Genomic DNA, 56,557 nt, shown 5'->3' with positions numbered 1-56,557 from the left:
AGCAGGGGCGAAGCTCCTGACCGGCGAAGCCACCGCACGGGACTTCGTGGCCGACGCATTCGCCCATGCGAAGTTCATCGGATACGGCCCGGATGCCAAACCCCTTCTCGCGAAGGGGGGCATCACGCCGGAAGACAAGGATGACGGCATCATTCCCCTTGAGGCCCCCGCTGACCTCAAAACCTTCATCACCCTGTGCCGCAAACTGCGCTTCTGGGACCGCGAAGCCAGAACCCACGCTGTCTGAGACAGAACAGGGGCCGGAGACATTCTCCGGCCCTTTTTATATCTACTCCCCCCATCTGCGCCGCATTCCGAACGGAATCATGCCTGATTTCCGTTGCAGAATCGTTTCGCTTTTTCAGGATGGGATTTCAGGGTGCAGGCAACGACAGGCGCACAGCGCAATCCGGGGATCGACCTGCTCAGAGGACTGTCCATCATCCTCGTCGTCATCCACCACCTCGCCCTGCGCATCCCCCTGATGCACACCGGCCTTTCCGCCGTCTTTCCAGCGATACTGCTGAAGGCCCTGACCTGGGATGGCGCCAAGGGCGTGAAGATCTTTTTCGTTATTTCAGGCTTTCTGATCACCGATCACACACTGCGCCGATGGGGCAGTCTGGGCGGCATCAACGCCATCGCCTTTTCAGCGCGCCGGGCCTGCCGCATCCTGCCATGCCTGCTGGTCCTGCTCGGGATTCTCGCCGTTCTCAACCTCGCAGGCGTGTCTGACTTCCTTTTCCATCACGAAACCCAGACCCTGCCCGGCGCAATCTTCGCAGCCCTGTTCATGCATCTGAACCTCTACGAAGCCCGGACGAACTATCTTCCCCCCAACTGGGATGTGCTGTGGTCCCTCTCGGTCGAGGAACTGTTCTATGCAGCCTTCCCGATCCTCTGCCTGCTCGGCGGACGCATCCCCAGACTGCTCGGCCTCGTTTTCGTGCTGCTTGCCCTGTCCAGCCCTTTCGCGGAATGGCAGATCCGGAACGCATCGGACATCTGGCAAGACGAAGCCTACGGACCGGGCATCTCTGCCATCGCCATGGGCGTATGCGCGGCCCTTCTGGCGCACCGGATAAGCCCGTCCCTCTTTGCAAGACTCACGCCCTGGCTCGGCTGGGCCGGGAGTCTCGGCGTCAGTCTCTATCTGATCGACGGCCATGTCGTCTGGCTGACCCTCGGCTACGCAACACCGCTGTTCTTCACAGCCTCATGCGCTGCCCTGCTTCTCGCTTTCTACAACGGATGGGGCAAGGCCACCGGAAGCCGGTTTCTGGCATGGCCCCGCCAGTGGGGGCGGCTGAGTTATGAAATCTATCTCAGCCACATGTTCGTCGTCATGCCGATGATCCATCTGTTCAGAGCCACCGGAGAAAACTGGGCGCTCGGCTGGGTCTGGTTCATCCCGGCCCTGGGCCTGTCCTTCTGCCTTGGCGCCTTCGTGGACCGCTTTCTCTCGTGCCCCGCCGATCGCTGGCTGCTCGAAAAATCCGGCCTGCGCCGCCCTCAGCCCACTGGACGGATCGCCGAGATCTGATGCCCGATATGCCCCCCACCCGCGAGCGTCCGCCGCCGATGGCTGAAAAACCGCGGGTCTGTCAGCGTATCCACACCAAGGATCTGCACAGTCCGGACCCCAGCCTGTTCCAGACGGAACCCGCAATAGGCGGGCAGATCAAACAGGAAATGTCCGACGCGCGGGGCTGAACGGAAGAAGTTCTCACCCGCTGCGCCTCGAGACAGAACAGCATCCCGCATATCCGGGCCAACCTCATAGCTTTCCGGTGCAATGCACGGCCCGACAACAGCACTGATCCCTGTGGCACCCAGCGCGACCATCTGCGCAACCACGGATTCCAGAATCCCGCCTACAGCGCCACGCCAGCCCGCATGAGCCGCTCCCACAATCCGTCCATCATCGGAAGACAGCAGAACAGGGCCGCAATCCGCCGTAATAACGCCCACGCCAATGTCCGGGCGATCCGTCACCAGCGCATCGCCGACCTGTCCGGTCCCGGCCACCCAGAGCGGCGTCTCAGCCGTCACGGGCACAGTGATGTCACTATGCGTCTGTTTCAGACCCAGCAGATGATCCGGCGCCACCCCGATCGCCTGCGCCACCCGGGCCCGGTTCTCCGCCACATTCGCCGGATCGTCCTGCGAGGACAGCGAGCAGTTCAGGCTGTCATACGGTGCCGGTGAGACGCCTCCGAGGCGCGTGAAGAACCCGTGCGGCACCTTGAGAACCGATCCCGTCAGCACAGCCTCAGACATGCGCCGAAACCTGCGCCGGGCGACGCATTGCGTAAACCATGAGTCCCATCCCCGCGAGCGCCATCGGAATGCACAGCAACTGCCCCATCGTCGTGCCACCAGACAGAAAGCCGATATTCGCATCCGGCTGACGGAAGAACTCGCAGAAGCTCCGCGCACAGGCATAGCCGAACAGGAACAGCCCCGACAGGAATCCGAACCGCTCACGAACCTGCGGACGGCTGGCGGCAAACAGCATCACGCACAGCAGCAGCACACCTTCGGTCAGGGCTTCGTAAAGTTCGGACGGATGGCGCGGGATCGGCCCGCCTGTCGGAAAGATCATCGCCCAGGGCAGATCCGGAGACGCCGGCCGCCCCCACAGCTCCCCGTTCACGAAATTCGCACAACGCCCCAGACCAAGCCCGATCGGCACGACCGGCACAATCCGGTCCGCGAATGCCAGGAAGCTGAGCCGGGTCTTCCAGCTGAAATAGGCCAGCGCCAGAATGACGCCCAGCGCACCGCCATGGAACGACATCCCGCCGTCCCAGGTCTTGAAGATCTCCAGCGGGTGCGACAGGTAATCCATCGGCCGGTAGAACAGCACATAGCCCAGCCGTCCCCCCAGCAGCACGCCGAGAATGGCGTAGAACAGGAAGTCATCCACCTGCTCGTTCGTTGCTACTTCCGGCGCCAGACGGTTCAGTCGCCGCGCAATTGGCAGCGCGATGATGAACGACACCATATAGGCAAGCGCATACCAGCGCACCGCCAGCGGACCGATATGAAAGGCAACCGGATCGAAATTCGGAAAGATCAGGGGATGGCTCAAGGAATCGGTTCTCAGAGATTGGGGTGGGGCTGGGAGAGATACTCGCGCACATACTGCCCGATACCGTCTTCAAGAGACGTAAACGGCGCATCGTAACCCGCAGCGCGAAGGCGGCTCATATCCGCACAGGTAAAAGACTGGTACTGCCCGCGCAGCTTCTCGGGCATGTCCACGAATTCGACATCCCGCGCCCGCTTCGTTGCCTCGCAGACCGCATGCGCCAGATCGAGATAGCTTCGCGCCACGCCGGTGCCGCAGTTGAACAGTCCGCTGACGCCCGGATGATCGAACAGCCACAGCATGACGTTCACCACATCCCCGACCCAGATGAAGTCCCGCTGCTGCTGCCCGTCGGCAAGCCCGGGCACAACCGAGCGGAACAGCTTTGCCGCGTGGCCCTGCACGACCTCGTCATACTTGACCTTCACCACGGAGATCATCGATCCCTTGTGGTATTCGTTCGGCCCGTAGACGTTGAAGAACTTGAGCCCGGCCCATTGCGGAGGCACCGGCGCACCAGCTTCGATTTCGCGCTTTACCCACAGATCGAACGCCTGCTTGGACCAGCCATACAGGTTCAGCGGTCGCAGCCCGTCGATATTCTCCAGCCCGTCACGGAACATCTCCGGCCGGTCCGCGGCGCCATAGGTCGCGGCCGAGGAAGCGTAAATCATCCGCACACCCCGTGCCGCACACCAGCGCCATAGTGTCTGCGACAGGTCCACGTTGCTCGACCAGACCAGATCGCCGTCCCGTGCTGTGGTGGCGCTGATCGCTCCCATGTGGAACACAGCTTCGACATCCGGCTCCGATGCGAGGAAACCCTCAAGCGCGTCAGGCGTGATGATGCGATCCGGCGCATGGGACGCCAGATTCCGCCATTTCACCCCGTCCCTGAGCCGGTCAACCACAACCGTCCGCAAGCCCCGGCGACGCAGGGCTGCATGAAGGCACGAACCAATGAATCCGGCCCCGCCGGTGACGATAATCATCCTTCCTGTATAGTCTGTCCCCGATAACGATCCAAGCGACGCGCCCGACATGACACGCCGCAGAACAGCAGGAACTTCATCATGGCTGACAGACCCCGCTTTTTCGACGACCTCGCAGGCCTTGCCGGCAACGCCTTTTCCGCCGTGACGGGCGCCCGCGAAGAACTTCACGCCATCGTCCGCACCCGCGTTGACGAAATCCTCAACAGCCTCGACCTCGTCCGCCGTGACGAATTCGACGCCGTGCAGGAAATGGCCACCCGCGCCCGCATGGCACAGGACGCCACCGAACAGCGTCTGGCCGAAATCGAATCGCGTCTCGCCGCTGTCGAGGAACTCGCAACCGAAGAGAAAGGCGGCCCGCAGGGCTGATCTGCAACAGTCACCAGGGCCAGTGTGACTTTTGCAACGCGTAATGCTTGCACACCGCGCAAAGGGTCCATAACGTGACTGATGTCGGGAGGGGATTTGCCTCTTCCGGCCGCAGACATCTGGAGCGCCGCACCGGCGCCAGGCCGGTGCCAGGCTCCACGGCCTTGGGAGACCCGCCATGCCTGCCCTGAGCACCTCACTCACCACGGAAACAGAATCCCATCCGCTCGACCTGATGGAACAGGTCATGGGCCTTTATGAATGGGAGTTCGAACGCCTCGGCCCGTCCGAAATGGCCGCCCAGGCCCCCGGACAGTGGTGCGATTATTCGCTGTATTTCACATGGTCCGACGAACTCTCGGCCCTGCATCTCAACTGCATCCTGGACCTGCGCTCGCCCGCCAAGCGCCGTCCGGCCGTCCATGAACTCGTTTCCCTGGCCAATAACCGCCTCTGGATCGGCCATTTCGCCGTCGATCCCGATACCGGAACCCCCTCTTACCGACATACGCTGCTGCTGCGTGGCGTACAGACTCTTCCCGGTGAAAGCATGGAAGACCTCGTGGACATCGCCATGTCCGAATGCGAGCGCTTCTATCCCGCCTTCCAGTTCGCACTCTGGGGCGGGAAATCACCGCAGGACGCCATAGACGCCGCAATGCTCGACTGCGCAGGAGACGCCTGACCGTGCCATCCGTCCCTTCGGTTCTTCTCGCAGGGTGCGGAAAGATGGGAGGCGCGCTGCTCGACGGCTGGCTCGCCTCCCCCACACCGCCCCGGCTCGTCATTCTTGACCGACACCGAACCGGTACGGACGACGCCATCACCGTCGTCCGTACCGCCGCCGAAATCCCCGCCGGTTTCAAACCCGACGTCATCGTTCTTGCCGTCAAGCCAGCCACTGCCGAAATCATGATCGACGCAATCGGCAAGGCGCTTGGCCCCCGCATGAGCAACGCCGCCATTCTCTCCGTCATGGCCGGACGCACCTGCGCCGCCCTTTCGGAGGCGGCCCAACTGGCTGGCGCGGACATGCCGGTCCTGCGCGCCATGCCCAATACGCCTTCTGCCGTGGGCGCCGGGATCAGTGGTCTCTACGCCTCGCCCTCCGCCACGCCGGAGCAGAAATCCATCTGTCACGATCTGCTCTTCGCAGTCGGAGACGTCGTCCCGGTGGAGAAGGAAGCCGATCTTTCCGTCGTCACCGCCATCTCCGGCTCCGGCCCCGCCTATGTCTTCCTGCTGGCAGAGCTTCTGGAAAAAGCCGGTCAGCAGCATGGCCTGTCCCCGACAATCGCCCGCCGGCTGGCGCGTGGAACGATCTACGGCGCCGGGCGCATGCTCGATGATCTGCCCGACAGCGCGGAAGACCTGCGCAAGGCCGTCACCAGCCCCAATGGCACCACAGCAGCAGCCCTGGCCGTCCTCATGAAATCCGACGCCTGGCCAGAGACTGTTCCAAAAGCTATTGACGCTGCTACAAAACGGGCCGACGAACTCGCAGGCTGACGGTTTCTTTATGGGAGAGAGCTTGTCGGCAGACCGCAATGCTCCCACCATGAAACCAGAAGCTTTCGACAGGAGACCCGTATGGACGGACGGCAGGACCCCTTTGAATCCGACGACATGGCACTGAGCGGTTCGCCGGACATGGCGCAGGAAGCCTTCGACGCCGCCCTTCTCCAGTCTGCCCTGTCGCTCGCCGGAAACGAGGGATGGCACCGCTTTTCCCTCGTGGACGCGGCCCGCGAAGCCGGTCTTCCCGTCGAAACCGTCCGCAGGCGCTATCCGGTCAAGGCCCTTCTGCTGCTCCAGCTCGGGCGCCTTGCCGATGCCAGTGCCCTGCGTGACGACGGTGACGGCGGAACGCTTCGCGAATATCTTTTCGACCTGATCATGCGCCGCTTCGATATCTTCCAGGAATATCGTGAAGGCGTGCGCGCAGTCCTCCAGGCCGTACCCTACGACCCGGCTCTGGCGGCTTTTCTGGCCGGCACTACCCTTGATTCCATGAAATGGCTCGCAGAAGCCGCAGGGATCGACTGCACAGGCTTTGGCGGCGTGATGCGCATCAATGCCCTGGCCGGAGTCTGGGCTCACGCCATGCGGGCCTGGGAAAAGGACGAAAGCCCCGACCTCGCAGCCACCATGGCAGCCCTCGATACGGCCCTGGACCGTGCCGAGCGCTACGGGATTCTCAAGCCTTCTGCCCGACGCAAAATGGATGAGGCCATGAACAATACCGGCCTGCCCGACCACGATCTTGAACTGGAATCCTGACTTCGCACTTTACGAAGGCAGCCGGTTCAGATTAGAAGGCCGGAAGCATGCGCTCTGAAGGGCGCATCATTTGGGGTGTAGCCAAGCGGTAAGGCAGCGGATTTTGATTCCGCCATGCGGAGGTTCGAATCCTCCCACCCCAGCCAGCCTCTAAAAAAACCGGAAAATCCTTCCCGCAACAGGTCCGCCGCGGTTCAGGACAATGCACGTCAACTGATTTGGCTAATCTCGATCAAGGATGTAATCTGGAAGGACATACTTCCGACATCAATCAGGGTCTTCGTCGTGAAAAAAGAAAAATCTGCAATAGTGCTTTTCGTTAAAGACGAAGCCCATGACATCATGGCATGGCTATCATGGCATATTTCCCTCGGGTTCGATAAAATATTTGTATATGACGACCACTCGACCGACGGGACCTATGAAATAGCCAAATCCTGCGAAGGAATTTACAACGTGGAGGTTTGCAGGACTTCCATGCTTGAAGGCAATTTTTACTACAGACAACGCGACAGCTATTTTGATGCCATCAAGAAGTCCATCGATCATTATGAGTGGATCGCCATGCTGGATGGTGACGAATATGTCAGCATCGACGGCACCCAAGACATAAACGGGTTTCTGGACAAATTCCGTAAAGACGACACGGGAATTGCCCTAAGCTGGTGCATATACGGAAGTTCCAGCAGGGTCCTGAAAGACAAGGTCCCGACCTACCAGGTCTTCAACCACAGATCGACGCCCGAACTTAATGACAATACGCTCGTAAAGAGCTTCGTAAGACCAGAAGCTGTCAGCTTCGTGTATGAAAACCCCCACAAGTTCAACCTGTCCTATGGAAATTACGCGGACGCTGCTGGCCAGCCCGTAGAATGGCGTCCCGGGGCGACGAAAAACATCCTGTGGGAAGGCGCCAGAATCAATCATTACATCTGTCGCTCCATGGAGCATTTCATCGACCGCATCAAAAGACGCCTGGGCTCCGATCTGTCGAACAGTACGGTCTACTGGTCTCATTTTGATCGCAATGATGTCTATGACCCCCAGGATCAGGCACGCATCAATGCGGCAAATACCGTCTACAACAATATCAAAAAATCAGTTTTCCAGTATTCGATGAAGAATTTCCTCGAGAAAGGAAACGCTCTGGAAAACACGGAAAACAGCCTGACTCCTCACAGAAAAGTGGATCTCTTCCATCTCAAAAGCATTCATGGCGAATACCTTTCCCTGAACAACATTGATGGACATCTCTTTCAGGGAGAGGGATTTGAGCGAATCCTGGCGGCTATCCCCTACGACAGCAATAAAATCTGGATTTTCCGGAATCCTTTTGTGTATTCCTCAAATGTCAGATTCCACATCAGCCACTCGGCCCAAAGCAATTACTGCTATGAATTTGAATTCGATTCCAATGAATCGGATGGTTCCATCTTCATACAATCTCCGAAAACTCAAAAATACCTGACCTGCATTCCCGTAGGTCATGGTGGAAGCGTAGAATTTTCCCGGGAAGAGGCTTCAGACTGGGAAAAGTTTTACTTCGGAGAAAAGGTATCTGAACTGACATTCGTTGGAGACAACGAGGGTCCGGCCTCGGACCTGATATATTACATGCTCAATTCTGCAGGATCTTTTCCGTATGAAGAATTCTTACTGAAATCATCCACACTCGAGAGTGACGACAGGATGAATCTGAAGTCGCTTCTCGGCCCCCAGATCATGTCCATTATCTGACAGCCCTTTTGGCGCAGTCACAAGCACGTTGCACCGGGCGCTCCGACAGTTCCCCTGTCAGAGCGTTCACGATCCTTCAGACAAGCTGTTTCAGTCCCGGACTGGCCTTGAACCTGACGGTCCGCCCTGCTGAAACCTCGACAGGCTCTCCGGTCCGCGGATTGACGGCCTGCCTTGCCTTGGTTTCACAGACCGTGAACGTCCCGAAAGACGGCAGCGTAAAGCCGCCTTCTTCGCGCAGTTCCTCAATAATGGCGTCAATCATGTCGTTGACCGCCCGCTGGGCAACAACGCCTGTGCAGTTCATGGAATCCTGCAGAACTGCGGCAAGAAAAGCTTTGCTCATGAATAAAACTCCGGATTTACTCAGTGCAGATCGCATCTTGCCGGTACAGAAATGCCGCTAATGCGAACTGAAGGGCGGATTGTCTATCGCCTCAGAATGCCATAGTGTTTCCTATAGAACCGCCCTAGAAACAACCATATATCATGAATTTAACGTTTCTTTCTTCAACAGGACGGTCCGTGTCAGCCCCTGTCTGCCTGTTCGCATATTACAGTACAGAAGCGGGGTTTCCCCCTCACACACGCCATCTGCTCCGCCAGATCTCATCGTGTGGCTTCACGATCCACATCGCCGCCTCCGGCCTGTCGGAAACAGAAGCCCAAGCGCTGCACGATGACCTCGCAAGCGGTACACCTCCGGTCCTAGCAACCGTCCATGCCCGCCCCAATACCGGGCTGGACTTCGGAGCCTGGCAATTCCTGCTCTCCCGTGAGTGCGACAGGGACGCTGACGAAATCCTGTTCGCCAATGACAGCGTCTTTGGCCCGCTTCTCCCGCTCAATCCCATCGTGGAGCGTATGCGGGCGCAGAACCTTCAGATCTGGGGCATGGTCCGCTCGGAAGCCGTCGTACCCCATCTGCAATCCTGGTTCCTGTGCATGACCCGCGAGGCGCTGGATCATCCGGCAGTCCGACGGATCTTCAACCAGCCCTTCAGCGACATGAGCAAGGACGAGATCGTCCTGCACGGGGAACTTGGTCTCGGCCTCGCCATCAAGGCGGCCGGACTGTCTTGCGGAGCCGCCTGGAGCAATCCCCGAGGCCTCGCCCGTCTTCTGGCGCTCAACCCCATGCACACGGACTGGCGCGCCGTCCTGCGCTCCGGCCACGCCCCCTTCATCAAGACCGAACTCCTGCGCGACAACCCGAGCGGAATCGCGTCCACCCATCTGTGGCGGCAGGAAATCCCCGATCCCGCCTTCTTCAGCCCCGACTGGATCGCCCGTTATCTTGCGGCAACACCTCCCCGCAACCGCGCCAAACGCGCTGGCTTCCGGGCCAGACTGATCCAGGCCCTGGCCAGCGAAGACCGGCGCCAAGCCCTTATAGCCCTGCTTCTCGGCCGCTAGACTGCCCGGCGGACCGCTTCAGGAAGCCGTAAAGTTCCTCCGCCTGCATGTCGTATGTCGCAAGCTGTTCCTTGTACGGATTAACGTATCCCTCGAAGCGTTCCGGCGCCTCCAGAAGCGCGGAGACGGCCTGGACAAGCGTCTGTGGTTTACCGTCCAGCGGCAACCACGTTCCGTTTACCCCGTCCACCACATCTTCCGATTGTCCCCCCGGAGACGTCGTGACGACCCAGACATCCCGCGCCAGCGCTTCCCGCACCGTCAGGCCGTAGCTTTCCTTCCACTGCGACGGAAACAGCAGGACATCGATCTGGTCATAGAAGTCATCAAGGCTGGCCTGTGTGTAGGCAGGCACAACCCGCAGCTTCCCACGAACGGTCCAGTCTTCCGGAAAGATCGACTGAAACCCCAGGTTGAGCTTGTTATCGACAACGACAAGCTCCCAGTCACTGCGCGATAGGGACTGCATAGCCTCTTTCAGCAGGCCATATCCCTTGACGGCCTCTGTCCCGCCGACAAATCCGAAGCGCAGCGGCGTCCCGGGGGAGCGCGGCCGACGCGCACGCTTCGGCCAGCAGAAACCGTTACGATTGACCACGATCCGTTCAGGCGCAATCCCGTTTGCAAGATAGAGCTCACGATGGGCCTGTGACGGACTGATCAGAAGGGCCGCACCCGCCAAGGCCTGCCGCATCACGACAGTCCGATCCGCAAGATGCCGCACACCCGGTACACAGGCCTGACAGACCGCAGGATCGATAGTGGTCTGGAAACAGTACCGTCCGTCCCCTTTGACCATGAACTGCCGCTCACAAAGCCACCAGGCATCGTGCAGCGTAAGGACGTAGGGAATTCCCCTCTCCTGACAGATCCGCAGGATCCCCGTTCCCAGTCCCTGCGCAGCATGAACATGCACGACATCCGGCTGACAGGCGTCAAGCATATCCGCAAACCGGGAAGCCATTGCCGGATTATCCAGATGCCCCACCCCGTCCAGACCGTCAGGCAACACGGAGGCAAAAACCATCATGCCATCCACGTCGTAACGAACATCCCCGTCAGGGATATCCACGGCAGGTGGTCTGGACGTCATGACACTGACCTGAACCCCTTTCCGGACCAGCCGGCGCCCCATCTCCTCGGCCACAATCGTGGCACCGCCAAAAGAGCGGGGAGCGAAATAGACATTCGCCATCAGAATCCTGAGGCCTTCCGCTTCCCGACTGGGCGGAAGACCAAACAACGCCCGGGCCTGTGTCTGCGCCATCGCCTCTGGGGCATACCGCGCCATCACGTCCTTATACGCCGCTTCCGCCAGACGTTTCCGGTAATCTCCATCCCGCGCCAGGGCCAGGAACCCGTTTCGCCATGCTGCGGTATCTGCGGCAAGGAGGCCGTTCTTCCCATCGCGCAGAACTGTCAGGAACGCGGCACAGGGAGAACAGATGGCCGCAACCCGGACAATGGCCGCCTCAAGAAACTTGATGTTGCTTTTACAGTCATTGAACAGCGTCTTTTCCAGCGGAGCAATCGCGATATCCGTCTGGGACAGGGCCTTCAGATAGTCCGGATAGGTCAGCTCCGTGAGACGCTCGACCCGATCCCCGAACCGGCTGAATGCCGAAGACAGCTGCAACTGCCCGATAACCCTCAGGCAAAGCCGCGGCTCCTCATCCATCGCTGCCAGAAGCCCCGCCTCGGCCTGCCTGAAATCGGCATCATGAGTATTGGTGCCCGACCCATACGAAACCCAGATCCGGCCTGATGGCACAGGAAGAGGAAGAACTTCTGCAATTCCAAGCGTCTGTGCGTCCAGGGCATTTTCCAGAACAGCGACATCTGTCAGCCCCGCCTCTCGCATGGCGCCCGCAAGAGCCGCCGTCGAGGCAATGCCCCGACCACAGGCCAGCATACACCGGCGGAACAACGCCACCCCTGAAAGCAGAAGATCACGTTCCGCCGCAGGAAGCGTGTCGATATTGCCGTTCTGCCGATACTCTCCTTCATCGAAGATAAGGTCATCCACCTCCCAGCGCGGAGCCAGTCCCAGCCGATGCGCTTCCTGCACCAGCTTCATGACATCGTCGAAGCCCGGAACCCGATAAAAAATGACATGCGTGCAAAGCTGAAGGGCAGACTGTGCTTCGGCAAGATCCCGCCAGTCCACTACCTGAACTGACCAGCCCAGCGTCTTCAGGAAATCCCGCTTCTGCCAGACACGATACTTGGCACACTGCCTCAGGCTGAGTTCCGCAATGATGAGAATCTGGGGTTTCAGTCTCGCAGTTCCGCACTGGGGAATAGCTTTGTAAGAATGAAGCGCCGCTGTATCACCCTTGGCTGGTGTAGAAATTTTCTGCCGTTCACCATGGATGCGCTTCAGGCGGCGAACACGATGGGTAACAGTTTTCCTGATCCCTGATAGACCTTCCCGTTCCCAGAAATGCAACAGCCGCCCCGGAAGTTCGCTCACAGGGCGGCCGGACAGCAGCCTGCCAAATGTCAGAGCCCGCACAGCCCGCAGGGGAAGCGTCACACGCCAGGACAGGGACGTCTGAATCAGAAACAGCTGGCGCCGAAGCTTCTGATTTTCCTTCTGCAGCTGTTCGGCTCTCAAGCCATTCAGGCGGGCCGCACTGCGATAGCTTTCAGTCAGGGTTTCGCGCGGGTCGTCCCGCATTCTGTCAGGCTTTCACAAGAGGAGATAAAAAAGTACTTCAGAAACACGAAAGGCCGGACCCTTCCGGATCCGGCCTTCCTGAACAATGCCAGTCTGTCAGAAGACAGATGCCGTCATTAGCTCAGGGTGAAGTTAGAAGCGTTCAGGTCGGTGATTCCAACGAACGTGATCTTGGAGTTGTCGGACAGTTCGATCGTGGTGTTACCACCAGCAACCGTAGCGTTCGACAGAACACTTGCCAGACCATCGTTGTTCTGAAGGCCGTACTGGTATAGAGCCATCAGGTTACCGGCTGCGCTGCCGAAGTCGGTGATCGTGTAGTCACCGCCAGCAGAACCCTTGTTCAGAGCGAACAGGTTCGCCGCGCCCGAACCACCCGTAAGGGTAGCCGCACCCGAACCGCCAACCAGCGTATCAGCAGCGGAACCACCGATGATGGTCTCGTCACCCGTTCCTGCGAAGGCATGCAGCGTGCCGTTGGAAGAAGCAGCCGAAACGGTCTCGCTGCCATCGCCACCAACAAACAGGTTGGTGGAGCTTGCGGAACCACCGACCAGCAGCAGGTCAAGACCCGAAGCACCGAACAGCGTGGACGTACCAGCGGATACGGTCGTTGCACCCGTACCGTTCAGGAACGTCAGGGCTCCCGAAGCAGTGATCGAGTTGGCCGTACCACGGATCTGCCAGATATCGGCGGAAGCAGAGATGGTGTCGTTCAGACCACCCGAAACCGTGCTGAGGGCACCGGTCGAGAAGTAGGTGCTGGAGCTGCCGCCCGTGATGAAGCTGTTGTTGCCACCCGAAACGGTGTTGTGCGACGTCGTGTCGTAAACCGTTGCGTTGGCGCCCAGCGTGACCACGGAGCTGCCGCCGAGCAGCGTGACCGTATCGGTACCGGTCGTGCCGTCGATGGTGTCCTGACCTTCGGAACGGACAACGTTCGTACCGGTTCCCAGCTTGATGAGGTTGTTGCCTTCACCCGTGCTGATGGTGTCGTTACCATTGGTGCCCGTCACGGTGTCGTTGCCGTCACCCGTGGCGATGGTCCAGTTCCCGGTGGAATTGGCGCCATTGAACGTGTTGTTACCAACGCCGCCAATGAACGTGCCTGCCTGGTTACCGGCCGTCACGGACACACCAGCGAAGTCACCAGCAAGAATGCTGACGTTATTGGCCGTGCTGCCGGAAAGATCCAGGCTGACAGCAGAGTTCAGGGTGTCTTCGCCCGTCGTGGAGTAGCTACCAACAGAAATGTACTGCGTAGCAGCACCCGAGACGGTGTAGTCACCACCCTGGCTGATCAGGCCGTGGCCCGTGTTGGAAACAGCAGCGGCATTCCCGCCCGGAACCAGATCGTAAGAATCAAGCCCACCACTCGCATGGAGGGTGGAAACAGCAGTCTGATACTGCTGCGCCAGCAGCTGGGTCTGCCCACCAGTGACCGTGACCACAAAGGTCTGGCCGGAGGCGCCAACTACTGTAGTAATGTTAGCCATTACCATGCACTCCTAAAAAAGGTTGCCTCGCACCGGCGGCCCTCGGACCACCCAAATGATCGAGCGACGATTCTTGCATATATCAGAGCCAGATTATCAAAAGCAATCCACTTCGGACACCACACAGGGAATCAAGATCCATCATTTGGGGATTCGAATAGCCATGCCGACAAAGAATTTTCCATTTTCATTATGTGGAAACGGAAAAGAGCGGGTAATCCAGCTCTTCAGTCAAATCCTTTTATATCAAAAAAGTTCCGTTAATGTTAATTTCACAAGAAATAAATATTACCACTACTGCGTCAAGCCGGACCTGACCGGGCTGCGCCTTTCCTGAAACAATCTACCCTTCACAGACACTTAGATCCCGACAGGCCCCTTCGTGAATTTCCCCATCCCCCTTTCAATGTCCCTTCCGGGGCCGGACCATCATCTGGCATGTCTGGCGCTCCTGCTGGTATCGGGAAGGTCAGAAGCCGATACTCCTCCGGATCTTCAGGATCACGTTTTCTTGACATCCTGGCTGACAATGATCCTGACCGAGGAAAAAAGTCTTTCCGCTGCCCGGATTGAATGTTCACCTCGCGTCTATGCCCGGATTCGTCACGCTCTTCGTGCAATGCTGGAAACATACCTGCCGGACAGGGACATCCGGATCGTCTCCGAGGCGTCCCGGAACGACGAGACCGCTCTTCCCCTGCTGTGCCACATTACGGAAGACGCGCCCCGGAGCCCTTCTTCCTTGCCCGTTCTCCAACTCGGGCCAGATCACCCCGCAGGCTCCATTACCCTGACCCCGGAAAGCGCCCTGACGAACGCAGGCGATTCACCCTTTCTGCGTGTCCTGATGTCCGAAACCACGGAAAGCCTCGGCCTCCGACGCAACATCCGACTGCTTCTCGATGACAGTCGGAAAACCCGCCTTCTAATATCCCGAACGCAGGCGATACAGCAGGCATCGCTTGAAAAAACGCAGACCATCCAGGAACTCCGGGTCTCTCTGCGGATGCTTGCCGCCAGAAATGCGCCGTTGCCGCCCGAGCCCCCACCGCCCGAACAGACAGAGCCGCCCGCTCCGCCGCTGGTCGTGCCTCTCCCACCTGAAAACCCGGTTCCTGACCCGCTTCCAACACCCCCGCTCTGGTTCCGGGCTGGCCGACGCCTCAAACGCATTCTCCGTCCCCGTCCCTCCCTCCCCGTCCTCCCGGTTCAGGAAGAACCCGACATGGAGGAGAGCAGCCCCGAGGCCGTTCCGGTCCCGGCTCCCGAACCAGAGCCAGAACCAACGTCAAATCCCACGCCTCTCTCCATACGCCGTGTGTTGTTCGTTGCGGGAGAACCCGATACGCCTGGCGTTCTGTACCGCTGCTACCGCAATGCCGCGGCTGTTCGGGATGCCGGCTTTGAAGCCAGGGTCCAAGCCTGCGCTGCGGTCGGGTATGACGATATCCACTGGGCAGATGTGATGGTGTTCTGGCGGGTCGAATACAGTGGCCATGTCAGTACAATCTTCGATCTTGCCGAAACGGAAAACGTCATTACCATCTTCGATGCGGACGATATTGTCTTCGTTCCCCACTATGCCCGCGTGGACATGATCGACGGCATCCGTTCGATTGGCGCCACAGAAGAACGGATCGAGCGCTGCTTCTCGGAAATGCGCCGCACCTTCCTGCGTTGCGATCAGGGATCGACGACCACGGCCGAACTGGTCTTTGCCATGCACAGCCTGCGCCCCGTCGTGCACCTGCTTCCGAACGTCTATGACATGTCCGCCCTGCAACGGGCACGCATGGCACTGCGCATGCGTGGAGAGCCAGGCCGCGTCAACGCCGGCGACGGTCTGGTCCGCATCGGCTACGCCACAGGCTCCAGGACCCATCAGCGGGACTTCGCCCCTATCTGTCCCACCATCGCGGAAGTCCTGCGCCAGCGTCCCGAGGCGCGCCTTGTCCTGTTCCGCGAACCCGTCACGCATCGCCCGGTCCTGCTGATGGAAGAATTTCCCAGCCTGATCCCCGTGCAGGACCAGATCGAATGGCGCGACATGGTCCCCCTTGAGGAACTGCAGGACGAGTTCGCGCGGTTCGACATCTCCATCGCACCTCTGGAGACAGGAAACGTCTTCTGTGAAGCCAAAAGCGAGATCAAGTTTTTCGAAGCTGCGCTGTCGGGCGCAGCAACGATCGCTTCCCCCACCGGACCGTTCCAGCGCGTTATCCGCCATGGCGAAACCGGCTTTCTGGCTGACAGCCCGACAGACTGGTACGACGCCCTGATCGAACTGATCGACAACCCGGAACGCCGCGTCCGCATCGCACGGGACGCCTATCATTCCGTCCTATGGCCCTTCGGTCCGCAGGCACAGGCCCGGCGCATGAAGCTCGTTCTGACATCCATGTCCGGAGACGAGGCCGCCGCCCTTGCCGGAGAAACGCATCTTGCCAGAGACCGTCTCACTCCGGCCCCCGTGCCCGTCATCCCGCCCAGCCGCACCCTTTTCCATCACGACGCGCTGGGAGAAGCTCCCGTCACTGTCGTCATCACGTCCTATAACTACGAGACACATCTTCTGGACGCGCTGGAATCCGTTGCGACGCAGACCCTTCCCGTTCTGGATCTGATCGTCGTGGATGATGGATCATCGGATGGCTCGGTCGCTCTGGCCCGTACGTGGATGGAGCGGCACTGCGACCGCTTCAACCGCCTCATCCTACGCCAGTCCATCGCAAATGCGGGTCTGGGAGGCGCGCGCAACATCGGAATGGACGCAGCCGAGACCGTACATGTCATGCAACTGGATGCCGACAACATCCTGCGTCCTGAAGCCTGCAAAACGCTTCTGGACTCCATGAGTGACAGCACAGCCTACGCCTATCCGCTCATCGCCTGCTTCAACGAGCACGGCCCTGTCCTGATGGATATGAGCGCAGACACCCATCGGCAGCCAGGTACACCAGAGCTTCTGGGAGATCTGCCATTCAATCCGCTTTCCCTCGTCTCCGGGAACAGGATCGACGCCATGGCCATGGTCACCAAATGGGCCTGGGCTGCGGTGGGCGGCTACTATGTTTCACGTGAAGCAATGGGCTGGGAGGACTTCGATCTGTGGTGCTCACTGGCGGAACGCGGCCTCCACGGCCATCACGTCCCGCAGATCCTGGCCGATTACCGCCAGCATGAGACATCCATGACGAACGCCTCGACCGAAAGGGAGGCCCACAAGGCCCGCGTCGTAGCATTTGTTCAGGCCAGACACCCCTGGATCCGCCTTAGCGCCGAACGGGCCAAACCCCGGAAAAGCTGAGACCCCTTTCCCGGACCGTCCAAGAAAAAACCCGCTCCCGGACAGCTCCGGAAGCGGGTTTTTCATGACCTGAAAGATCGAACCCGGCTTCACAAAGAAGCCCGATACGCCTCAATCAGAACGGTGCGTCGATATCAACAACGTCGATCAGCTTGTGATTGACGAATTCCTTGATGCCCAGACCGATCAGCTCGCGGCCATAACCCGAACGGGCCACGCCACCGAACGGCAGGTCAGCCTTCACCATCGTCGGATGGTTGATATAGACCATACCCGTGTAGATCTGCTCGGCGACCTTCACGCCACGCTGGGTGTCCTTCGTGAAAACGGAACCACCCAGACCGAACGGCGAGTCATTGGCGATACGGATGGCATCCGCATCGTCCTTGGCGCGATACAGCTGCGTCACCGGACCAAAGAACTCCCACAGACGGGCTTCATTGTTCTCGTGCAGGTTGGTCATCAGCAGCGGCTGGAAGAAGGCGCCCTTCTCCGGCACGGACGGGCCGATAGCCTCGACAACGGCACCGTGCTTCTTGGCTTCCTCGACCTGAGCCTTCAGATCATCCGCAGCCTTCTGCGAGGACAGCGGCGCCAGCGTGGTCTTCGGGTCCATCGGATCACCCGGGATCAGCTTCGCGACTTCGGCCTTGTACAGCTCCAGGAAGCGGTCATACACGGCATCCGCCACGATCAGACGCTTTGCAGACACGCAGACCTGACCGGCATTCCAGTGACGACCAAAAGCCGCCCACTTCGCGGTCTTTTCCAGATCAGCGTCGTCCAGAACGAGGAACGCGTCAGAACCGCCAAGCTCCATCGTGGACTTCTTCAGTGCCTGTGCCGCAATCCCGGCCACAACAGCACCAGCCCCTTCCGAACCCGTCAGGGCCACGCCACAGACGCGCGGATCCTTGAGGATCGTCTCGGTGTGATGACGGGCGGCATACAGGTTGCGGAATCCACCCTTCGGCAGACCGGCTTCCTTCATCAGATCATCGAACGCGGCAGCACACTGCGGAACGTTGGATGCGTGCTTGAGAATGACCGTGTTACCGGCAGAAAGCTGCGGGGCGATGATACGGGCGATCTGGTAGAACGGGAAGTTCCACGGCTCGATCGCGAACACGATGCCCTGCGGCTGATGGATCAGGACGGCCTCGCCTTCCTTCGGATCCGCAACCGGCAGCTTCTCGGCCTTCAGCAGCTCTTCGGCGTTCTTGGCGTAATATTCGAAGATTTCGGCGGACAGGATCGTCTCTGCCTTGGCCTCGGCATAGATCTTGCCCATTTCGAGCGTCAGAAGCTTGGAATACTTGTCGATATCACGGCGAAGAATGTTCGCCGCTGCCGTCATGATCTTTGCGCGCTCGGCGAACGGCGTGTGACGCCAGCTCTTGAACGCATCATAGGCTTCGGTCAGCGCGGTCTGGACTTCCTGGTCGGTTGCTTCCGGGAAGGTCTTGAGCGTCTCACCGGTATAAGGGTTGATCGTAGCGTAAGCCATGACGAGTCATGTTCCTATGTGGTGACGGGTTTCCAACATATTGGCACGGATGCGGGCAGACAAAACCCCCCACACGCCTGCACACCAAAACTTCACGGATGTGTGTTCGTTTCAGGTACATTATCACAAAGCTCTGAAAGCCATGCCGTTGCCGTGCTATCAGACGGCGCCCGCCAATCTCCCCTCGGCGAGAGAGAGCCACCGGAAACCAGTTTCGGACCATTGGGCATGGCCGAGCGTTTGAACTGGCTCGTCCCGAAAAACCGCCGCAGAAACACTTCCAGCCAGTGCCGGATCTCACCCAGATCGTAGGCAATCTTCCGATCCTGCGGATAATGCTCGGGCCATGTTCCGCGTGACGCATCGCTCCAGGCCACCTCCGCCAGAAACGCGATCCGCGACGGTCTGAAGCCGTGACGCAGAATGTGATAAAGTGTGAAATCCTGAAGCGGGTAGGGGCCGATCGTCTGTTCCGTGCTCTGAACGCCCTGTCCTGTATCAGGCACCAGTTCCGGCGTGATCTCCGCATTGACGATCCGCTCCAGAACCGCCCCCACCACACCGTCACCCAGTTTTCCATCCCGCGCCAGCCAACGGATGACATGCTGGATCAGCGTCTTCGGCATCCCGGCATTAACGTTGTAGTGGGACATCTGGTCCCCCACACCATAGGTGCACCAGCCCAGCGCAAGTTCCGACAGATCCCCTGTCCCGATCACGATCCCGTTGCGGTAATTGGCGATCCGGAACAGGAAATCCGTCCGCAGACCAGCCTGTACGTTCTCGAACGTAATGTCATGAACGGGCTGCCCCTCGGCAAAAGGATGGCCGATCCCTGCCAGCATCGTCTGAGCCGTCGGCCGGATATCCAGTTCGTTTACCTCCACGCCCAGTGCTTCCATGAGCGCATGGGCCAGCGAACGGCTCTCCGTTCCCGTCGCAAAACCGGGCATCGTGTAGGCGAGAACATGTGTTCGCGGCCAGCCGAGCTCATCGGCGGCCCGCACCGCCACAAGCAGCGCCAGCGTGCTGTCCAGGCCGCCTGAAACCCCGATCACGGCCCGCTGCGCGCCACTCGCCTGCAAACGGCGACGCAGGGCGCTGACCTGAATGGTCCAGCCTTCATAGCAGTCCCGCGCCAGCGTCCGTGCATCGGACGGCACAAACGGAAACCGCACGACCTCCCGTTTCAGCCCCAGATCCGTCATGGGCGGTGCAAGCGTGAACCCAACGGTCCGGAACCCTTGTCCCGGCTGCCCGAACTGGCCCGTCCGCATCCGCTCCTGCCGCAGCAGATCCAGATCCACATCAGCCACGACCAGCCGCTCGCCCTGCGGAAAACGGTCCGACTGCGCCAGAAGCCGCCCGGCCTCATGGATCGAGACCTGCCCGTCCCAGGCCAGATCAGTCGTGGATTCCCCTTCACCCGCCGCCGCATAGGCATAGGCTGTCAGCGTCCGCATGGACTGCGCCTGACAAAGCAGGGAACGGTCATCCGTCCGCCCGATCGTCACCGGAGATGCCGACGGATTGAGAATGACCGTTGCCCCCGCTTCCGCCAGTTTCCCGCTCGGCGGAGACGCTACCCACAGATCCTCACAGATCTCCACGCCCAGCATCAGCCCGCGCATATCCTCGGCCTGAAACAGCAGATCCGCCCCAAATGGCACGTCTTCACCAAACAGGCGGATCGTCCCGGACGTCTGAAGTCCGGACGTGAAATGCCGTGGCTCGTAGAATTCCCGGTAACGCGGCAGATGCGATTTCGGCACCACACCCAGCACCCGCCCGCGATGCACCACTGCCGCACAGTTATAGAGTAGATCCCCCCGCACCAGCGGCAGCCCCACAACCGCGACGGACAGCAGATCCCGAGACCCGGCAACAACCCGCCGGAGTGCCTCAATCGCCCCGTCGAGCACCACGTCCTGAAACCGCAGATCATCCAGCGTGTAACCCGTCAGCCCCAGTTCCGGAAACACCACCGCCGCCACACCCTGCCGGTCACAGTCGCGCAGAACACCCAGAACGCGCTCACCATTCTTCAGCGGATCGGCAAGCGTCACCGGCAGCGTGCAGGCGGCGATCCGGGCGAACCCCTGATGATACAGGGAGCGGAACAGGGTCATGATGGTCCTCCGGCAGGCAGGATGTCCGAACACAGGAATCCGACCCATGGAAATATTGAAAACGGGCTTCCCAGGCACACCCCCGGCATAAAACGGATGTTGCGAAAATGAACCTGTTCACTCCGCCGCCGTTCAGCCTTCTCACACGCCGCCTCTCCCTCAGAGGGCGCTACTGACAAAGGAGACAGTCCCATGGACCTGCTACGCTGGACCATTGCCTTCCTTATCCTCGCCTTATGTGCTGCGGTGCTGGGCTTTGGCGGAATTTCGGCAGATTTTGCCTATATCGGCAAGATCCTTTTCTTCATCTTCCTGGTGCTGCTGATCATCAGCCTCATCTTCGGGCGCGGACGCGGCACGCGCCTCTGATCCGTCCCCTCAGCGTCGGGAGCGGCCCATGCGGAAGCTCCCGACCAGAGCCACTATGAACACCACGACCGCATACAGACCGCCCAGCTCCGTCATGGAGACGGGCAGACCAAACAGGTAATCCGGCGAATCACACGGCTTGTTCGGCCGTGCGGGCATCGCCGACATCCAGTCCCTGAAGTTTCCCCCGTGAAAGACCGGGGCTCTGCATTCCGGCGCCGGGCTGGGCCAGAACTTGTGCTCCACGCCTGCATGCAGAACTGCCAGCCCGATACTGGTCATCAGGCACAGAAGCCCGAAGAAAACCCCGTACCGGGCATAGCGCTTCGGCAGCACGATCGTGACGATTCCAAGCCCGATCAGCACCCACCACGGACGCCGTTCCCACAGGCAAAGCTCGCACGGCGCAAGCTTCAGCCAGTGTTCAGCAAACCAGACGACCCCGAGCGTCACCAGCCCCGCCAGAACATACAGACCACCCAGCGCAGATGTTGAAACGGGGCGGTATGTTCTGTTCAGTGGCACGGACGGATCGCCTCCAGGCTATCAAGAAACTGCTTGGACCAGCTCCCCGCCGTATTGCGGGAAACCTCGTCATACATCGCGGACCATGCCGCATGACGGGCGTGCACGTCCATGGTCAGGCCAATATGAAGCGCATCGGCCATTCCTTCCGCATCCAGCGGATTGATCAGAAGCGCCTCGGGCATTTCCGGAGCCGCTCCAGCAAACCGCGACAGCACCAGCACGCCGGGGTCGTCCTCGTCCTGCGCTGCGATGAATTCCTTGGCCACGAGGTTCATGCCATCCCGCAGCGGCGTGACAAACCCCACATCCGCCATCCGGTAAAGTCCGGCGAGGATATGCCGCCCGATCGGCCAGGTCGTATAGCGGATCGGCACCCAGTCCGGCGTGCCATAGGCGCCGTTGATCGTCCCGACCAGCCCGTCCAGCTCTTCCTTGAGCAGGCGATAGCTCTCCACCCCACCCCGTGATACCGGAGTAACCTGAAGGAACGTCACCTGCCCACGATGCTCGGGATAGTTCTTCAGCAGAGCTTCGAAGCCCTTCATCCGCTCGGGCAGACCCTTGGAATAATCCAGCCGGTCCACCCCTATGATCAGACGCGTCCCCTCCAGCGTATCCATGATCTTCACCACCTCGTCGGAGGAAGCGCTTTCGATCGCCTGCTGACGGAAGCTGACGGGATCGATTCCGATCGGCACGGCCTCGACTGCCGCCTTCAGACCATAGACCTCGAAACATCCCTTGAGATTGGTCGCGTCCTCAGGGGTCTGCACCCCGATCAGGTCACAGGCCGCCAAGCCGCTCAGCAGCATGTCGAGCCTGGGCAGCAGACGCGCCACGCTCCAGGGCGGGAACGGAATATGCAGGAAGAACCCAATCCGACCCGTCACGCCCCGGTCCCGCAGCATCTTGCCCAGCGGGAACAGGTGATAGTCATGGATCCAGACCGTATCATCCGGCTCCAGAAGCCCGACCAGACGATCCGCGAAGACCTCGTTAGCCTCATAATAGGCATCGCAGTCCTCACGGGTGTAGCGGATCAGGTTGGTCCGGTAATGGCACAGGGGCCACAGGACGCCGTTGGAAAAGTTCAGATAGAACCGGTCATACTGCCTCTGGGTCAGGTCGAACGTCACGTAATTGACGTTCCCCACCTGCTCGCTCTGAACCGGCCGGTCGGCCGCATCCGCATGCTGATGGCCCGACCACCCGAACCACAGGGTCTCCTGCGTCTGTACCGCATCATACAGACCAACCGTCAGCCCCCCGGCAGGCTGCGTACGCTCCCCAGGGGCAGGCGTCCGGTTGGAAACAATGATCAGGCGCCCCATCCGTGTCCCTCCGACAGATCATGCAGCCACCGCCGGAACGTGGCCGCATCTGGAAAATCATCGGGAATGAGCCAGCCTACGCCCCCCATCTGGCGCGCAGCCCTCACCCCGTCGCGGTCCGTGGCATCATCACCGGCAAAAACCGGAAGCCGCCCTGCAAAAGGCGGCTCTGCCATCAGTTCCCGCAGCGCCTTGCCCTTGTCGATCCCCAGTGGCCGGAGTTCGATGGCCATCTGGGCATCCTGAAGGTGAAACCCCCGGTTTTCCACCGGCCAGACCGACGCCAGCTCCCGAAAAACGGATTCCGCCTCGGGCGCACGACGGTAATGCAGCACCATTCCAGCTTTTTTGTGTTCAACACTGGCGCCGGGATGATCTGCCGCAGCCTTTTCAACAGCCTGTATCCATTCTCCGGGCACAACGGGCAGTTTCCGCTCCCGTAATGCCTGGCCGGGTGCGTGACGCATCATCACGCCGTGCTCGCCGGCCACGGCATGGGGAATATCCGGCAGGAAATGATCGATCTGTGCGATGGGCCGGCCGGTAATAATCGCAAGCGCGCCATCGAGCATGTCCCGAAGACGCAGCAGATCCGCCGCGAGCCCCTCCGGTACCCGGACGCTTTCCGGGGTGGGCGCGATATCAACAAGCGTTCCATCGAAATCAAGCAGCAGGGCTGCCCGGGACGGGGGAAAGGGAACCTGAATCATGAAGCTGTCATTTCTTCCTGTTTCTGGGTCATTCCGCCCCATCCCACCTTTATTCGAGGCCGGGATCAGCTTCGGGAGGTGACAGGGGCTGCCCCGAAGGCTGCGCTGGCATGGCCGGAGCAAGGGACGGCGCCGCACCACTGGGAGGCGCGAGCGGAATGGGATTATGACTGTCCGGAGCAAGCGGTACAGGACCGCCTGAGGCAGAACCGGGCTGGGATGCCGGAGCATCGCCGCCTTCTTCCACCGGAACCTCCGCACTGGCGAGCACGGGTGCCTTCACCACAGGCAGAGGCCCCGCCTGAGGTGCCGTCGGCACTCCCGCGCAGGAGACAACGCGCACATCGTACAAAGGGCTGCCATAAGTTGCGACAGAAGGCTCCTGAGCCAGCATCCAGCCATCGAAAGGCGGCCGCTGCGGATCGCTGCTGTCCTTCAGATGCAGCAGGGCTCCGGCATCCGCGGCCAGCGTCTGCGGCCGGCTGACACAGGCTTCAACACCCACGGAAAGACTGTGATAGGTCGCGCTCCCGCCCACGGGAATCGTCAGAAGCTCCAGATGTGCATCCAGCCGGTCCAGCACGCGCACCACAGCCTGCGACTGCCCCTGCCAGGTTGCAGCCGGATACATCGCCGGGGGCGCGACACCTGTGGCGGCCCGCGCGCCCGAAACTCCGCAAAGCAGAATCATTGCGGCAGCCCCGCACGGCAGCAGAACCCGGTCCGACCAGAGCTTCATCATGACTCTTTCTCCTGAGTCCCACCCTGAAACGGGCTCTTCAGATCGGACAGCATGGCCTGAAACGTCTGCAGCATCGCCTGAGGTGCAACCCCCATCAGAACCCCGTCATCATACGCATCCTGCAGGGCCTGACGCAGCTCGGCATCGTTTTCCCGCAGGATCTGGACCTTCTCCACACAGGACACGGGATTGCCCTCGTGGTCGACCCACAGAAACGCATTTTTCTGCGCATCCGTCATGGCTCAGGGTTCATCCGCCAGACTGCCCGTCGCCGGCTTTCCCGCAGCCGCCTTCTGGCTCTTCTGCAGCGAATCCGTCACGGAGAAAATGAACTTGCTCAGAAGCTGCTCCAGACTGATGGAGCCCTGCGTCTCGGTCATGACACCGCCCGGCTTCACCACCGAATCCGCTCCACCTGGAGACAGCGCGATGTATTTCCCGCCCAGCAGGCTGTCAGACGTCACAATTGCTGCGGAATCCGTCGGCAGCTTCACATCGGGTGCGAGCGTAAATGTCACCTGCGCCTGAAAGCTCCTAGGGTCGACCACGGCGCCGGTCACGTGCCCCACGGTAATGCCCGCCAGCCGCACATCGGAACCAACCGTCAGACCGTCGATCTGGCTGAAGGACGCATGCACAGGGTAGCCCCCGTCATCGCTCTGATGGTGCCCGACCATCGCCGCGACCAGAAGACCCGCAAGGCAGGCCAGGACAGCGAACCCAGCCAGAAGCTCCAGCCGGTCATGACGGACCGTGACAGCGCTCATGACGATACCCTCGTGAAAATCATCCTTCCAGCACTACCCGACTCCGCTTCGCGCGTCCAATCTTCCCGCAGAAATCGTCGCTCGGCCGTCCCCGGGAAAATGTTATCCCCCATATCCCCATGTTCCCGCCCATTAGCGGCCTTCCACAGGCCCTTTTCCGGCTTACGGGCCCATGGGCGCAGGGCGTAGATTCGCAATATGACAGCTCGCCTTCACTGGACCGGCGTTCGCATGAGGACGCTTCAGGTCATGACCGACCCCGACGACAGCGCCCTGCGCTCCGTCACCCTTCCTGCCGCCTGGGATGACGTGGCCGCACAGGCCCTCGCCCAGATCACCCTGAACGGTGGGCCGGTCAGACTTGCCGCGGAGGCCGCCCGCTGGGTGGACACGATCGATGCGTGCCCACCCCTTCCCGGCACCCCGGCCAACACCCCGTCACCCGGCCGGAGCCTGTCCTATCTTCTGCTGATGCAGCAGATGGCGCCCAACACCGCGCTGTGGCAGTGCCAGCCCGACCAGACGCCCGGCTTCACCATCCGCCTGTCCAGTTTCGTGCAGGAGGCCGGATTCGCTGCCGAACATTTCGTCGCCTGCCTCCGCCTGGCCTGCGACGCCCTGCGCCGCCTTCACGCCGCGACCCGGATCGAACGTACAGGTGAGCTGCCCCTGTTCGATCTGCCGGCCCAGCCTGAAGACGAAGCCGCAGGCCTCATTCTCCTGACCGATCTCGATGCCTGCCTGGCAGCCCTCGGTCTCGACTATGATAGTGACGACGCCCGCACTGCGGCCTGTGCCATGGCCGCGCTCGCCACCACGGTAGCCCGCGCCGGAACAAAGCTGTCCCCGCCTTCCATTCCGGAATCGCCCCTGCCGGGACTGCGAACCATCGCATCCTCGGTCTGCGCCACGGAAGAGGGTCGGCATTTCTGCCCGATCGAAACCGGATTTTCCTCCCCGGCCGCAACCGAAGGCCTGCTGGGCGTTGAAACCTGCGGCCTCGCCCCAGCCTTCTCGCCGCTGCGCGAAGATGGACATCTGCGTGCATCCACGCTGGCGCGACTGGCGTGCCGTGGCCTAACCCCCGAATCCGCTCTGGCGCTCGCGCTGGCTGGCGAGACCCCGCTCCCACCCGTTCGCCCACAGGCCCAGGCTGCGATGCACGCTGCCGTGAAGAACGTCGTAGACTTCCTGCCGGCGGTGCCGGAACCCGATCTGGCCGACCTTCAGGCCAGGCTGGCCCGTGGCGTGCGTCGCCCGCTTCCCATGCGCCAGACCGGTTTCACCCAGCGTGCGGCCGTGGGCGGTCACAGTCTTTTCATGCGGACCAGCGAATTCGAGGACGGCACGCTCGGCGAAATCAGTCTTACCCCGCCCCGCGAGAGCCCTATGGCCCGCGGCCTGATGGACTGCCTGAGCCATGCCGTCAGCATCGGCCTGCAATATGGTGCCCCGCTGGAGGCCTTTGTGGAGCGATTCGCCTATACGCGCTTCGGGCCCGCAGGCACTGTCGAGGGCGATCCGTCCACGGCTTACGCGACCTCCATGCTCGATTATGCCTTCCGCACTCTGTCGGAAGCCTATCTGGGCGAGCACATGCCGGACGCCCCCCGCGTCGAACCCAGTTCGGAAGATCCAGCCCCCATGCTGCCCTTCGGACGCGGGTCCGGTGAAAGTCCGGAATGGAAGGACCGCGGGCGCCGCCTGAAACTGGTCAGCTAGGGCGAAAACGGGTTTCGATGGCTCCGGCGAGCAGAATACATTGACAGTCAACGGACTCGCCGGTAGCTAGCGCCTGCGCTGAGAAGGAATCCGGTTGAACGACCGGGTAAGAAGGATGCGTACAGGGTAAGGGATCAGACCTCATGGGACACGCCCCTGCCGGTGACGACGGAAACTTCGACGAGCGCCTGCGGCGTGCGCGTCAGAAGCTTGATCCCCATGCCGGGGAGTTCGCCGTAACCGACGAGGGCAATGATGACAGTTCCATGTCATCCCTTGGACTGGCGATCCGCGTGGGAACGGACCTTGTGGCCGGGCTCGCGGTCGGTGTAGCCATAGGCTACGCGCTAGGTCACTGGTTCGGGTACAGGGCTCTGTTCCTGTCCGTTTTCGCCCTGGCAGGATGTGGTGCCGGCATGTTGAATGTCTGGCGGGTTTTGAAGGATTCGGACATGGTGTCCGGACCGAAAGATGACGGGAGAAGCCAGCGTGGCAGCCGGATCGACGATTGACGCGCTCGGACAGTTCGAGCTCCATCCGGTTCTTGGACATCTGGGAGAAGCCCTGCGGTTCTCGCAGTCGCCACTGTTCATGCTGATCGCCGCTGCCGTCGTTCTGGTCTTCCTGTATGTCGGGATGCGCCCTGCCGCCGTCGTGCCGGGCCGCCTTCAGGCCGCCGCCGAGATCAGCTACGATTTCGTCCACGACCTCGCCGTCAGCACGATCGGTGAAAACGGCGCAACGTTCTTCCCGTTCGTCTTCGCGATCTTCTTCTTCATCCTGGCCGGCAACTATCTCGGCCTGCTGCCCTTCTCCTTCACGTACACCAGCCATATCGCCGTGACCTTCGGCCTGGCCATCATGGTGTTCGTCATCTCGATCCTTGCTTCCATCCGTTTTCAGGGTGTCGGCTTCCTCAAGCACTTCCTGCCCGCTGGAACGCCTGTCTGGCTTGCTCCGCTGCTGGTGCCGATCGAGATCATCTCTTTCCTTTCGCGTCCGGTCAGCCTGTCGATCCGACTTTTCGCCAACATGGTGGCGGGTCACGTGCTTCTGGAAGTGTTTGCCGGCTTCACGATCATGCTCGCCGGTCTGGGCGCATTCGGCCATGTCCTGGCCATCGCCCCGATCGCGATCAACATCGCGCTGACGGCCCTCGAACTGCTGGTGGGTGTGCTGCAGGCCTATGTGTTCGCCATCCTCACCTGCATCTATCTGCGTGAGGCCGTCGCTCACTGAGCCACACCAGCTTCGCACTAACCCTTTAATCGACCCAACAAGGAACCTGACAATGGACGTTCAAGCCGCTCACGAATTCGGCATCAGCATCGCCCAGGCCGCCCGTGACCTCGGTGCCGGTATTGCCGTTTTCGCCCTCGCCGGTGTCGGCATGGGTCTCGGCAACATCTTCTCGACGCTGATCAGCTCGGTTGCACGCAACCCGGCCTCGCGGCCGCATGTCTTCGGCATCGGCATGCTGGGCTTCGCGCTGACGGAAGCCGTCGCGCTGTTCGCCCTGCTGATCGCCTTCCTGATCCTGTTCGCCTGAGGTCGAACATGTACCGTACGCCACGCCTCTTCCTGTTCGCCGCTCCGCTTGCGGCCGTGCCGGGCCGTGCCGTGGCTGCGGGCATGCCACAGCTGAACTTCCACGATCCGCTGCTGATCGGACAGGTCGTCTGGGGAGCCGTCATCTTCGGCGGCTTCTACCTCGCCCTGAGCCGCTTCGCACTGCCGCGTGTCGAACGGGTGCTGACCAACCGTCGTACCCGGATCCAGAACGATCTGGATGTTGCCCGCAAGGCCAAGGCTGAAGCCGACCGCGCCAGCGCGGAACTCCTCAGCGCCCGTCATGAAGCAGCCGAGCAGGCCCGCGCCCATGTGGAGCGGATCCAGAGCGAAGCCCGCACCAATGCGGAATCTTACGCTGCGGAAACGGCCAAGCGCCTCGAAGCCGAGATCGCGAGCGCCGAGACCCGTATCACCCAGTCCCGTGAACAGGCCCTGTCCAGCCTGTCCGAGATCGCCACCAGCACCACCCAGGATCTGGTTTCGCGTCTGATCGGCACGCAGGACGAACAGACTGTCGCCAGCGCCGTCAAACGCGTCAGCGCCTAAGGAGACGAAGATGTTCCACGATCCCCGGTTCTGGACCGCCCTCGCCTTCGTCCTGTTCTTCGTCATTTTCGGACGCAAGCTCTGGGTCGCCATCACCGGCCATCTGGATGCGCGTGCCGACAGCGTCCGCCACGACCTCGACGAGGCGGCCCGTCTGCGTCGTGAAGCCGAACAGATGCTGGAAGATGCCACCCGCGAGCGTGAAAAGACCCTGGCCGAAACACAGGCCATGCTTGCACGCTCCGAAGCCGAGGCCGCCGGTCTGGCAGAACGCGCCCGTCAGGACGCCGAAGCCGCCGCAGCCCGTTATGAAAAGATGGCGCAGGATCGCATTCACGCAGCCGAACGTTCGGCCATCCGTGAGATCCAGGATCGCGCTGCCCAGATCGCCGTTGCCGCAGCCCGCGACGTCGTGTCGACCCGTCTGACGGAGAGCCCCGACATCGCCGCAACCCTGATCGACAAGGGCATCGACAGCCTGCCGGAAGCCCTTCGGCGCTCCGCTGCCTGATCCGATGCCCACCTCCACGGTGCAAGGTTCCTTTCATGACGACGGACAGCCCACAAGGCTCTCCGTCGTCATGGCCGTTCTGAACGAGGCGGAGAATATTCTCCCCGTCTGTCAGGAACTGGCCGATACCTTTGGCGCTGACCCTTCCGCAGAAATTCTGGCCATTGACGACGGCAGCACCGATGCCACCGTCAAAAAGCTTCTGGAGGCCCGGCAGACACTCCTGCCCCGCCTGCGCATCATCAGCCATCCAAAGCGTCTTGGAAAATCCGCTGCCCTCCGCACAGGTATCACAGCCGCGAAGGGCCAGTGGATCGCCACCATTGACGGCGATGGTCAGGACGACCCGTCCGCCATCCTGAAAATGCTGGACCAAGCGACATCGGCTCCAAGCGCAGCGCCGCTGGTTGTGGGTGTCCGGCGCAAGCGCAATGACCGCCTGTCCCGCCGGATCGCCACACGCTTCGCCAATGGTCTGCGTCGTCGCCTGCTGAACGACGGCTGCCCCGATACCGGCGCGCCGCTCAAGCTGTTTCCGCGCGATCTCTTCCTGAAAATCCCGCAGTTCGAAGGCGTCCACCGTTTCCTGCCTGCCCTGCTGGGACATTACGGCGCGCCGCTGATCTGCATCGAAGTCCAGCATCGCGCACGCCTTCACGGCAGCTCGAAATATACAAATTTCAACCGGGCCCTCGTGGGAATCCGTGACCTTCTGGGCGTCATGTGGCTTCAGAACCGCACGCATCTGCCCGATCATCTGACCGAACACTGAAGCCGTCACCGGATCCGGACCTTCCGGGATCCTGCCGCATGCCCGGCCTGACAGAACGGCGCGGAGAGTCCCCATGACCCTGAACCTCCGGCATTATGCTCTTCTCGGGCTGCTGGCCTTTCTGCTCGCGCTCCCCGGCCGCATGACGCTCCCGCCCCTCGATCGGGACGAACCCCGCTATATGGAAGCATCCGAACAGATGCTTCTCTCCCACAACTTCATCGACGTCCGCTTCCAGGACAAACCACGCTATCTCCAGCCAGCGGGCATCTACTGGCTGGAAGCGGCCTCGACCGCTGCTGCCGAAAAGATCTTCGGTCCCTCGGTTCTGCGCAAGACATGGCCCTACCGGATTCCGAGCCTCCTTGCCGCAACCATTATTGTCCCCCTGACAGCATGGATCGGCGCAACGCTTTTCGGTGGCGCAACGGGCCTGATGGCGGCAGGCCTGCTGATGGTCTCGACCCTGTTCGTCGCCGAAAGCCACATGGCGACCATCGACACGGTCCTGCTGCTGGACATTCTGTGCATCGAAGCCGCCCTTCTGTGTGCCCTCACCGATCGGCAGAAGAGCCGCCCCACTCATCTGCGGGTCGCGGTCGCATACTGGCTCGCCCTTGGCGTCGGACTCATGCTCAAGGGACCGGTCGTCCTCATTCCTGGCTTCGGCACCCCCCTGGCCCTGTGGTTTCTGGAAAAGGACCGCTCATGGTGGCCCCGCCTGCGCCCGCGCTGGGGCTGGATGCTCATGATTGCCGTGGTCGTTCCCTGGTGCGTCGCCATCGAAGTCATCAGCGGCGGGGACTTCTTCGCCCGCGCGGTGGGGCGCAACTTTCTCGGAAAAGTGACCCATGGTCAGGAAGCTCACGGCCTTCCCCCCGGCTTCCACCTTCTGGTTTTCGGACTGGCTTTCTGGCCCGGCTCGCTTTTCGCCGCCCTGGCCATTCCATCAGTCTGGAAAAACCGCAAACTCCCGCAGGTCCGCTTCCTCCTCAGCTGGATTGTCCCGCACTGGCTGGTGTTCGAACTGATTGCCACCAAACTCCCGCATTACGTCCTGCCAACCTATCCGGCGATTGCCATCCTGACTGCAGCAAGCCTCATGGCATGGCGCCCTCTCACACTCTCACGATGGGCAAAGGCTCTTCTCGGGGTCTATGGCGTTCTGTGGGCGGTCATCGGCATCGCCTTCTGCCTCGCTGGCAGCATCGCTCTGTACAAGCTTGAGCACACATTTTCACTCTCCGCCCTGATCGCGCTGGGTGGATCCCTGCCTCTGATGCTCGGCGCCATTATGATGCTCCTGAAGCAGCAACGGCGACAGGCAGCCTTCTGCGCCATGGGCGCAGCCGTCATTGCTCACGCCGGCCTGTTCCTGAGCGTGATCCCCAATCTCCAGACCATCCGTCTCAGCCCCCGGATTGCAGACCTCTTCGAAGACGTCCGCCCCTGCAATGACAGTGTTTTGATATCGTCATCCTATTCCGAGCCGAGCTTGGTCTTTCTCGTCGGCCCCAATACGCAGCTCATCGGCCCGGAAGCCGCAGCCGCATATCTGCACGACCATCCCCAGTGCAGCCTGGCGCTGATCGACATCAAAGATAAGAATATCTTTATGTCTACCCTGAAGAAATTTGGAATAAACGTTGTCGAGTACAACAAAATAGAAGGTCTGAATTATTCAAATGGGCACCACCTTAATTTAGAGCTCTTTGCGCCCCTGTGAACCTGCTATTTAATATGAACCCATGTCTGGTTTTGTATTCCAACAATGACGAACGTCCGCTCCGCTCTATGCCGGCATGCAGATTTATATTCAGACTATCTTTTTCCCGTCTAGTCAGCCGACCAAGATTTTCCTCACCTCGCAGACTTAAAACCGTTCAGGGCACGATGCTTCGTTGACCTCAGTCTCATCAATCATGATGACCCAACACTTACAGCAGTTATACAGCGTCGTGTGTAAGCCATAATCTTTCGAAAATATCACGCCAGCATGGATCATTACTGCTACGCAAAAATGATACCCCTTAACAGGCAGCGATCTTCTCTCCCCAGGAGCTTCCAAACTCTTCGGAAAAAGAACGACTGATAATCCATTTGTTCGTCAGTCAAGCACAGCTCGCTAATCTCCAGCTCCTCACAGAGCCTGAGACAAAACTCCGTCCCGAAGGGAGAAGCGAGCTGTTTCCACGCTACATCATTTCCTAAAAGCAACCAATATAACTCCCTGAGATCAGGGAAGGTCTTCAGGATCTATCAGGTTAAAGAATGTCTGCTGGTCGACAGTAAAATAGCGCGGATAAGATGGGTCGCGTTCAAACAGCGGATCTGAACTCCAGCGTTCGAGCATAGTCTGGGTTTCCAGGAAGAAGCGCGTTTCATGTTCGGGTTTGTCATCAGTTCCACGAGACAGACTCTCGTGATGATAGGCAACCGTCTCAGCACTAAAGATAATCCGGTATCCGGCCCGACGAATTTTCAAACATAGATCGACGTCATTGAAAGCAACTTTCAGCGCTTCTTCATCAAATCCGCCCACCTCATCAAAAACAGTCCGTCTGACCAGCATCAGGGCCGCAGTAACAGCTGTTACTTCGTGCGAAAGCATGGTGCGGCCAATATAACCATATTCTGATAACGGATCCCCCCGATGAACATGAGCTGCCACACCAGCTGGACCAACAGCTACACCGGCGTGCTGGATCGTATCATTAGGATAAAGTAGCTTGGCACCCACAGCTCCGACATCTTTAAATGCCTGGGCTTCTCCAACCAGCCGGTGTAACCACTTTGCGTCTTCCACAAACACGTCGTTATTCATGAATACGACATAATCAGCTGTGGTTTGATCTACCGCGATATTGTTAAGCCTGGAAAAATTAAATGGTTCTTCTACCGTTATGACGGAAACATTTTTATGTTCCTGAATTTTTTTGATAAAATCCAGTGTCTCATCACGCACCGACCAATTATCGATCAGAATAATATTGTAATTCTTGTAAACCGTATGTTTGAGGATATTTTCGATGCAGGTAAGCGTCGTATCCAGCTGATCTTTAAAGGGAATGATGATGGTCACTGACGGCTGGGTACGCGAGGTCCATTCTACACCATAAAGCGTCAGCCCGCGGATGGACGAAACCTTTGAGGCTATTTTCTGCCTCTTGAGATGGTCGGTCACACATTTTACGCCGGCATTGATCGCGTAAGTTTTCTGGCTCACATCAACAGCTGTGGAATTGGGGGTTTTACGCCAGTGATAAAGAATTTCGGGCACATGGAAAATTTCCGATGGACTAAGAACTTCCGTTGCTTTCAGTACGAAATCATGGTCCTGCGCTCCGTTGTAATCGGAGTTGAGATGCCCAATCTTCCGCATTGTCGCAGCATCTACCATCGTTAAATGACATATATAATTGCAGCCAAGAAGATAACGATAGTTGAAATCAGGTTTGAGATTGGGTTCCAGGTAATACCCGGCCTGATCGATTTTATCCTCATCCGAATAAAGCAGCTTGGCTCCGGTTTCATGAGCCGCTCGCACCATGACTTCAATAGCAACATCCACCAGAAGATCATCATGATCAAAGAAAGCAACATACTGCCCTTTGGCAGCATCCATTGCTACATTTGTAGCGCCAGCAATTCCCACATTCTTTTTTAGGGCAATACATTTGATGCGTGGATCGATTTTGGCGAAGTTATTGATGATTTCCGTTGTTTCGCGACTTTTACCCGCATCATCAACCAGGATAAGCTCCCAATTCTGATAGGTCTGATCAAGAACAGACTGGACAGCTGCCTTGAAGTCACTTTCAAGCGGGCGATAGACAGGGCAAAGAATTGAGACAAGCGGCGTGAATGCGCTATTTTTTTCTTCGTGCCCGCGCTGTTCAGCCACTCGTTTGCCCAAAAGAGCATAATATTTGCGTGCCCATCGATCATAGTCTCCCAACGTATAGGAACGCTTGGGAACGAGATCACGAAGCTCCTGCCGCAGCTTCGCCATGCGTCTGTAAATTTCATCGAGTTCGTTGGTGACGTCGATGATCCGGCTTTCAAATGCATCATCCGCAAAGGATGTTACTATTGGACAGCCATCAAGCTCTATATCATCCGGCTGGGCCAAGACCTTGATTGTATGCTGGCCACTTCCTCTTAACGCTTGCGGAATTGGAAACTCAAACCCGCAATTGGGATCACACCCCAAAACGGCAGCAACATCTCCACGATAACGGTTTGCGCGTGTCTGTCCGATCCGAATACCATCGACGAGAATTGATAGCACCACACCACCAGTCTCTTCACCATCCCGCAACTTGCGAAGCACCCAACCGCGAAGTGCCCCCTGCTTCACGCCGTCGACATGACTTTTATAAGAAGGCTTGAGATGGCCGAAAAATGTGATCGAGGTCATGCCATCGGATAAAAGTGGTAGAGCGGAACGGTCATCCAGACGCAATGAAAGCGTATGTTTTTCACCGTTAAAGTAGCTTGATGGTATTTGGAAACTGAAACCCAGGTTGGCGGTCGGTAGTGAAAACGTTTCCTGAACGTCTTCACGGGGCAAATCGGCAATCGCCATTCCGACTTCCTGCCCATCAATGATAATGTGAATTCTTACAGGAGAAAATTTTTCCAGATTACATGTCGCCCACCCTCGGACGGAACCATCTTCCAGACCGTCAAAATGTCCTTGGAACTGAACTAAGGCTGTTCGAGTTTCTACCGGTTTAGACATTCTAACGCATCCATCTTACAAAAATCAGCCAAGGGCATCTCTACCTGCGAGCAAAGTATCCTGCGAGCAAAGTATCCTGCGAGCACTTTCCCGTGAATAGAAAGATTTACCCAGTTTAAAAACACTGTATCAGAATGCTATGAGGAAAGAATAGACCAGACAATCCCTTATACGCACGAAATATTCCAACAATATGATGTTCGAGTGATTTTGAAGCGCATTTCACATCATATTGTAAAATCGACAAATTTAATTATGCAGATTTAACTTAAATTATCAGGAGGTTTTACTCCAAGAATCCTCTGATTAGGGTAAGATATTCAACGATGTATTCTATTATCCGCAAAAGCAGACAAACCAGAACACACCTAGCATTCTCTAGGAGGGGACAACCCTAAAAATACAGTATTTGATATCTCCACTACTACAGGAGAAACAATTCAGTCTTATCCATATTTTACAGCAAATGAAAACCGTGGTGGAGCTGAGGGGAATCGAACCCCTGACCTCCTCATTGCGAACGAGGCGCTCTCCCATCTGAGCTACAGCCCCACGGCAAAACAATAGTTCTCTTCTTCTCGCAGGCTGTCAAGCAGCCCTGCACGCAGGACGTTGTTCTGTGCTATCGCTATGGCTACAAGCGTTCCTCAACCAGCCTTTCGGCTGCCCTTCCCGACATTCGACGAGGTTTTATATGGTTGCCCTGCATTCCATTATCCTGATGCTGATCCAGGCCTTTGTGTGGATTCTGCTGGCGTACTGCATCCTGTCGATGCTGCTGGGTTTCGGGATCCTGGATATCCGCAACCGGTTTTTCTATTCCATTTTCAACACACTGGCCCGGATCGTCGAACCTGTCATGGCTCCGATCCGCAGCATCCTTCCCAACACGGGCGGTATGGATTTTGCGCCTATGGTCGTCCTGCTGCTGATCCAGTTTCTGGTCTACCCGGCCGTCAACCGGATCTTCTTCATGCTCGCGACGCATAACAGCTTCTGAAAAAGGCCTATCTCAGGGCGCGCCACACATCTTCCAGTGCTTCGGCCAGCGTATCCCGCATCTCCTGATGCGGCGTCCCATCCGGGCGCTGCATCCAGACCGACCATCCCGTTCCCGGCTGATGCTCCATTTTCACAGCCCAGTCCGCTGGCAGACGGGAGAAAACGCGCTCCATCCGGGCTTCAGCCGTCAGGGGTTTGGCGTAATTATGACCCATCACGAATAGCTTTCGTCTCTCGAACGGCCCGGCGTTCCCGGATCAGGCCGTACCACCCACCGTCAGACCCGAAATCTTCAGGGTCGGCTGCCCGACACCCACCGGCACGCCCTGACCGGCCTTGCCGCAGGTTCCGATGCCAGGATCCAGCGCCACATCGGACCCGATCATGGAAATCTGGTTCATCGCATCCGCCCCATTGCCGATCAGCGTGGCACCCTTCACAGGGCGGACGATTTTCCCCTCCTCGACCAGATAGGCTTCCGAAGCCGCAAACACGAACTTGCCCGACGTGATATCCACCTGGCCGCCGCCGAAATTCACGGCATACAGCCCCCGCTTCATCGAACGGATCATCTCATCGGTGGTCGCACTTCCTTCCAACATGAGCGTATTGGTCATGCGCGGCATCGGAGCATGCGCATAGGATTCCCGGCGTCCGTTCCCGGTGGATTTCGTGCCCATCAAACGGGCATTCAGCCGGTCCTGAAGATACCCGGTCAGGATCCCGTCCTCGATCAGGACGGTCCGGGACGTCGGCGTTCCCTCATCATCAACACTCAGCGAGCCACGACGCTCCGGAAGCGTTCCATCATCGACCACCGTCACGCCCGGAGACGCAACACGCTTACCAATCATCCCCGAAAAGGACGAAGTTCCCTTGCGGTTGAAGTCGCCTTCCAGCCCATGTCCGACCGCCTCATGCAGCAGAATACCCGGCCATCCCGGACCAAGCACCACATCCATTTCACCTGCAGGTGCCGGTGTGGCTTCCAGTGTGATCAACGCCTGTTTCAGGGCCTTATCGACCGCATCGCGCCACGTTTCCGGCGCCAGCAGCCGGTCCAGCTCATAGCGCCCTCCCAGACCACAGCTTCCGCTCTCACGCTGACCGTCCTTTTCCACAACGACGGACACATTCATCCGCACCAGCGGACGCAGGTCCGCAACATCGCCGCCGGAGTCCGCGCGTCGCATGATCTGCACGGCCTGCCATTCGGAACTCAGCACGGCACTGACCTGCACCACCCGGGAATCCAGCCCCCGCGCATAGGCATCGATCTCGCTCAGAACCGCTGCACGCGCTGCAAAATCCGTTCCTTCAAGCGGGCGGGAGTCGCCATAAAGCCGCTGGTTCGTCGCCTGCGGTCCCGGCGCCATGATGCCGCTGCGTCCCTGCCGTACGGCACCCACTGTACTGACAGCCCGCTCCAGAGCATCCCGGCTGATATCGTCCGCATGCGCAAAAGCCGTCTCCGTCCCCAGAACAGCCCGCAGCCCGAACCCCGAGGAGGTGTTGAAGCTCGCCGAACGGATCGTCCCGTCATCCAGGCTGATGCTTTCGTTCTCCCGGTATTCGAGGAACAGCTCGCCATCATCCACGCCATCAAGCCCCCGATTGACGAGCGCCCGGGCATCGTCACGGCTCAGTTTTGAATCAGGTCGCCCGAAAAACAGGGCATCGGTCGTCGCAAGAGCGCCCAGAGCATCAGCAGCAACAGACATGAGAAATCTCCAGACAGAACAGACCGGCTTTTCCGGCAGACAGATTGAACACAGACCGGCTCACAACACAGGGCTTTTAAGAAAGGGCTTTTTCCAGCCGTTTCAAGGCCTCCCGCAGGATCTCCGGCTTTTTGCAGAACGCGAACCGGATCAGGTTCTGTGGCGCGGCATCCCCCTCCGGATCATAGAAAGCCGAAACCGGGATTGTCGCGACCCCCGCATGTTCCACCAGCCAGCGCGCGAATTCAACATCACCCCGTCCGGCCGCATGGCGCGAAATATCCGCCACGATGAAATAACTGCCATCCGCAGGCAGCGTTTCAAAACCCAGCCGATGAAGCCCATCCCGCAGCAGATCCCGCTGTATTTCCATCTGCGCCGACAGCCCTTCGTAATAGCTGTCATCCTTGTTCAGCCCGTAAGCCACGGCCCGCTGAAGGTTCGGAGCAGTTGCGAACACCAGAACCTGATGCGCCTTCGCCACCACGGACGCCAGCGCCGCCGGGGCTGTCACATAGCCGACTTTCCATCCCGTCAGGGAGAAGCTCTTGCCCGCGCTCCCGATCCGCATGCAGCGCTCCCGCATCCCCGGCAGCGTCATCAGCGGGACGTGTTTCACGTGAAACGTCAGATGCTCGTAAACCTCGTCACAGATCGCATAGACATCATGCTCCCGCACCAGATCCGCAATCAATTCAAGCTCCTCGCGGACAAACACCTTCCCGGACGGGTTCATCGGCGAATTGAGCATGATCGCCTTGGTCTTCGGGCCAAACGCAGCCCGAAGCTCCGCCTCCGGCACAGACCAGTGCGGCGGGGCAAGCCGCACACAGCGTGGCACCGCCCCCAGAAGCTTCAGTGCCGGCAGATAGGTGTCATAAAGCGGCTCGATCACCACCACCTCATCCCCCGGCTCCACGACCGCCATCAGACACGCCGCCAGAGCCTCCGTCGCGCCAGACGTCACGACAACTTCGGTCGCCGGATCGACTTCAAGCCCATAGAAACGTCGGTTGGACGCCGCCACGGCCTCACGCAGCTCCGGCAGGCCCGTCAGCGGCGCATACTGGTTACGCCCGTCCTGCAGCGCATCCGCCGCGACCTGAATGATGTCCTGTGGCCCCTCCGTATCCGGAAACCCCTGCCCGAGATTGATCGCCCCATGCTTCACGGCAAGCTGTGACATAATCGTGAAGATGGTTGTCGGAAGGCTCGCAAGATACTGATTGGGCGTTTTCATCAACGGATTCCAGAACTGACGGAAAACAGAATGCCCTGCACCATCGCAGGCTGAAGGAGAGCTGAAAAGCCTTTCGCACTCCCCTTCCGTTCCATAATGGAAATCCCGTCTCCCGTCCCTCAGTCCAGCCCTTGCGTTTTGCGGCGCATGTCACGGAGCAGGATCTGCCCCAGCCCCCGCAGAAGAAGCATCGCCAGCACGACGAGGACGATTCCGACACAGCAGCAAATGATCGCATCCCCCCAGGAGAGCGGACTGGCATTTTTCGGCACACCCTCCGTGGTGACAGTGATCGCAAACAGATTGTCATCCACCCTAAAAAGATCCTGCGGGACAAAGAGCCGCAACACCGGCATTGCCGTCAGCAGAAGCCCCGTCAGACCAAGCACGATCACGACGAATCCACCCACAAACGCAACCAGGCTCCCCGCCGCCAGCCGCAGGAGAACCCAGACCAAGCCAAACGGATTCGACTGCTGCACGCCAACGGAAAGTTCGTGCCGGATCGTAAAGCGTGCCGCGAGCCTGTCCGGCTTTCCCAGTCTTTCCAGAAGCGCCAGCGCCGCCCCTTCCCCCAGCCGGGCCTGCGCCGCAACCTGCGCCCGCACTTCAGCGACGATCACATCCCGCTCGCTTTCAGGCAGGCTGAGCAGGCCACCCCGGAACTCGTGCAGATACTGTTCAACCGGCAGGGGGAGAAGATCGCTGTCTTTCCAGCCGTCGGGAGATGAGGAAGCAGGGGCCATGAGGATATTTCCCAAAAAGAGTCTCGCTGTCCTCTTTCCATGCAAGTTCCGGACCAGATATGGAAAACTCCGGTTCGCTTCCGAAAGATTCAATCATAAATCCGCCAAATGGCGTAATTTCCCATACTCGACAGACGGGCATTTGTCGCTTAATCGTTTTGCAGCCGTTTACACGATGCAAGGCGACAGATCGATGGCCAAGAAAGCCCCCACTTCCTCTACCGTGAAACCGAAGGCCGCTCCCGCGCGCCGTACCTCGAAGGCCGCAGCCCCCAAGGCTGCTCCCGCAGCAGCTGGCAAGCCGCCCGCCCCGAACCCGCAGGCCGTTGCCCGCGTCTTCGAGATGATCCAGGAGCACGCGGCGGAATTCGTCGATCTGCGCTTTACGGACCCCAAGGGCAAGTGGCACCACACGACCCAGACAGTCTCGACCATCGAAGACGATACCTTCGTTGAAGGCTTCATGTTCGACGGCTCTTCCATTCAGGGCTGGAAGGCCATCAACGAGTCCGACATGGTCCTGCTTCCGGATCCGGAAACGGCCGTCATGGATCCGTTCTCCGCCAAGCCGCAGCTGATCCTGTTCTGTGACATCATCGATCCGAAGACGGGCAACTTCTACAACCGCGACCCGCGCTCGACTGCCAAGCTCGCAGAAGCCTACCTCAAGGATGCCGGCTTCGGTGACACGGCGTTCTTCGGTCCGGAAGCCGAGTTCTTCATCTTCGACAACGTGCAGTTCGGCACAGGCCCGAATTTCGGCATGTACCAGCTCGACAGCATCGAAGGCCCCGGCGCTTCCCTGAAGGCCTATCCGGAAGGCAACATGGGTCATCGCCCTGTCGTCAAGGGTGGCTACTTCCCGGTCCCGCCCGTGGACAGCGAAAACGACCTGCGCGCCGAAATGCTCTCCACGATGGGCGAAATGGGCCTGCCGATCGAGAAGCATCACCACGAAGTCGCGCAGTCGCAGCACGAGCTCGGCACGAAGTTCGACACGCTCGTGAAGTCCGCCGACTTCATGCAGATCTACAAGTACTGCGTGCACAACGTCGCCCACTCCTACGGCAAGACGGCCACGTTCATGCCGAAGCCGATCTCGGGCGACAATGGCTCGGGCATGCATGTCCACCAGTCCATCTGGAAGGACGGCAAGCCGACCTTCGCTGGCGACAAGTACGCTGACCTGTCCGAAGACGCGCTGTTCTACATCGGTGGCATCATCAAGCACGCGAAGGCCCTGAACGCCTTCACGAACCCGTCCACCAACTCCTACAAGCGCCTGATCCCGGGCTTCGAAGCCCCCGTGCTTCTGGCCTACTCCGCTGCAAACCGTTCGGCTTCGTGTCGTATCCCGCATGCGACCAACCCGAAGGCCAAGCGCGTTGAAGTCCGCTTCCCGGACCCGACCGCCAACCCATACCTCGCCTTTGCGGCGATGCTGATGGCCGGCCTTGACGGCATCCGCAACAAGATCCACCCGGGCGACGCCATGGACAAGGATCTGTACGAGTTGCCGAAGGAAGAGCTGGCCCAGATCCCGACGGTCTGCGGTTCGCTCCGTGAAGCTCTCGAAGCCCTCAAGGAAGACCACGCATTCCTTCTCGAAGGCGGCGTCTTCACCAAGGACCAGATCGAAAGCTACATCGACATCAAGTGGCCGGAAGTCTACAAGTTCGAACACACGCCGCATCCGGCAGAGTTCGAGATGTACTACTCGGTCTGATCCGGGTCAGAACATCACTTCCATGGAAAGCCCGGCCTTCGTGCCGGGCTTTTCTGTTTTCAACACACCTCTTCAAGACGGCCCGATGATCCCTCCCACCCTTCAGGCCTTCTCCACATCTGCGCTGCCCATCCTCGATATCGCAGGCACGGTTGTCTTTGCCATTTCGGGCGCCATCGAAGCCGCGCGCGCACGCCTGACCATCGTGACCTTCATGTTCTTTGCCGCCATCACGGGCGTTGGCGGCGGCACCGTGCGGGATCTGCTGATCGGCGCCCCAGTCTTCTGGATGCACACCTCCGTCCCGATTGCAGCCTGCCTGCTGTCCGCCATCGCCGTCTGGTTCACGCCCGCGCGCTTCTGGCCTGCACGCGCTGTGGAATGGTTCGACGGGCTCGGGATTGCGGCCTATGGCGTCTTTGGCTCGGCCAAGGCGCTTGCATACGGCATCCCCCTGATTCCCGCAGCCCTCATGGGCATTGTCAGCGCCTGCATGGGCGGTATTTTCCGGGATGTTCTGGCCGGTGTGCCATCCATCATCATCCGGCCTGAACTCTATGTCACGGCCGTTGCCCTGGCATCAGGAACCTATGTCTCCCTGACGGCCCTGGGTCTGAGCACCACACTCGCGGCAGCCATCGCCGTCCTGGCCGGCTTCAGCCTGCGTGCCGCAGCGCTCATCAAAGGGATCGGCCTGCCCCATTACCATCGCTAGGTGACAGGCCTTTCCGGTACGCTTCAGGCGATCACGTCGAACCCGACGTCTTCCACCACGTGCTGCAACGCAACCGGTGTCACTTTCTGCTCATCGTACTGAATGGCGGCCTGCGCGGGATCGAGCGTCACCTGCGCAGACGATACGCCGGGAACACTGGACAGCGCGGACTGCAGCTTGCCCGAGCATCCGTTGCACGACATCCCGTCAACCTTGAACGTCACCATCGAAACCATAAGAAACTCTCCTGTTTTCCAGAGGCTGCTCCGCAAAGCAGTCGATCCCCGAGTGGGACATATTCCGGCAAAAAAGCAAACCGCTTTTTCAGGCTGCGTCGGTAGCCTCGTCCAGCGGCTGGACCTTCATGATCTCGGCCTGCGCTCCGCACTTCGCAAGGGCATCGCCCAGAACCTTGAAATGCGGCGCGGCGAGATGGGCCTCAAACCCAGCTTCCGAAGCCCAGACCTCGTTGGCCACGAAGCGGCCGGCCTTCTCGATATCCCTGCTGATCACATACTGGCGGCAGGCCTCTTCCCGGCGCGATGCCACGACACAGGCCGCAAAAGCTGCCTCTGCCGCTGCCGCATGTTCAGCGGGAACCGTGACAACGGCCGTGATGTGAACCGTCTGGCTCATGGTGGAACTCCTCATCAACAATGAAGCTGCCCTGGAGCCTCTTCAGGCGGCGGGCAGCGTTTCACGTGAAACCATACCTCACCCTTTTGTGATAAAGAACCCATGCCGGGTATCCGTCCCTAAAGGACCGGACAGCAGAAAGGCGCCTCCCCGAAGGAAGACGCCTTTGCCAGAAACACTGGACTGGAAAACTGCTCAGCCTTCCGCGTAGGTCGAAATATCCGGGCAGGAACAGACAAGGTTCCGGTCCCCCCAGGCATTGTCCAGACGCCCGACCGGCGACCAGTATTTCGACGTATCCACGCCACCGGGGAAACATCCTGCCTCACGGCTGTAGGACCGCTCCCAATCCCCCGCCAGATCGGCCGTCGTATGCGGCGCAAAGCGCAGCGGGCTGGCATCCATCGCCACACGCCCGGCTTCGACCTCCGCAATCTCCGCGCGAATGGCGATCATGGCATCGCAGAAGCGATCCAGCTCGCCTTTGCCTTCGGATTCCGTCGGCTCGATCATGAACGTCCCGGCCACCGGGAAGCTGACCGTTGGCGCATGGAACCCGTGATCGATCAAACGCTTGGCAATATCGTCCACTGTCACGCCGACCGCATCCTTCAGCGGCCGCAGATCCACGATGCATTCATGCGCCGTAAAGCCGTTCGTGCCGCGATACAGAACCGGATAATGCCCTTCCAGACGCGAGGCGATGTAGTTCGCATTCAGGATCGCCATCGTCGTGGCCTGACGCAGTCCCTCGTCGCCCATCATCATGATGTAAGCTGCGGAAATCGGCAGAATGGACGCCGACCCGAAAGGCGCAGCGGACACCGCAATGCCATGCTGTCCCGGCAGATAGGGCGCGAGATGCTTACCCACACCGATCGGCCCCATGCCCGGCCCACCGCCGCCATGCGGAATGCAGAACGTCTTGTGCAGGTTGAAATGCGAGACATCCGCGCCATACAGCCCCGGTCGCGCCAGACCAACCTGTGCATTGAGGTTCGCGCCATCCAGATAGACCTGACCGCCGGCTGCATGAACCAGCTCGCAGATTTCGACGATCCGCTCCTCGAACACGCCATGCGTGGACGGATAGGTGATCATGATGGCTGCCACGCGCCCGTCATTCTGCGCGATCTTCGCCTTCAGATCCTCGACATCGACATTGCCATTTTCATCGCAGGCCACGACGACAACCCGCATCCCGACCATCTGGGCAGAAGCCGGATTGGTCCCGTGTGCGGAGGCCGGAATCAGGCAGACGTCGCGGTTCTCATCCCCACGTGCACGATGATAGCCACGGATCGCCAGAAGCCCCGCATATTCGCCCTGCGCGCCGGAATTCGGCTGAAGCGACACGGCGTCATAACCCGAAATCGCACAGAGCGTGCGCTCCAGATAGGCGAACAGTTCGGCATAACCCTGAACCTGATCGGCGGGTGCGAACGGATGAATCCGCGCGAATTCCGGCCAGGTGATGGGGATCATCTCTGCCGTCGCATTGAGCTTCATCGTGCAGGAGCCCAGCGGGATCATCGTCCGGTCCAGCGCCAGATCCTTGTCGGCCAGCGCACGCATGTAGCGCAGCAGGTCGGTCTCGGAGCGGTGCGCATGGAACACCGGATGCGTCAGCAGCGGTGCAGATCGCGACAGCGTTTCCGGCAGCGCATCAGCCACATCGAGCGCCTGCTCGATGGCCGACAGGTCCGCCCCCTCGCCCGCAAACGCCGCCCAGACCGCGCGGATCGTCTCCGGTGTCGTGGTCTCGTCGCAGGACACGCCGATCCGGCCATCCCCCGCATCACGCAGGTTGATGCCCGATGCCACGGCACGCGCCAGAACCTGCGACGCAGAAGCACCAGCCTGAACGGTGATGGTGTCGAAGAACACATCCGTCTCAACCGTTGCGCCCAGGGCCTTCAGCCCGGCGGACAGGATCGCCGCCATCCGGTGCGTGCGCGCGGCAATCGCCTTCAGCCCTTCCGGACCGTGATAGACCGCATACATGGACGCGATGATCGCCAGCAGGGCCTGCGCCGTGCAGATGTTGGACGTGGCCTTCTCGCGACGGATATGCTGCTCGCGCGTCTGAAGTGCGAGACGATAGGCCGGCTTGCCCGCACTATCGCGCGACACCCCAACCAGACGCCCCGGCATGTGCCGCTTGAACGCATCGCGCGTCGCCATGAACGCCGCATGTGGACCACCGGCGCCCATCGGCACGCCATAACGCTGCATCGAGCCGATCGCGATATCCGCGCCCAGTGCGCCCGGGCTTTCCAGCATGACCAGAGCCAGTGGATCGCAGGCCAGAGCCGCAATCGCACTATTCTCATGCAACGCCGCAATCACGCCGCGCAGATCCCGCACGCGCCCCGAAGAGCCCGGATAGGACAGCAGCGCGCCAAAGACGGAAGACGCCTCCAGATCCGTCTCCGGATCACCGACCACAACATCCCAGCCCAGAGGCTCGGCCCGCGTGCGGATCACGGCAACCGTCTGCGGGTGCGTATCGGCATCCACGAAGAACGCCGTCGCCTTCGACTTGCCCACGCGCTGCGCCAGCGCCATGGCTTCCGCACAGGCCGTGCCCTCGTCCAGCAGGGACGCATTGGCAATGTCCAGCCCCGTCAGATCCGCCACCAGCGTCTGGAAGTTCAGCAGCGCCTCAAGACGGCCCTGACTGATTTCGGGCTGATACGGCGTGTAAGCCGTGTACCAGGCCGGATTTTCCAGGATGTTCCGCTGGATGACCGGCGGCAGAACCGTATCGTAGTAGCCCTGCCCGATCATGGACGTCAGAACCTGATTGCGCGAGGCAATCTGCCGCAGACGCGCCAGTGCATCCTGTTCGGTCAGGGCCGCACCAATCCCGTGATCCCCGCGATCGAGAATGGCGGCCGGAATGGTGCGGTCGATCAGGTCATCAAGGCTAGAAGCCCCCACGACACGCAGCATCTCTCCGATTTCGGAAGGGCGCGGGCCAATATGGCGGGAGCTGAAATCTTCGGTCTGGGCAGGCCACAAGGTCGTCACAGGCAGGTTCTCTGGCATTTCATGAAAGCAGTGGCGGAAATCGGGGGCAGGCTGAAGAAAAAACGGGGCCTGCCAGCGCAGACCCCCCCTCCCCTCAGAGGCTCTTATACTGTTCGGCTGTCAGCAGGCCCTTGAGGTCGTCCGGGTTGGAAACCGTCATGCGGAAAATCCAGCCCTCGCCTTCCGGATCCTTGCCCACCAGCGTCGGATCATCGGATAACGCGTCATTGAATCCAGCCAGTACGCCCGCAACCGGCGCATAGATGTCGGAGGCTGCCTTCACGGACTCGACGACCGCTGCCGCATCACCGGCGGCGACTTCCGTGCCCTCATCCTTGGCTTCGACGAACACCAGCTCGCCCAGCTCTTCAGAGGCGTGTGCGGTAATGCCGACAATGGCCTGCTCGCCATCGACGCGGATCCATTCATGGGACTTGGTGTAATAGGTCGTCATTGCTGCTTTTTCCTGATCTGAAGTTCGACTGTAAATTCAGCGCTTGAAGCCGGGGGCCACGAACGGCATCGCCCGCACATGCAGCGGCACATACTTGCCCCGCAGTTCCGCAAAGACGGGCGTATCCACCGCCGCGTGATCCGGCGTGACATATCCCATCGCAACAGGAGCCTTCACGCTCGGGCCAAACGCCCCGGACGTGACCACCCCGATTTCCTTCTGCCCCTCAGCATCGGCAAAGAGCTTCGCCCCTGCCCGCACCGGAGCCCGGCCATCCGCAACCAGCCCGACGCGCTTGCGCTCTACGCCATCGCGCGTCTGCTTCAGCACAACGTCCGCACCCGGATAGCCACCCTCGCGCACACCGCCTTCACGGCGCGCCTTCTGGATCGCCCAGCCCAGCGACGCCTCAACCGGCGTGGTCGTGACATCGATGTCATTGCCATACAGGCACAGCCCGGCTTCAAGACGCAGCGAATCCCGCGCGCCCAGTCCGATCGGCAGCACATCCGGCTGCGCCAGAATCGCGCGTGCGACCTTTTCGGCATCCGCGCCCGCACAGCCGATTTCGAACCCGTCCTCGCCCGTGTAACCGGAGCGCGACACCGTCACGGGCACAGGCCCAGTCGCCGTGGCAAGCTCGGTCTCGATCACATCCATGAAGCGCATGTCCTTCACGGCCGGGCAGAGCGGCGCCAGAGCCGCTTCCGCCGCAGGGCCCTGAAGCGCCATAAGCGCACGGTCGAACTGGCGCGTTACCACACAGCGATCAGACAGCGCCTTCTCGATCCGCTCGACGTCCTGAACCTTGCAGCCCGCATTGACGACAACCAGCAGGTCCGTGCCCATATTGGCGACCATCAGGTCATCCAGAATTCCGCCCTTCTCATTGGTCAGCAGTCCATAACGCTGACGCCCGGCGGCAAGCCCGACGTAATCAGCCGGAACCAGCGTCTCCAGAGCCGCAGCCGCGTCCTTCACGTCTCCGCTTTTCGCGGCAATGCGGATCTGCCCCATATGGGACACATCAAACAGACCGGCTTGTTCGCGCGTGTGCAGATGCTCGGTCATCAGCCCGGCCGGGAACTGGATCGGCATTTCAAAGCCTGCGAACGGCACCATCTTCGCGCCAAGTTCCAGATTCAGATCGTAAAGGGGAGTACGCTGGAGGGAATCGCTCATTGGGAAAGCCCGGTCCATTCTATCTCAAGACGTGAAGATGCAGACGCCCCCGGCCCCCCGCAAAACGGACCGGAAAAAACGTCGCCCCTTCTGTCCTTTCGCCTGAGATCGCTATCCCGTCGGCGGATGCGTCCAGCGCACCTCTCTCCAGAATGTCCTGACCGCCTCGGTCCTTTGGCCTGAGAGTTTCCGGGGCGGTTGCTCCTTCGGCGCCAGCCTGACGGCTGGTCTCTCCCGTGTCGGTCCCCGCGATCCTGCCAGTTTCCGAAAAACTCCGCAATCGTTACGATCGCTCATGCGTTGTGTCTTTTGCCCTGCAACACGCAAAGGAGAACATCATGGCTGGAGAACTGACGGTCATTGCCGAATTCGAGACCACACCCGCGACCTATGAGAAGTTCCTCGAAGCCTGCGCCTATGACAGCGAGCGCTCCGTAGCCGACGAATCCGGCTGCCATAGCTTCACGGTTCTTTCTCCCGAGACGGAAGCCGACACGGTCATTCTCGTGGAAGTCTATACCGACCGTGCCGCCTTCGAAGCGCACCTCAAGACCCCGCATTTCGGGGTGTTTGCAAAAGCTGTAAAAGATCTGGAGATCAAGGAACGCAGTGTCCGCTTCCTGAAGAAGAGAGCTCCCTGAACAATGCATCTGTCGAACATGAAACGCCTCCTCGCCGCCACTCTTCTCTGCGGCACGGTGTCCGCCTGCGCCTCCCACCCGCAACACAATCCCCGCCAGCGCCTGATCGGCATTCCCAACCCCGCCAGCGTCTATTGCACGCAGCAGGGCGGCCGCCACGGTGACGTCCGGACTGCCGGCGGCGAAACCGGCATCTGCACCTTCCCCCCCAATCAGGTCTGCGATGAATGGACGCTCTATCGCGAGCACCGCTGCATCGCGCCCCTGGCCAAGATGACGCCCTGATTTTCCAGCCCGGCCAGGCCTGAAAAGGCCAGCCGGGTTTTTCATTATTCCAATACATAACATGTTATGTATTTCATCCACATGATCCCCGGAATCCGAATGATCCCCCCTTCGCAACTGAGCGTTCTGACCACGCGCAACAACAGGCTCTTCACACTCCTGCTGGAACGCGAACTCAAAAAAACAGGTATCCGAAGCGGTCAACTCCCCGTGCTGCAGGCTTTGCAGGACGGGAAGAGCCTCAATCAGAAAGCCCTCGCGGATTTTGCGGATATCGAACAGCCGGGCATGACGACACTTCTCGCCCGGATGGAACGCGACGGCCTGATCCAGCGCGAACCAGACCCGGCAGACCGCCGCAGCACACTGGTCACACTGACACCGGACGGCCAGCGGAAAAGTCGGAATATTGTTCCGATTATGGAACACTTTACCGACACAGCACTCAAGGGGTTTACACCCCTCGAACGCAATATTCTCGTAACACTTCTGGAACGGATCAACAGCAGCCTGAAAAGCCAGCTGTAACTGCCTGCCCCCTTAATGACGAGGCAGGCACGGGATCATTTTCCGGTTTTCGGAAGATGCTCGGCAATATAGGGCGGCAGGTTGAACGACCCGACATGGATCTCCGGCGTCCAGTAGCGCGTCGTCCCCAGGATCTTCGCGGCTTCCGCACGGGTGCGGATCTGCTCGACCGTCTGCGCGTTCGGTGCCTGCCCCTTGGAGGCCACACCCAGCGTCATGAACCCACCGACATAGGTCGGAACAGCGGCCACATACGCACCCACATGCGGGAAGAACTTCGCACGACGCAGGCTTGTCTCATACAGCTCATCAGCCTGCATGAACGGCACACCGCACTGGTTCACGATCAGCCCCTCGGCCGACAGGATACGTGCGCAGTTGCTGTAGAACTCGTCCGTGAACAGCACTTCGCCCACACCGATCGGATCGGTGCTATCGACGATGATCACGTCGAACGAGCCGTCAGCCGCCTTGGCGACATAGTCGATGCCATCGCCGACGATGACTTCGGCCCGCGGGTCGTTCCACGCATCCCCGGCAATGTCCGGCAGATACTGCTTGGACAGGTCGATCACCGCACCGTCGATCTCGACCATGACAGCCTTCTCGACCGTGTCATGCTGCAGGACGCGACGCAGAACGCCACCGTCACCCGCACCAATGATCAGCACGCGCTTCGCACAGGGATGCGCCAGAAGCGGCACATGCGTCAGCATTTCCTGATAGACGAACTCGTCACGCTCGGTGATCTGGATGACACCATCCAGCACCAGCACGCGGCCGTGGCTGGAGCTTTCAAACACCACCACATCCTGGAAGTCGGATTTTACCCGTGCGAGCTCACGCGTAACGAGAAAGCGCTGTCCCCAGTCCGGGTACAGGGTCTCGTTGAGCCATGTTTCAGCCATGGATCATCGTTTCCTTGTCGGATTGTATTGAAAAAGGACCGGTTTTTGCCCGGTCCTTTCGTCAGTTCAGGCCGCCTTGACGGCCTTGTCCTGCACGCGGCCACGCCGCACGGCGTCGACCTCGATCCGGCCAGCCTGGAACAGGCGCTGCATCACCGGGATCGACAGGTTCGGATCACATGCACCGCACATGAACACGTCCACAGCCGCATAATTCCGTTCCGGCCACGTATGGATCGAGATATGGCTTTCAGCCAGCACGATCACACCGGACACGCCACCATTGGGCGTGAAGTGGTGAAAATGGCTGTGCAGGATCGTGGCACCTGCCGCCACCGCAGCTTCGCACAGCGTTTCATCGATCCGCATGGGATCATCGAGATTCCGGGCGTCCCAGAAGTCGATCAGCAGATGATTGCCAGCAAAACGCTCGCCATCACGCTCAATGAAGTAGTCCTTGCGCTCTTCCTCAACGAGGTGAGCTGCGCCGTTCTGGATATCTCTCGGGAGTTCCGATACCATCCCCAGTTGAGCAAGTGCGTTCATCACGTACCCCCAAACCAGTAGACAGCCTGTTGGGCAAAATTGCCCCCTTGGGCCAGGAAGCGCGCTAGTTAGCGGCCCCTCCCCCCTGATGCAAGCACTTTATGGGGTGATTCCCCAATATGTCACATATCTCTGCCGGCCCATGTCCCCACTGCATGAGAAACGGGTTTTCCCTTTCCTGCACACAGGGCTGAGCCACGGAACTTTTCTGCATATCCCACGGCAAATACAGTTCGGGCGCCGGATCGCCGGGAAACGAATCCCGGAAATCCCGACGCCCGAAAGAAGCCGAGGCTTCCCCGTTCCGAAGGGCCGAATCCGGCCCCCGGATCCGTCCGATCAGTTCTTGGCCTTGTCGACCAGCTTGCCCTTGGCAATCCACGGCATCATCGCACGCAGCTTCTCACCGGTCTTCTCGATCGGGTGAGCGTCGTTGCGGGCGCGGATGGCCTTGAAGCCAACGCCGCCGGACTGGTTTTCAAGGATGAAGTTGCGAACGAACGTGCCGTCCTGGATGTCCGTCAGAACACGCTTCATCTCGGCCTTCGTTTCCGGCGTGATGATACGCGGACCCGTGACATACTCGCCGTATTCGGCGGTGTTGGAGATGGAGTAGTTCATGTTCGCAATGCCGCCCTCGTAGATCAGATCCACGATCAGCTTCATTTCGTGCAGGCACTCGAAATAGGCCATCTCCGGCGCATAACCGCCTTCAACCAGCGTCTCGAAGCCAGCGCGGATCAGGTCAACGAGACCGCCGCACAGGACAGCCTGCTCACCGAACAGATCGGTTTCGACTTCTTCCTTGAAGGTCGTCTCGATGATGCCCGCACGACCACCACCGTTTGCGGAAGCGTAGGACAGGGCGATCTCGAGCGCATTGCCCGAAGCGTTCTGTGCCACGGCCACGAGGGACGGCACCCCACCACCACGCAGGTATTCGGAACGGACCGTATGGCCCGGGCCCTTCGGTGCGATCAGGAACACGTCCAAGTCCGGACGGGCTTCGATGATGCGGAAATGGATGGACAGACCATGAGCGAAGGCCAGAGCAGCGCCCGGCTTCAGGTTCTTCTCAAGGCTTTCCTTGTACAGCGCGCCCTGACCTTCATCCGGCGTCAGGACCATGACAACGTCGGCCCAGGCCGCAGCCTCACCCGGCTCCATCACCTTGAAACCGGCTTCCTCAGCCTTCTTCACGGCGGAAGACGTCGGACGCAGGCCGATGACGATGTCGGAAACGCCGCTGTCCTTGAGGTTGTTGGCGTGTGCGTGACCCTGGCTGCCATAGCCGATGATCGCGACTTTCTTGCTCTTGATCAGATTCAGATCGGCATCGCGATCGTAATACACCCGCATCAGACAGGCTCCTTTTTAAGATGAAACACTGAAGGACCGCGCCCGATGGCGGCAATCCCGGTGCGCGAAACCTCGGCCAGGCCAAGGGGGCGCATCAACTCGATGAACGCGTCGATCTTCTCGGGAGACCCCGTCAGCTCGAACACGAAACTCATGGCCGTCGTATCCACAGGCCGCGCACGGAACGAATCCGCAATGCGCAGGGCCTCCGTCCGGCGGTCCCCGGACGAGACGACCTTCACCAGCGCAAGCTCACGGCCCACATACGGGCCTTCTTCCGTCAGGTCGCAGACATCATGCACCGGAATCAGGCGCTTGAGCTGCGCCTTGATCTGCCGGATCACCATCGGCGTGCCCGACGTCAGCACCGTAATGCGCGAGAGCTTCTGCTCCGCATCCACCAGCGCCACGGTCAGGCTCTCGATGTTGTAGCCACGGCCGGAAAACAGGCCCACCACGCGGGCCAGCGCGCCACTCTCGTCCTCGATCAGGACCGAGATGACCGAATGTTGGATAGTCTCCGTCATCAGACCAGCATCTTCCCTTCTTCGGTCAGTCCCGCCGCTTCGGAATCCTGATCCGGACCCAGCAGCATCTGGTTATGGGCCGCACCCGACGGGATCATCGGATAGCAGTTCTCGCCCTCGGCCACGCAGATATCAGCCACAACCGGCCCATCATGCTCCAGCATCCGGCGGATCACGTCATCCAGTTCACCCACATGCGTCGCCCGCATACCGGTCGCATGGAAGGCTTCAGCCAGCTTTACGAAGTCCGGCAGCGCCTCGCTGTAGGACTGCGAATAGCGCGACCCGTGAAGCAGCTCCTGCCACTGACGGACCATGCCCATATAGTGATTGTTCAGGATGAAGATCTTCACCGGCAGGCGATACTGCGCGATCGTCCCCAGTTCCTGAATGTTCATGAGCGTGGACGCCTCACCGGCGATATCGATCACCAGCGCATCCGGATGCGCCACCTGAGCGCCCACGGCAGCCGGCAGACCATAGCCCATCGTCCCCAGACCGCCCGACGTCAGCCAGCGGTTCGGCTTGTCGAACTGGAAGTGCTGGGCCGCCCACATCTGATGCTGTCCGACCTCGGTGGACACGAACGTGTCACGCCCCGTCTCCTTGGCCAGTTCGTACAGACGGCGGATGGCATGCTGCGGACGGATGATGGCCGAAGGGTCCATGTCCTGCGTGAAGCCGAAGCCGTCCACGCTGCGCCAGGACGCGATCTGGTTCCACCAGGTGGACAGATCCGGCGCAGGCGTATCGCCCCAGGCCTCAAGCAGCGCCTCAAGCGTATCGCGCACATCGCCTTCGATCCGCACATCGACCGGCACGATCTTGTCGATCTGGCTCGGGTCGATATCGGCATGCACCTTGAACGAATTGGGCGAGAACGCATCCACACGCCCCGTCACGCGGTCATCGAAGCGCGAGCCCAGCGCGATCAGCAGGTCACAGCCATGCGTGGCCATGTTGGCCTCGACCGAACCATGCATGCCCAGCATGCCGAGGAACTGCGGATCGGGAGACGGAAACGCGCCCAGACCCATCAGCGTGGATGTCACCGGAAAACCGGTCTTGCGCGCCAGACGACGCAGCAGCTCCGACGCTTCCGGACCGGAATTGATGATGCCACCGCCCGTATAGAAGAGCGGACGCTTGGCCGTCTTCATCGCTTCGACGGTCCGCGCGATCGCCTCTGCATCCGGACCACCCTGATGGCTCAGACGCTGCAGGCGGGACAGCGCAGGCTTCGTCAGCGGCGCCTTGCCGACCGTGATGTCCTTGGGCAGATCCACCAGCACCGGCCCCGGACGGCCCGAACGCGCAACCTCGAACGCCTCGCGCACGGTCTGCGCCAGCGTGCCCGGCTCCCGCACGAGATAGTTGTGCTTGGTCGCCGGACGCGTGATGCCCGTGGTGTCGGCTTCCTGGAACGCGTCATTGCCGATCAGCTTGGTCGGCACCTGACCCGACAGGCAGACAAGCGGAATGGAATCCATCAGCGCATCCACCAGCCCGGTCACGGCATTGGTCGCACCCGGACCCGACGTCACCAGCACCACACCCACCTTGCCCGTCGAACGCGCATAGGCCTCGGCCGCATGCACGGCTGCCTGCTCATGGCGGACAAGAACGTGACGGATACGGTCCTGCTTGAAGAGAGCATCGTAAATCGGAAGGACAGCCCCACCCGGATATCCGAATATGACCTCCACACCCTCTTCATCGAGAACGCGCAGAAGCACCTCCGCGCCATTCAGCGCCTCATTGCCTGTTCCTGCGTCTCTTTCAGCAGCCGTCACCGTTTCCTCCCAAGGTATGAGCGGCGGGATTTAGGACGCCCGCGCAGCGGCGTCAACTCGTTCAGATATAAAGTTCTCTATTTTTTCATACTGACTTTCCGATTCTTGCGCAAAATGGGTATATCTGCGCAACGAAATCATCCCATCATCACCCTTCCCCAGCACATGATGCCGGAACCAGGTCGCCTGTCGCCGCGTATAGCGCCCGATGGCAAGGACGGCGGATTTCCGCGCTTCCTCAAGCGAGACCTTCCCCCGCAGCACAGCCGCCAGTTCCGGCACCCCATGCGCACGCATGGCAGGTAGAACCGGATCGAGCCCCCGCTCCAGCAGGGAGGACACTTCTTCAAGAGCCCCGGCCTCCAGCATCTGCCCGAATCTGGAATCGATCGCCCGGCGCAGACCGTCCCGCTCCGGGTCCAGCCGCACGGACACGAACCGGCACGGCGCAGGCGGCAGTCCCGGCTGAGAGCGCCACCAGGCCAGCCCGCGTCCTGTCCCGGTCCAGACCTCCCAGGCCCGCGAAATCCGCTGCGTATCATTCGGACGCAGCCCCGATGCCGTTTTTGGATCAACCTGCATCAGCCGCGCATGCAACGCCTCCGGCCCGATCTCCTCTGCCAGTCCCCGCGCTTCGGTGCGTGCCGCGTCACCAGGGTCCGGCACTTCCACCAGACCATCCGTCAGCGCCCGCAGATACATCCCCGTCCCGCCACACAGGACCGGTATGCGCTCCTCGGCCCAGGCCGCGTCCATTTCCCGCAGCGCCTCGGACCGCCACCAAGCCACACTTCCCGGCACGGCCGCGTCCAGCACGCCGTAAAGCCGATGCGGCACAGCAGCTTCGTCGGTCGCGTCAGGTCGAGCGGTCAGAATGTGCAGATCACGATAGACCTGCATGGAATCCGCATTGATGACGGTGCCCTCAAAGCGCCGGGCCAGATCGAGCGCCAGTGCCGACTTGCCGGAGCACGTCGGTCCGGCCACAATGATCGCAGTTTTTATTGTCTTCGGGGCGTTCATTCTCCCCTCCTGCCACACGTGCCGGACCGTTACGAGAGCCCATGTCCCTTCCTGCCGTCCTGACCCTCATCGCCGACCGGACATCCGGTCCCCTCAAGCCCGAGGCGATCGACATCGCCCGCACCCTCGTCAAGGGCAATGCCCCGATCGTCCTGTCCCCAGGCGAAGCGGTGGACATTCCCTGCCCACCCTCACGCCCCGGCTCCGCCAGCGCCGCCACCATCCGCGCGACGCTGGCCCCCTACCGCGTCGATGCGCTGCTGATGAAGACCCGCGGCCGACGCAAGGCCGTCCTCGTCGCCGACATGGACAGCACCATCGTCACCGGCGAAACACTGGACGAACTGGCAGACCTTCTAGGCTGTGGTGAGGAAGTCGCGGCCATCACCCGCGCCTCGATGAACGGCGAACTGGAGTTCGACGCAGCCCTCGAACAGCGCGTGGCCCTTCTGGCAGGCAAGCCGGCATCAGTCCTTGAAGACGTCTGGAACTCCGTCACCCTGACGGAAGGCGCAAAGGAACTCGTGCAGACCATGCGCAAACATAATGGCCGCACGGCTCTGGTTTCCGGCGGTTTCACATGGTTCACCCAGCGCGTGGCCGAGCTCTGCGGCTTTAATGAGAATTACGGCAATGCGCTGGAAATCGAAGATGGCAAAATCACCGGCCGCCTTGCCGGACCCGTCCTCGGTCCCGATGCCAAGCGTGACCATCTCGAACGCCTGACGTCAGAGCGCGGCGTGCAGCTACGCGCTGCCCTGACGACCGGCGATGGCGCCAACGACATCCCGATGCTCGCCAGCGCCGGGCTCGGTCTGGCCTTCCATGCCAAGCCCAATGTCCGCCGCATCATTTCCACACAGATCAACTTCGCCAGCCTGCGCGCACATCTCTTCGCACAGGGTTATCACGCGCGGGACTTTGTCACCGACTGACCGGACATCCGCACCACCAGAAACGAAAAAGCCGCCGAAGTCCCGGACTCCGGCGGCTTTTTTTCGATCAGTACCCCCAGGTGTAGGGCGGTACACCCGAATAGGACGGCGCGGCGTAATAACCGGGAGCATAGCCCGGCGCATATCCATAACCGCTGTAGCCGCCATAACCATAAGGCGAAGCCACAGCCATTCCGGCCGCCATGCCAAGACCGACGCCAAGGCCCCGCCCC

55 protein-coding genes, 2 tRNA genes and 1 riboswitch (1 of these 58 cut by a window edge) are annotated in these 56,557 nt (G+C 60.2%); of the genes, 26 read left to right on the top strand and 31 right to left on the bottom strand.

What is annotated here, in order from left to right; all coding sequences use genetic code 11:
- Together KP701_RS10770 and KP701_RS10765 are read left to right on the top strand one after the other, a co-directional pair.
- Positions 1-247, top strand: the 3' portion of a protein-coding gene (locus KP701_RS10770; protein WP_215747203.1) for a catalase. It extends 1,859 nt beyond the left edge of the window; 247 of the gene's 2,106 nt are visible here — the last part of the coding sequence; its start codon lies off the left edge, out of view; the stop codon is at positions 245-247.
- 132 nt (positions 248-379) lie between these two features.
- Positions 380-1,543, top strand: coding sequence for an acyltransferase (locus KP701_RS10765; RefSeq protein ID WP_215747202.1), 1,164 nt, complete (start codon positions 380-382; stop codon positions 1,541-1,543).
- Here KP701_RS10765 and pgeF read toward each other — a convergent pair.
- From pgeF to rfaD, 3 genes are read right to left on the bottom strand one after another with little or no spacing between them, the layout of a single operon-like run.
- On the bottom strand, positions 1,513-2,280 hold the full coding sequence (gene pgeF / locus KP701_RS10760; RefSeq protein ID WP_215747201.1) for a peptidoglycan editing factor PgeF: 768 nt from the start codon (positions 2,278-2,280) through the stop codon (positions 1,513-1,515). The two genes, KP701_RS10765 and pgeF, sit on opposite strands and share 31 nt — an antisense overlap.
- Positions 2,273-3,094, bottom strand: coding sequence for a prolipoprotein diacylglyceryl transferase (gene lgt, locus KP701_RS10755; protein ID WP_194265530.1), 822 nt, complete (start codon positions 3,092-3,094; stop codon positions 2,273-2,275). The genes pgeF and lgt overlap by 8 nt, the downstream gene beginning before the upstream one ends.
- Before the next feature lie 11 nt (positions 3,095-3,105).
- Complete coding sequence (gene rfaD, locus KP701_RS10750) at positions 3,106-4,086, bottom strand: ADP-glyceromanno-heptose 6-epimerase (RefSeq protein ID WP_215747200.1); 981 nt, start codon at positions 4,084-4,086, stop codon at positions 3,106-3,108.
- Between the two features lie 81 nt (positions 4,087-4,167).
- Between rfaD and KP701_RS10745 the strand changes: the two genes are divergently transcribed.
- The 6 genes from KP701_RS10745 to KP701_RS10720 all read left to right on the top strand — a co-directional run bounded on the left by KP701_RS10745 (position 4,168) and on the right by KP701_RS10720 (position 8,475).
- Positions 4,168-4,458, top strand: a complete 291-nt coding sequence (locus KP701_RS10745; protein WP_062107038.1) for an accessory factor UbiK family protein — start codon at positions 4,168-4,170, stop codon at positions 4,456-4,458.
- Between the two features lie 178 nt (positions 4,459-4,636).
- Positions 4,637-5,143 carry a YbjN domain-containing protein gene (locus KP701_RS10740; RefSeq protein WP_011252691.1) on the top strand — a complete coding sequence of 169 codons (507 nt, stop codon included), beginning with the start codon at positions 4,637-4,639 and terminating at the stop codon, positions 5,141-5,143.
- 2 nt (positions 5,144-5,145) lie between these two features.
- Positions 5,146-5,967 carry a pyrroline-5-carboxylate reductase gene (gene proC / locus KP701_RS10735; RefSeq protein WP_215747199.1) on the top strand — a complete coding sequence of 274 codons (822 nt, stop codon included), beginning with the start codon at positions 5,146-5,148 and terminating at the stop codon, positions 5,965-5,967.
- An 81-nt stretch (positions 5,968-6,048) separates the two neighbouring features.
- Positions 6,049-6,738 carry a TetR family transcriptional regulator gene (locus KP701_RS10730; protein ID WP_215747198.1) on the top strand — a complete coding sequence of 230 codons (690 nt, stop codon included), beginning with the start codon at positions 6,049-6,051 and terminating at the stop codon, positions 6,736-6,738.
- A 71-nt stretch (positions 6,739-6,809) separates the two neighbouring features.
- Positions 6,810-6,884 (top strand) — tRNA-Gln (locus tag KP701_RS10725).
- Positions 6,853-8,475, top strand: coding sequence for a glycosyltransferase family 2 protein (locus tag KP701_RS10720; RefSeq protein ID WP_215747197.1), 1,623 nt, complete (start codon positions 6,853-6,855; stop codon positions 8,473-8,475). Before KP701_RS10725 ends, KP701_RS10720 begins: the two co-directional genes overlap by 32 nt.
- A gap of 76 nt (positions 8,476-8,551) precedes the next feature.
- Here the strand turns inward: KP701_RS10720 and KP701_RS10715 are convergent, their stop codons facing one another.
- A complete protein-coding gene (locus KP701_RS10715) occupies positions 8,552-8,821 on the bottom strand; it encodes an HU family DNA-binding protein (RefSeq protein WP_011252687.1) in 270 nt (89 codons plus the stop codon).
- A 179-nt stretch (positions 8,822-9,000) separates the two neighbouring features.
- Between KP701_RS10715 and KP701_RS10710 the strand changes: the two genes are divergently transcribed.
- Positions 9,001-9,891, top strand: a complete 891-nt coding sequence (locus KP701_RS10710) for a rhamnan synthesis F family protein (RefSeq protein WP_215747196.1) — start codon at positions 9,001-9,003, stop codon at positions 9,889-9,891.
- On the opposite strand, the gene KP701_RS10705 is transcribed toward KP701_RS10710, so the two are convergent.
- Positions 9,866-12,571: a glycosyltransferase gene (locus tag KP701_RS10705; protein ID WP_215747195.1), complete on the bottom strand. Its 2,706-nt coding sequence runs from the start codon at positions 12,569-12,571 to the stop codon at positions 9,866-9,868. The genes KP701_RS10710 and KP701_RS10705 overlap by 26 nt on opposite strands.
- Before the next feature lie 116 nt (positions 12,572-12,687).
- A complete protein-coding gene (locus tag KP701_RS10700) occupies positions 12,688-14,067 on the bottom strand; it encodes a calcium-binding protein (RefSeq protein ID WP_215747194.1) in 1,380 nt (459 codons plus the stop codon).
- A gap of 511 nt (positions 14,068-14,578) precedes the next feature.
- Here KP701_RS10700 and KP701_RS10695 point away from each other — a divergent pair.
- Positions 14,579-17,374: a glycosyltransferase gene (locus KP701_RS10695; protein ID WP_252345554.1), complete on the top strand. Its 2,796-nt coding sequence runs from the start codon at positions 14,579-14,581 to the stop codon at positions 17,372-17,374.
- A 115-nt stretch (positions 17,375-17,489) separates the two neighbouring features.
- On the opposite strand, the gene KP701_RS10690 is transcribed toward KP701_RS10695, so the two are convergent.
- On the bottom strand, positions 17,490-18,881 hold the full coding sequence (locus tag KP701_RS10690) for an NAD-dependent succinate-semialdehyde dehydrogenase (protein ID WP_215747193.1): 1,392 nt from the start codon (positions 18,879-18,881) through the stop codon (positions 17,490-17,492).
- A gap of 92 nt (positions 18,882-18,973) precedes the next feature.
- Entirely contained in the window at positions 18,974-21,010 is a 2,037-nt protein-coding gene (locus KP701_RS10685; protein WP_215747192.1) for an NAD(+) synthase, read from the bottom strand.
- 192 nt (positions 21,011-21,202) lie between these two features.
- Between KP701_RS10685 and KP701_RS10680 the strand changes: the two genes are divergently transcribed.
- Positions 21,203-21,379 (top strand): DUF1328 domain-containing protein, encoded by a 177-nt coding sequence (locus KP701_RS10680; protein ID WP_081107199.1) that lies wholly within the window; start codon positions 21,203-21,205, stop codon positions 21,377-21,379.
- A gap of 9 nt (positions 21,380-21,388) precedes the next feature.
- Here the strand turns inward: KP701_RS10680 and KP701_RS10675 are convergent, their stop codons facing one another.
- The 6 genes from KP701_RS10675 to mlaD are packed head-to-tail and all read right to left on the bottom strand — an operon-like array spanning position 21,389 to position 25,457.
- Positions 21,389-21,904 carry a disulfide bond formation protein B gene (locus KP701_RS10675; protein WP_215747191.1) on the bottom strand — a complete coding sequence of 172 codons (516 nt, stop codon included), beginning with the start codon at positions 21,902-21,904 and terminating at the stop codon, positions 21,389-21,391.
- Positions 21,895-23,238 (bottom strand): trehalose-6-phosphate synthase, encoded by a 1,344-nt coding sequence (locus KP701_RS10670; RefSeq protein ID WP_215747190.1) that lies wholly within the window; start codon positions 23,236-23,238, stop codon positions 21,895-21,897. The genes KP701_RS10675 and KP701_RS10670 overlap by 10 nt, the downstream gene beginning before the upstream one ends.
- Entirely contained in the window at positions 23,226-23,948 is a 723-nt protein-coding gene (otsB, locus tag KP701_RS10665; RefSeq protein ID WP_215747189.1) for a trehalose-phosphatase, read from the bottom strand. The genes KP701_RS10670 and otsB overlap by 13 nt, the downstream gene beginning before the upstream one ends.
- A 49-nt stretch (positions 23,949-23,997) precedes the next feature.
- The gene (locus KP701_RS10660) at positions 23,998-24,690 is read right to left on the bottom strand and encodes a DUF2155 domain-containing protein (RefSeq protein ID WP_215747188.1); all 693 of its coding nucleotides are present in this window, start codon (positions 24,688-24,690) and stop codon (positions 23,998-24,000) included.
- Positions 24,687-24,929, bottom strand: a complete 243-nt coding sequence (locus tag KP701_RS10655; RefSeq protein WP_215747187.1) for a hypothetical protein — start codon at positions 24,927-24,929, stop codon at positions 24,687-24,689. The genes KP701_RS10660 and KP701_RS10655 overlap by 4 nt, the downstream gene beginning before the upstream one ends.
- A gap of 3 nt (positions 24,930-24,932) precedes the next feature.
- Positions 24,933-25,457, bottom strand: coding sequence for an outer membrane lipid asymmetry maintenance protein MlaD (gene mlaD, locus KP701_RS10650; protein ID WP_215747186.1), 525 nt, complete (start codon positions 25,455-25,457; stop codon positions 24,933-24,935).
- A gap of 198 nt (positions 25,458-25,655) precedes the next feature.
- Between mlaD and KP701_RS10645 the strand changes: the two genes are divergently transcribed.
- The 8 genes from KP701_RS10645 (at position 25,656) to KP701_RS10610 (ending at position 32,306) form a co-directional block, all read left to right on the top strand.
- Positions 25,656-27,179 (top strand): vitamin B12-dependent ribonucleotide reductase, encoded by a 1,524-nt coding sequence (locus KP701_RS10645; protein ID WP_215747185.1) that lies wholly within the window; start codon positions 25,656-25,658, stop codon positions 27,177-27,179.
- Between the two features lie 143 nt (positions 27,180-27,322).
- Positions 27,323-27,691 (top strand): AtpZ/AtpI family protein, encoded by a 369-nt coding sequence (locus tag KP701_RS10640; protein ID WP_215747184.1) that lies wholly within the window; start codon positions 27,323-27,325, stop codon positions 27,689-27,691.
- Complete coding sequence (locus KP701_RS10635) at positions 27,669-28,418, top strand: F0F1 ATP synthase subunit A (RefSeq protein ID WP_215747219.1); 750 nt, start codon at positions 27,669-27,671, stop codon at positions 28,416-28,418. Before KP701_RS10640 ends, KP701_RS10635 begins: the two co-directional genes overlap by 23 nt.
- An 82-nt stretch (positions 28,419-28,500) precedes the next feature.
- The gene (locus KP701_RS10630; protein ID WP_024717170.1) at positions 28,501-28,728 is read left to right on the top strand and encodes an ATP synthase subunit C family protein; all 228 of its coding nucleotides are present in this window, start codon (positions 28,501-28,503) and stop codon (positions 28,726-28,728) included.
- 8 nt (positions 28,729-28,736) lie between these two features.
- Positions 28,737-29,297 carry a hypothetical protein gene (locus KP701_RS10625; RefSeq protein WP_215747183.1) on the top strand — a complete coding sequence of 187 codons (561 nt, stop codon included), beginning with the start codon at positions 28,737-28,739 and terminating at the stop codon, positions 29,295-29,297.
- Positions 29,298-29,307: 10 nt separating this feature from the next.
- Positions 29,308-29,808 carry an ATP synthase subunit B gene (locus tag KP701_RS10620; protein WP_062494537.1) on the top strand — a complete coding sequence of 167 codons (501 nt, stop codon included), beginning with the start codon at positions 29,308-29,310 and terminating at the stop codon, positions 29,806-29,808.
- A gap of 4 nt (positions 29,809-29,812) precedes the next feature.
- Positions 29,813-30,580: a glycosyltransferase family 2 protein gene (locus KP701_RS10615; protein ID WP_215747182.1), complete on the top strand. Its 768-nt coding sequence runs from the start codon at positions 29,813-29,815 to the stop codon at positions 30,578-30,580.
- 73 nt (positions 30,581-30,653) lie between these two features.
- Positions 30,654-32,306: a glycosyltransferase family 39 protein gene (locus KP701_RS10610; RefSeq protein ID WP_215747181.1), complete on the top strand. Its 1,653-nt coding sequence runs from the start codon at positions 30,654-30,656 to the stop codon at positions 32,304-32,306.
- A 510-nt stretch (positions 32,307-32,816) separates the two neighbouring features.
- On the opposite strand, the gene KP701_RS10605 is transcribed toward KP701_RS10610, so the two are convergent.
- Positions 32,817-35,324, bottom strand: a complete 2,508-nt coding sequence (locus KP701_RS10605; protein WP_215747180.1) for a glycosyltransferase — start codon at positions 35,322-35,324, stop codon at positions 32,817-32,819.
- Positions 35,325-35,800: 476 nt separating this feature from the next.
- Positions 35,801-35,876 (bottom strand) — tRNA-Ala (locus KP701_RS10600).
- A gap of 142 nt (positions 35,877-36,018) precedes the next feature.
- Between KP701_RS10600 and KP701_RS10595 the strand changes: the two genes are divergently transcribed.
- The gene (locus KP701_RS10595) at positions 36,019-36,324 is read left to right on the top strand and encodes a YggT family protein (protein ID WP_062494118.1); all 306 of its coding nucleotides are present in this window, start codon (positions 36,019-36,021) and stop codon (positions 36,322-36,324) included.
- Between the two features lie 7 nt (positions 36,325-36,331).
- On the opposite strand, the gene KP701_RS10590 is transcribed toward KP701_RS10595, so the two are convergent.
- The 4 genes from KP701_RS10590 to KP701_RS10575 all read right to left on the bottom strand — a co-directional run bounded on the left by KP701_RS10590 (position 36,332) and on the right by KP701_RS10575 (position 40,033).
- Positions 36,332-36,541 (bottom strand): hypothetical protein, encoded by a 210-nt coding sequence (locus KP701_RS10590; protein ID WP_215747218.1) that lies wholly within the window; start codon positions 36,539-36,541, stop codon positions 36,332-36,334.
- Between the two features lie 42 nt (positions 36,542-36,583).
- Positions 36,584-38,047 (bottom strand): metalloprotease TldD, encoded by a 1,464-nt coding sequence (tldD, locus tag KP701_RS10585; protein ID WP_215747179.1) that lies wholly within the window; start codon positions 38,045-38,047, stop codon positions 36,584-36,586.
- Positions 38,048-38,123: 76 nt separating this feature from the next.
- Positions 38,124-39,287, bottom strand: coding sequence for an aminotransferase (locus tag KP701_RS10580; RefSeq protein WP_215747178.1), 1,164 nt, complete (start codon positions 39,285-39,287; stop codon positions 38,124-38,126).
- Between the two features lie 119 nt (positions 39,288-39,406).
- Positions 39,407-40,033, bottom strand: coding sequence for an HAAS signaling domain-containing protein (locus KP701_RS10575; protein WP_215747177.1), 627 nt, complete (start codon positions 40,031-40,033; stop codon positions 39,407-39,409).
- Between the two features lie 343 nt (positions 40,034-40,376).
- Here KP701_RS10575 and glnA point away from each other — a divergent pair, with 343 nt between their 5' ends.
- Complete coding sequence (gene glnA / locus KP701_RS10570; RefSeq protein WP_215747217.1) at positions 40,377-41,759, top strand: type I glutamate--ammonia ligase; 1,383 nt, start codon at positions 40,377-40,379, stop codon at positions 41,757-41,759.
- 85 nt (positions 41,760-41,844) lie between these two features.
- Positions 41,845-42,474, top strand: a complete 630-nt coding sequence (locus KP701_RS10565; RefSeq protein ID WP_215747176.1) for a trimeric intracellular cation channel family protein — start codon at positions 41,845-41,847, stop codon at positions 42,472-42,474.
- 23 nt (positions 42,475-42,497) lie between these two features.
- Here the strand turns inward: KP701_RS10565 and KP701_RS10560 are convergent, their stop codons facing one another.
- The 5 genes from KP701_RS10560 to gcvT form a co-directional block, all read right to left on the bottom strand.
- A complete protein-coding gene (locus tag KP701_RS10560; RefSeq protein ID WP_215747175.1) occupies positions 42,498-42,710 on the bottom strand; it encodes a heavy-metal-associated domain-containing protein in 213 nt (70 codons plus the stop codon).
- Between the two features lie 88 nt (positions 42,711-42,798).
- Positions 42,799-43,110 carry a putative quinol monooxygenase gene (locus KP701_RS10555; protein WP_215747174.1) on the bottom strand — a complete coding sequence of 104 codons (312 nt, stop codon included), beginning with the start codon at positions 43,108-43,110 and terminating at the stop codon, positions 42,799-42,801.
- Between the two features lie 195 nt (positions 43,111-43,305).
- Positions 43,306-46,161: an aminomethyl-transferring glycine dehydrogenase gene (gcvP, locus tag KP701_RS10550; RefSeq protein ID WP_215747173.1), complete on the bottom strand. Its 2,856-nt coding sequence runs from the start codon at positions 46,159-46,161 to the stop codon at positions 43,306-43,308.
- Positions 46,162-46,237: 76 nt separating this feature from the next.
- Positions 46,238-46,597, bottom strand: a complete 360-nt coding sequence (gene gcvH, locus KP701_RS10545; protein WP_215747172.1) for a glycine cleavage system protein GcvH — start codon at positions 46,595-46,597, stop codon at positions 46,238-46,240.
- Positions 46,598-46,633: 36 nt separating this feature from the next.
- Positions 46,634-47,779, bottom strand: a complete 1,146-nt coding sequence (gene gcvT, locus KP701_RS10540) for a glycine cleavage system aminomethyltransferase GcvT (RefSeq protein ID WP_215747171.1) — start codon at positions 47,777-47,779, stop codon at positions 46,634-46,636.
- A 157-nt stretch (positions 47,780-47,936) separates the two neighbouring features.
- Positions 47,937-48,026, bottom strand: a riboswitch (glycine riboswitch).
- A 91-nt stretch (positions 48,027-48,117) separates the two neighbouring features.
- Here gcvT and KP701_RS10535 point away from each other — a divergent pair.
- From KP701_RS10535 to KP701_RS10525, 3 genes are all read left to right on the top strand, one after another.
- Positions 48,118-48,420 carry a putative quinol monooxygenase gene (locus KP701_RS10535; protein WP_215747170.1) on the top strand — a complete coding sequence of 101 codons (303 nt, stop codon included), beginning with the start codon at positions 48,118-48,120 and terminating at the stop codon, positions 48,418-48,420.
- Between the two features lie 3 nt (positions 48,421-48,423).
- A complete protein-coding gene (locus KP701_RS10530) occupies positions 48,424-48,705 on the top strand; it encodes a DUF333 domain-containing protein (protein WP_215747169.1) in 282 nt (93 codons plus the stop codon).
- A gap of 99 nt (positions 48,706-48,804) precedes the next feature.
- Positions 48,805-49,233: a MarR family winged helix-turn-helix transcriptional regulator gene (locus KP701_RS10525; RefSeq protein WP_215747168.1), complete on the top strand. Its 429-nt coding sequence runs from the start codon at positions 48,805-48,807 to the stop codon at positions 49,231-49,233.
- A gap of 35 nt (positions 49,234-49,268) precedes the next feature.
- On the opposite strand, the gene speE is transcribed toward KP701_RS10525, so the two are convergent.
- From speE to miaA, 6 genes are all read right to left on the bottom strand, one after another.
- Positions 49,269-50,141, bottom strand: a complete 873-nt coding sequence (speE, locus tag KP701_RS10520) for a polyamine aminopropyltransferase (RefSeq protein ID WP_215747167.1) — start codon at positions 50,139-50,141, stop codon at positions 49,269-49,271.
- A gap of 66 nt (positions 50,142-50,207) precedes the next feature.
- Positions 50,208-50,687 (bottom strand): adenosylmethionine decarboxylase, encoded by a 480-nt coding sequence (speD, locus tag KP701_RS10515; protein WP_215747166.1) that lies wholly within the window; start codon positions 50,685-50,687, stop codon positions 50,208-50,210.
- Between the two features lie 339 nt (positions 50,688-51,026).
- Positions 51,027-52,046 (bottom strand): ketol-acid reductoisomerase, encoded by a 1,020-nt coding sequence (gene ilvC, locus KP701_RS10510; protein WP_011252650.1) that lies wholly within the window; start codon positions 52,044-52,046, stop codon positions 51,027-51,029.
- The gene (gene ilvN / locus KP701_RS10505) at positions 52,046-52,573 is read right to left on the bottom strand and encodes an acetolactate synthase small subunit (protein WP_011252649.1); all 528 of its coding nucleotides are present in this window, start codon (positions 52,571-52,573) and stop codon (positions 52,046-52,048) included. Before ilvN ends, ilvC begins: the two co-directional genes overlap by 1 nt.
- Positions 52,573-54,366, bottom strand: a complete 1,794-nt coding sequence (gene ilvB / locus KP701_RS10500) for a biosynthetic-type acetolactate synthase large subunit (RefSeq protein WP_041111550.1) — start codon at positions 54,364-54,366, stop codon at positions 52,573-52,575. The genes ilvN and ilvB overlap by 1 nt, the downstream gene beginning before the upstream one ends.
- A 30-nt stretch (positions 54,367-54,396) precedes the next feature.
- On the bottom strand, positions 54,397-55,389 hold the full coding sequence (gene miaA / locus KP701_RS10495) for a tRNA (adenosine(37)-N6)-dimethylallyltransferase MiaA (protein WP_215747165.1): 993 nt from the start codon (positions 55,387-55,389) through the stop codon (positions 54,397-54,399).
- Positions 55,390-55,430: 41 nt separating this feature from the next.
- Between miaA and serB the strand changes: the two genes are divergently transcribed.
- Positions 55,431-56,324 (top strand): phosphoserine phosphatase SerB, encoded by an 894-nt coding sequence (gene serB / locus KP701_RS10490; protein WP_215747164.1) that lies wholly within the window; start codon positions 55,431-55,433, stop codon positions 56,322-56,324.
- The last annotated feature ends 233 nt before the right edge of the window (positions 56,325-56,557 follow it).

The organism is Gluconobacter sp. P1C6_b, assembly GCF_018811945.1.
In the GTDB taxonomy this organism is placed as follows: domain Bacteria; phylum Pseudomonadota; class Alphaproteobacteria; order Acetobacterales; family Acetobacteraceae; genus Gluconobacter.
The sequence above is the reverse complement of the archived record's forward strand: the minus strand, read 5'-3'. Positions and strand labels throughout refer to the sequence as shown.

What these genes read in the sequence shown, in the direction of transcription:
- KP701_RS10720 (WP_215747197.1), top strand. Translation starts at nt 6,853, where the DNA reads ATGCGGAGGTTCGAATCCTCCCACCCCAGCCAGCCTCTAAAAAAACCG.
- gcvH (WP_215747172.1), bottom strand. Translation starts at nt 46,597, where the DNA reads ATGACGACCTATTACACCAAGTCCCATGAATGGATCCGCGTCGATGGC.
- KP701_RS10580 (WP_215747178.1), bottom strand. Translation starts at nt 39,287, where the DNA reads ATGAAAACGCCCAATCAGTATCTTGCGAGCCTTCCGACAACCATCTTC.
- serB (WP_215747164.1), top strand. Translation starts at nt 55,431, where the DNA reads ATGTCCCTTCCTGCCGTCCTGACCCTCATCGCCGACCGGACATCCGGT.
- pgeF (WP_215747201.1), bottom strand. Translation starts at nt 2,280, where the DNA reads ATGTCTGAGGCTGTGCTGACGGGATCGGTTCTCAAGGTGCCGCACGGG.
- gcvT (WP_215747171.1), bottom strand. Translation starts at nt 47,779, where the DNA reads ATGAGCGATTCCCTCCAGCGTACTCCCCTTTACGATCTGAATCTGGAA.
- ilvN (WP_011252649.1), bottom strand. Translation starts at nt 52,573, where the DNA reads ATGACGGAGACTATCCAACATTCGGTCATCTCGGTCCTGATCGAGGAC.
- KP701_RS10690 (WP_215747193.1), bottom strand. Translation starts at nt 18,881, where the DNA reads ATGGCTTACGCTACGATCAACCCTTATACCGGTGAGACGCTCAAGACC.
- KP701_RS10565 (WP_215747176.1), top strand. Translation starts at nt 41,845, where the DNA reads ATGATCCCTCCCACCCTTCAGGCCTTCTCCACATCTGCGCTGCCCATC.
- KP701_RS10680 (WP_081107199.1), top strand. Translation starts at nt 21,203, where the DNA reads ATGGACCTGCTACGCTGGACCATTGCCTTCCTTATCCTCGCCTTATGT.
- KP701_RS10560 (WP_215747175.1), bottom strand. Translation starts at nt 42,710, where the DNA reads ATGGTTTCGATGGTGACGTTCAAGGTTGACGGGATGTCGTGCAACGGA.
- KP701_RS10685 (WP_215747192.1), bottom strand. Translation starts at nt 21,010, where the DNA reads ATGACCCTGTTCCGCTCCCTGTATCATCAGGGGTTCGCCCGGATCGCC.
- KP701_RS10590 (WP_215747218.1), bottom strand. Translation starts at nt 36,541, where the DNA reads ATGGGTCATAATTACGCCAAACCCCTGACGGCTGAAGCCCGGATGGAG.
- KP701_RS10660 (WP_215747188.1), bottom strand. Translation starts at nt 24,690, where the DNA reads ATGATGAAGCTCTGGTCGGACCGGGTTCTGCTGCCGTGCGGGGCTGCC.
- KP701_RS10730 (WP_215747198.1), top strand. Translation starts at nt 6,049, where the DNA reads ATGGACGGACGGCAGGACCCCTTTGAATCCGACGACATGGCACTGAGC.
- KP701_RS10575 (WP_215747177.1), bottom strand. Translation starts at nt 40,033, where the DNA reads ATGGCCCCTGCTTCCTCATCTCCCGACGGCTGGAAAGACAGCGATCTT.
- tldD (WP_215747179.1), bottom strand. Translation starts at nt 38,047, where the DNA reads ATGTCTGTTGCTGCTGATGCTCTGGGCGCTCTTGCGACGACCGATGCC.
- KP701_RS10670 (WP_215747190.1), bottom strand. Translation starts at nt 23,238, where the DNA reads ATGGGGCGCCTGATCATTGTTTCCAACCGGACGCCTGCCCCTGGGGAG.
- KP701_RS10605 (WP_215747180.1), bottom strand. Translation starts at nt 35,324, where the DNA reads ATGTCTAAACCGGTAGAAACTCGAACAGCCTTAGTTCAGTTCCAAGGA.
- KP701_RS10745 (WP_062107038.1), top strand. Translation starts at nt 4,168, where the DNA reads ATGGCTGACAGACCCCGCTTTTTCGACGACCTCGCAGGCCTTGCCGGC.
- KP701_RS10610 (WP_215747181.1), top strand. Translation starts at nt 30,654, where the DNA reads ATGACCCTGAACCTCCGGCATTATGCTCTTCTCGGGCTGCTGGCCTTT.
- speE (WP_215747167.1), bottom strand. Translation starts at nt 50,141, where the DNA reads ATGGCTGAAACATGGCTCAACGAGACCCTGTACCCGGACTGGGGACAG.
- KP701_RS10700 (WP_215747194.1), bottom strand. Translation starts at nt 14,067, where the DNA reads ATGGCTAACATTACTACAGTAGTTGGCGCCTCCGGCCAGACCTTTGTG.
- glnA (WP_215747217.1), top strand. Translation starts at nt 40,377, where the DNA reads ATGATCCAGGAGCACGCGGCGGAATTCGTCGATCTGCGCTTTACGGAC.
- mlaD (WP_215747186.1), bottom strand. Translation starts at nt 25,457, where the DNA reads ATGAGCGCTGTCACGGTCCGTCATGACCGGCTGGAGCTTCTGGCTGGG.
- KP701_RS10615 (WP_215747182.1), top strand. Translation starts at nt 29,813, where the DNA reads ATGCCCACCTCCACGGTGCAAGGTTCCTTTCATGACGACGGACAGCCC.
- KP701_RS10525 (WP_215747168.1), top strand. Translation starts at nt 48,805, where the DNA reads ATGATCCCCCCTTCGCAACTGAGCGTTCTGACCACGCGCAACAACAGG.
- KP701_RS10705 (WP_215747195.1), bottom strand. Translation starts at nt 12,571, where the DNA reads ATGCGGGACGACCCGCGCGAAACCCTGACTGAAAGCTATCGCAGTGCG.
- KP701_RS10640 (WP_215747184.1), top strand. Translation starts at nt 27,323, where the DNA reads ATGGGACACGCCCCTGCCGGTGACGACGGAAACTTCGACGAGCGCCTG.
- KP701_RS10555 (WP_215747174.1), bottom strand. Translation starts at nt 43,110, where the DNA reads ATGAGCCAGACGGTTCACATCACGGCCGTTGTCACGGTTCCCGCTGAA.
- KP701_RS10645 (WP_215747185.1), top strand. Translation starts at nt 25,656, where the DNA reads ATGACAGCTCGCCTTCACTGGACCGGCGTTCGCATGAGGACGCTTCAG.
- KP701_RS10625 (WP_215747183.1), top strand. Translation starts at nt 28,737, where the DNA reads ATGTACCGTACGCCACGCCTCTTCCTGTTCGCCGCTCCGCTTGCGGCC.
- KP701_RS10715 (WP_011252687.1), bottom strand. Translation starts at nt 8,821, where the DNA reads ATGAGCAAAGCTTTTCTTGCCGCAGTTCTGCAGGATTCCATGAACTGC.
- KP701_RS10595 (WP_062494118.1), top strand. Translation starts at nt 36,019, where the DNA reads ATGGTTGCCCTGCATTCCATTATCCTGATGCTGATCCAGGCCTTTGTG.
- KP701_RS10740 (WP_011252691.1), top strand. Translation starts at nt 4,637, where the DNA reads ATGCCTGCCCTGAGCACCTCACTCACCACGGAAACAGAATCCCATCCG.
- gcvP (WP_215747173.1), bottom strand. Translation starts at nt 46,161, where the DNA reads ATGCCAGAGAACCTGCCTGTGACGACCTTGTGGCCTGCCCAGACCGAA.
- ilvC (WP_011252650.1), bottom strand. Translation starts at nt 52,046, where the DNA reads ATGCGGGTGTATTACGATCGCGATGCCGATCTGAATCTGATCAAGAGC.
- KP701_RS10655 (WP_215747187.1), bottom strand. Translation starts at nt 24,929, where the DNA reads ATGACGGATGCGCAGAAAAATGCGTTTCTGTGGGTCGACCACGAGGGC.
- KP701_RS10535 (WP_215747170.1), top strand. Translation starts at nt 48,118, where the DNA reads ATGGCTGGAGAACTGACGGTCATTGCCGAATTCGAGACCACACCCGCG.
- otsB (WP_215747189.1), bottom strand. Translation starts at nt 23,948, where the DNA reads ATGATTCAGGTTCCCTTTCCCCCGTCCCGGGCAGCCCTGCTGCTTGAT.
- KP701_RS10620 (WP_062494537.1), top strand. Translation starts at nt 29,308, where the DNA reads ATGTTCCACGATCCCCGGTTCTGGACCGCCCTCGCCTTCGTCCTGTTC.
- speD (WP_215747166.1), bottom strand. Translation starts at nt 50,687, where the DNA reads ATGAACGCACTTGCTCAACTGGGGATGGTATCGGAACTCCCGAGAGAT.
- rfaD (WP_215747200.1), bottom strand. Translation starts at nt 4,086, where the DNA reads ATGATTATCGTCACCGGCGGGGCCGGATTCATTGGTTCGTGCCTTCAT.
- KP701_RS10530 (WP_215747169.1), top strand. Translation starts at nt 48,424, where the DNA reads ATGCATCTGTCGAACATGAAACGCCTCCTCGCCGCCACTCTTCTCTGC.
- miaA (WP_215747165.1), bottom strand. Translation starts at nt 55,389, where the DNA reads ATGAACGCCCCGAAGACAATAAAAACTGCGATCATTGTGGCCGGACCG.